Raw genomic sequence first — 56,333 nt, forward strand, 5'->3', positions numbered from 1 at the left:
TACCGTTTGCCGCTCATACTCACTCCTTTAGCCTAGAATTATGGCTCAGGAGTGTCTACAAGAGTCGTGGCGATTCATATTGCATATAGGGCACCGATCAAGAAGGAAATTTCCATGGTTCGTGCAGACCGTATAGAAAGCAACTCGCCATCGTTTTCTGAAATATGGTATTTCATCATCAGCTAAACAATCCGGACAAAATTGTAGACCATACCCTCGTCGTTTTCGATGGTACATTTGAAGCACCAACACTCCGTTTAATATCCCAGCTGAGTGAAACTTGGGATACAACTTTCCTTCGTAGGATCTCAAGGTCGTATTGAGAACGGCTGCTGCAGGGGTACCAGTCCGCATAGCAAGCTCGTCAATTAACCATTGTGGTGCGAGGCGATCAATATCGCGGTTCCAAATTTGTCGACCGCCAAAGACAATATTGCAGAATGTCTGTGCCTTCATGCCATGCCCATGCGCCAAGCGCACGAGCCAACAAGAAAGCAATTCACCAGGTAAGGGTTTGTAGCGAATCGGCCAAAGTTGGGAGGAAAGTTTCCTCATAGTTAGAGTCGTTTATATTGCTTCCGTTTTGATGGTGGCACCCAACGTAGTGTGGAAATGCGATCCAGTGTGATTAGCTCGGCCCCCGTCCGAATAGCATCAACTGCCAGTTCCTTGACGAGGTCACACATGTCACCTAGGGTACCTTCGCTGCGAGTATGAATCGCCAGCATCATCTGTGGATCCTTCAGATTCGATGCCAGTTTGAGCGGCGCACGCAGCTCCAGCGTGGCCAACAACGAGCCGAATTCGTTGTTCGGTCTCCAAGTTGGGAGTTCCTCCGGCGTGAAGCGGCTCGACATTTGAGGATCGGTGTTGAAGGCGTTATACGCGTCCTCAATGCCGGCAGCAACAATACTGACCATAGTTTCATTGCCGAGACTTTTGAGCGCGTTGCGGAACTCCTGTTGCCGGTTCAGACTACCTGCAATTAAGTGGTGAATTTCATCAACGATCAACATGCGAACGTTCATCTGCCGAAATAGCCGTTTTATCTGAGAGTATTTTTCCGGGACTGATGCAGTCGGCTTGTAGGGCGTCATCAAGGCGTCTAGTATGCGGGTATAGAAATCCGATATGTCGGGCTTGGGCGGTGCCTCTACCATCACAACGGGGCAGATCGTAACTTCGCCTGCGGGATCAAGGTCTGGTTCATGCATTGACATAAAACGCTTGAGAATGGACGTCTTTCCGTTGAATGAAGGCGCGACCAGAAGCATGTTCGGCATACGGGTTATACGCGGATATTCCAGCAGCTCTTCCATACGCTCTAGGATGCGTTTTGCATCCCTGTAGCCCAGCCAGGCACCGGCCTGAATTGCATATATGCGCGCCTTATCCGACTGATCAATCAGCCCACGTGCGGCATCGTTAAGATGCGGATAATTGCCTTGATTTGGTATTGGCGTGTTAGTCATCGTCGAGCGGTAGTACTGCGTCCGGATCATAGCCGCGCACGGCCGGAGGTAAGTCACTGGGTTCCGATTTACTGACTTGGGGTAGAGCTTCGGCTGTTTCGCTGCGGGCTTTAGCATGCTGAGCGCGCCGCTGCGCCGCGCGCCGTGCCGATTTTGTTTTCTCGGCGGCATCGTCCTCAAGAGAACGCTGTTCAGTGAGCAATGCAAACACGGCCTTTTCATCCTCGTGAGAGATATTCCGTTCATCGGCCCGACGATGTGCTTCGCGCAATTCCCAAATACTTACCGGTGGCAGACTCGTGTCCCTGTAAGGGATCGAAAAATGGCGCCCGGCAATTTCATCAAAAAAATACAGCTGGCTGATGTCCCGTGGATCACGGTGAAAGCGGAATTTGCGTCCGTGGCGCGGGAATTCTGGATGCGGAGTGTTTATCCATGGCCGCAATACGTCATGATAGTAGTGCACGTCGTCGATGACCACTCCGTAGTTTTTGATCATCCGTTCTTTGAACGGCATGAAATCGATGCGCAGTTTTTCTTCGTCCAAGCGTCGTGCCGGTAGTCCACGACCTGGCTTGCCTTTCGTGCCAAGCAAACCCTCGCGCCATTTAGTCAGCGGGGTCGTTCCAATGCCAGCGTGAACCTTCCGGTGGTAGCGAGCGAAAAACAGAACTAGCCATTTTTCTAGCTCGCTAAAGGTCATGCAGGCATTCCCTTCAGCATCGTAGACACCCTTTTCGTCTGGACCGGAAAAGGTTGCACCCTTGACGGTCTTGAGCCCTTCGGACACCGTTCCCATCAGTCGCTCAATATGCGCACCGTACCTTGGCTTCTTAACCGGACGCAAATGAAGATCAATGTCATATTCGTTGCAGGCGAATTTAAGCATATCGCCGCGAAACTCACGTGCGTTATCCATATGCAGGATTCCCATGACACCCCAGTACGGCCAGTCAGCAGAAGTGGTTCCCAAACCAAGCCGGGATATCCACTTTTCCTTGGGCATGATCGCGTGCGAAATGCACATCCCTGCGGACATAGCCGATGGTGCGTCCAGCGTTAGATACATTCCGAGACATACGCGGCTATAGACATCGATAGCCAAAGTAATCCAGGCGCGGCGAATAGATTTGCGATGCACGTCGTCAACGATAATGACGGGCAGTAAGGTGTGATCGATTTGAACTAGGGCTAGTGGCCAATCGGCATCGGGAATCACGCCCTTGATGGGGTCAAACTGGTCGTGGGCTACCGCCTTACCCATACGACTTTGCACGCGTTCGCGGCCGTTAGATTGGTCAATGCGTATGCGAATCGTGTTGAGCGCAGGTAAACGAAGATTGGCATTGGAACACCGCCGTCTAATCTCTTCCACTGTTTTTGCGATGGATCTGTTTTGCTCGGTATCGTGAAAGTTCTCAATACAATCCATAATGATCGCGTCTACCTCGGCGGGTAGTCTTCCCTTGCCTTTGCCACCTCGGGCACTGAGGCTAGGCAATAGTGAGGATAGCAAACCGGTTTCGCGAAACGCTGCGGCCCACCGGTAGACTGTGGCCCTGCTGACGCATGCTTCTGCTGCAATCTTATCGGCTTTGGCACCAGAATGTTGATAGACGGGACTATCTAGAAGAGGCGCGATCTGGCGCCTACGCTCTTCGGCAACGCGCCATTCCTCGTCAGATATTTCCAACAGATCCCGCTTAGCTGCAGAAGCATTATCCGGAGTACCAATTTTCCTCGGTGGACCGAGGTCGCCAATTCTGAGCAGCACCTTCTCACCAGAAGCCACTTCCTTGGCGAGTACCAGGTTGAGGTCCGCCAGCGCCACAATGACATACTCCCGACCGTTGTCGACTACGGTCGCGCCTTCCTTCAGCCAGAGTTGCGTTGGTTCTTTGTATTTGTTGCTCATGCTGCTTCCGGCAATTTGAATAGGACGTCACTGTCGATCACGGCGTCCAGATTAATAATTAGCCGTCGCATGAGTACTAGATTCCAGATAATCGGGAGCCAGTACAGCTGTTCTTCATCGTTGACGGCCAAGCGCAGGAGCAGGCGCGGAAGGGAAGCTACACCGTCCATCTCGTTGACGAGATCAAGGATTTTTGTGCAGCTTTCATCGTCGGGGAAGATGTTGCGATATTCCCTAAGAAATTTGAGATTGATTAGGCGGACGGTGCGGATTTCCATTTCAGTGGTGAGCCCGAACTCCCAGTTGCGTTCGGCGGCGTACTGTTCTGCCGCTGCAAATTTAGGCGCGTATTTTTCAGCGTTTTTCTGGAGATCATCCGTATGCTTGATTTCGGTAAGAAAGGGCTTGCGAACTTTTCCAGTGGCGGCGTTCGCATGAAAATGTACGAGGACATCAGGGGTATAGCCTCTTGCTACACCAGGTACAGGAATATTGACCGGCTGCTCCTCAAAACTTTCAACTGCATCATCAAAGTCCAAGAGCATCATGTATTCCTTTTCCAATAGGGACTCGAAGCTGCCCATGCTTCCGTTCTTTCGGCTGGCGAAGCTGCCGGTGACGGTCAGGTGATTCTTTGGTATTTTGCGAACTGGCATACGGTCATTTTCGTATTGATGTAGCGGAGAGTATTGTCTTTTCAAACCACTCAGCGAAGTTCTCGATTTCGGAAATTGCAGTCGACAACTGCTCTTCACTCACGTGTACGGTCGCGGGGATCATCCAGGATTTATCGCCGTCAATGTCTGCGAATAAGGCAAACTCCGTTTCGCTCACGAAAAATGGGCTACGCAATTTTTTGAAATCCGAATTTGAGTACTGCGCGCGATGGCTAGTAATAGAGGATGGATGGGCTATGCTGTTACGTGCAAGTATCACCTCTTCTAGTAACTGGACGTTGGCAGGGCTAGCTGTGAAATCAATCTGAAAATTATCGAAAAAATGAACGCCATATCCGCCGAGCCATCCGTTCTTGAAAGCTACTTTTTTCGTTGCGGCATTGATGGGAACACGGCTCTGCCTTACCCAGGATTCGAGATACAAATGGAGCGCAGAGGCAAGCATGGAAATGCATGAATATGCCAGCACATGCAGGGACTCATCGGCTTCGATCCATTCATCAAGAAATGCGGGTTCATCATCTTCGCTATACGGTGGTACAAACGGCTCCTCTTGAGCGGTGATCAATCGCTTGCGCTCGACATAAGGCGTAGATGCAGTGTCGTAAAATTGGCGCACGAAATTCACGCGTGATTTAAAGAAATAATAGATATCCATCAGCGGTTCCCTTTTTGTTTTTTCGACGCGACGTCAATGAAATCGTTTGGGGTGGCGACTTGAATGTATCTATCATAGGGACCCAAGGCGGAATTGCTGTTGATCCGCATCCACCTGGTAGCCCATCGCTCGATAACCTCGTTGGCGCTTTTCCCACATTCTGTAGAGCTGAGGATGATCCTGCTCGACGTAGTCGTAAATTAGGATATCGGTTTTGCTCGCATGGTCGCGATGCAAACGACCGGCATACTGCTGCAGCGTCCCTGTCCACGAGATTGGAAGCGTCAAGATCAAGGTATCTAATGGGGCATGATCGAAACCTTCGCCGACCAGTTGAGCACTGGCCAGTAAAATGTGTGGGGCATCTTCGGGCAATTCTGCCAGGGCTTTGATGATCGCCTGGCGCTCTTTGGCCTTCATGCGCCCGTGCAGCATGAAGCATGGGTATTCGACATTCGCAAAGTGCGTATGCAGTAGGTCGAGGTGTTCTGTTCGTTTGGTCAGTAACAATACCTTCCGTCCATTTCTCAACGCGCTGATCGCGTCGGCGACGATGCGTGCGTTTCGATCGCTGTCCTCGGCCAGAAGTCGGATGACTTCCTGAATGCTGGCGTGCGGTGAAATCGATGGCGTCGGAAGGTGACGGACGCGGACCATGAGTTGATCCGGGACATGTGCTGGACTCTTGGCGATATTCCTGACGGGGCCGGATTGCATGAAGATGATCGGGTGGTGGCCATTGCTGCGAACAGGGGTAGCGCTGAGTCCGAGAACATAGCGTGAGCTAGCTTGCTTCAAGACGGCTTCGAACGTTTCTGCTGTTAAGTGGTGTGCCTCATCAATGATAACCTGCCCGTATTGGCTGAATAGCTCAGGAAGGTCCTCGCGGCGTGCAAGGCTTTGAATGACCGCGATGTCGAGTAGTCCAGTCGACTTCTTTTTGCCTGCGCCGATAAGGCCAATCTTCTGGTCGTCCAATCCGATAAAGCTTCCAAGTCGCTCCTGCCATTGCCGCATCAAGTCGGCGCGGTGGACAATGACCAAGGTGCTCACTTTTCTCTTGGCAATAATGGCCGCTGCGGTGACCGTCTTTCCAAATGCGGTCGGCGCAATCAGCATGCCGAAATCATGTTTTACGACTGCATCGAGCGCTTCCTGTTGATCCTGGCGAAGCACGCCTTGGAACGTTGCGTTTATTGGCTTTCCCGTCGAGCGTGCGTCGCTCAGACGGAGTTCAATTTTGTTGACGGCGAGCAGAGCCTCAACATCACTTAGACAGCCTCGCGGCAATGACACGAATTTTTCATGGTTCTCTGCGCGACTGATAATTCGAGGCGTATTCCAGGTGGACCTGAGCGTTGCCTGAAGCTTGTAGAAGTCGGGATTTTGAAACGCCGCAATGCGAATCAGGCGGTTCATCAGCGATTGCGGCAGGCCAGCTTTTTCAATGAATAATTGCGCTGCGATTGTCGCCTTGATAGCTTTCGGCATGATGCCGTTAAGTTTGACATCAGGTTTGGCAGGGCGGACCCATGGCGCATCGGCATTCTCTTCCGGTACCTCGGCGTATGCGATGTCCAGCGGGTGGCGGTCGCCAACGAGCTTGGTCAACGCCGTTTCGATGCGGCTTTGTGGGAGGGGCTTGATGTTTTCCAGAAATGCCCACTGGTCAGGGAGCTGTTGCAAGTCCGCATCGACAAAGACACTACGCCCGAGATCGCGAGGCTCCTTTTGCAGCGGCAAGGCAATTAGGTTGCCAAATCCGCCTTTCGGCATGGTGTCTTGATTTGGGAAAAGACGGTCATAAGATTTTAGAGTCAACTGCCGGGTGCGAGCGCAGGTTGCGCTAATTAGTGCGGCTCCGAGCCGCCGCACGTCCCTTGCTGGCGTCGCGTTCGCAAAGAAAAGCCAAAGATGTGCGCCGGAGCCGGAGCGCGAAATTTCCAATGCCGCAGGGAGATCGTTTTCAACGCAGGTTTTCAATACCGCGCGCGCGTCCTCGCGCCAATCTGCGTCGTCGAAATCGATAGCAAGAAAATAGCATCGGTTATCGAGCAGAAGCGGATAGACACCGGCAGTGATCTCACCCCTGAGATGTCGGAAGACGACGTAGTCGGTGACGGGCGCAAACAAGCTATGGCTGCACTCGCTGCATTTTATTCTCGGCTTTTCGCAAACGCCGCGACGCCATTCATTTGCACAGACGGGGGAATATCCGGGTTTTTCCGTCGTCTTGCTTATCCAGCGGACAGGGTAGATATCCTCCCGACCACGAAAGAGCCGTCGGAAGAGCTTGACCTTCGCCTCGGGCGATAATTGGCTGGAATCACGTTGGATCACCGGCGCGGCGGCCACCATTGAGAGCGGCGCCGCAATGCCATGCATGGCCAGCAGCGCTTTCAATGCTGCATTTTCAGCGCGTAGCTGAGCGATTTCCGCGTCGATCTTTGACATGCGAGGCTAGTTTTGCGACTATGGATATAAACGCCCATCGAAAATCAAGATCGAGTACGGGGCGTTCCTAGGTGTTGGTGCAACCTCATGGACGTTGTCTCGCCAACTTCTGGAGAAATATACGTCAAAATTCCTAAATTGTCTCACTCCTGCATTATTGTTAGTTTATCAATTAATGATTTTGTTCACCTACTTATAATTCATATGCCCAACACGGATAAAATACATTTGCAAGATATGTCAGGTTTAGTAAAAGACTCTTTTATGGTATTGATCGACATGTCGTTGACAAGTGTTGAATCATTTAAATTTGACAATTTAATTGATGAATTTTTACACCTGTTTATGGTCGATTCTTCAGAAATTGTAAGTAAGCTTCTTATCACAGATAAGTTTCATCTTTATAAATCGTTTTGGAAATCTATTCTAGAGTGTTTGTACAAAAAATATCTGCCGCAACATGAGTATATATTTGATTGGCATATTGAAATTAGTCCATACACGCTCAACATTTGCGATTTTTCAAAAAATCTTGGCTCGGATGCTGAATTAATTCTCTTAAAACGGTTATTAAAAATTTCGGATGATGAAATTGAGCAAAACTACGCCGACATATTAATTCAGCTCGGTGTGCCGGAATTTGTCAAAATCGACTCAATGATTCCTGCAGATCGATTGCCAACGAAACGCACCGATCAGCTACGCCTGCTATTTCGTTTGATGAATTTTCCACCTTTAGAAGAACTATCGGTGTTCTTCAAAACGTACGGTGATCATATTAACCGACAAAATAGAGAATTATCGAAGGTTTTTCCGGGAATGAATGTTTCAGAGAATTTTAGTTTTGCGTTCCAAGGTGCACTTGGAGCGACTTTCTTCTGTATTGATCATGCTTCTTTTAAGCGTCGCGGTCTGAGTGGAATTGAATCAGATCTCGCTAATCCTGAATTTAAACAGGAATTCGAAGAAATTAGAGCAGCCTCGCTTGCGTCTGCCGAAACCCTCAAAGATGTATCGATATGTCCGTGTTGTGGTGAGCCACAAGAAATAACTATACCTGAAGAGGTGGCTCAATATATGCTGCTTATTAATAATAGAAAGTTAGCGAAGAGAGCAGGTCTACAATATTCATTGGATTTTATGATAGCGCAGAAGAAGCTTGTTGTTGAGGCGGTTACTTCGATTATTACGAAAATCAATGATGTGGCAAAACCTGATTGCTTGATTCTAGTCGAAGGCGAAAGTGAAGAGATTTCTATTCCGATTTTAGCGCTGAAAAGTGGTCTATTTTTAACAAAAGAAAACATTAAAGTATTTAATGCAAAATCTAAGCAAAAACTAGAGGCAGAATTCATGAGTCAAAGAGAAAAATTTCCTTTGATGAAAATGATATGTTTATTAGATTCGGACGCTCTGAAAGAGGCTGAAAATATTTCGCGCCTAGTAAAAGATAATCGAGATAAGTATCATCTAATCCACATAAAAAAAGGTTGCTTTGAGGATTTGTTCAATCTCTCAAAATCAGTTGAAATATTAAATTTGATGTACCCGGATGGCAAATCAATTCTGATTGAGGATTTTGATACGTCTAAGGATTTTGGACAAAATATCGGTCGTATTTTACACGACAAAAAAAAGGCTAAGTTCGACAAGGTAAAATTCGCCAAATTGATCTCTTCATCCATTGAGGTTAAGGACATACCAATAGAAGTAAAGGACCTACTTGAGGCAGCTAAGAAATTCGCGATCAAACCCAAATTTCTGTCGAAGAAATAGCCCTGCTGAAGGCCATGCATGCTCAATCTCCCACGTGCCCTCCAAACATTCATTTTGTAGTGAAAGGAGGTCCCATGGCGGCGAGCGATTGCGTGCAGCCCTGCCCGACATGTCGTTGCCAATTGCCTATCATTTTGGCTTACAATCCCAATAACCATCTTCGGCGATGGTGGGGCAATCTAACGGCGTTAATCGGCGACTGGAGCGATGGTGCACTTTACTGGCTTCGCCGGAGGAAGAAATGAATAATATTCGTTAGACCGCTCGTCTAAAAAAGGAAGCTTGCGTATGACAATGGTTGACGCACGAAGCCGACACCATTTCCAGCGCGTAAGTCGGCCCGAGTTCGTTGATCGAGGGCGGCAAGTCGCTCGGAGAAGCGAGTTCTCCATTGCGAGGTGGAACCGTGACCGATCCTAATGCACAAGCCTTTAGGGACTTGGCGGAGGCCCATCTCGGAGCCATCCTCAAGGCATTGCCGAGCGATCGTATGGATCGTTTTGCCCTTTTCATTGAAGTGGTCCGAGCGATGGACTACTGGGGAACGCATGCTCCAGGCCTGATCGGCAACAGCGAGAAAGTCGCGCAATCGATCGACCTGATGTATTGGGGATGGAACAGAGCTGTCGCGGAACTCTTTGAGCCAATAGACAAGACAGATGCCTTCCCTCTGAGGGAAAGCACACACGAATCGCGTGTATTCGCAGCTGGCCTCATGCAAGAATTCGGCAAGGTTTCGCTATTGCGTCGCTTGGCCGACATGTGTGAGCGGGGCATTGTGGCTGTTACAAGAGATGCTGACGAGTTCCAAATTCACATGGGCGAAGACGCGCGAGCACAGTTTGCTGATGCTCAAGAGTCGGGCCGCCTGAAAGCCGCAGAAGCGCTGTTGCCTGCGTCGAGCGCGGGTTGGACGATGGCTTTGATGCGCGACGCCTTGCGTTTCCCCAATATGCCGGGCAACTACATGGCTGCGGCCGATGTGCCGCTCAAAAAGTGGTATAGGCCCGATATCGAGGAACTCATCAAGTCACTAGTGAGGCCTTGGGACACTGGACGAGGCGTGATGGTGGCCTACGACGCTCGCATTGAGGTCGATAAGCACTACATGGCTGAAGCTTTGTCGCTAGCGACGCATTGGCGCGAGGCCTCGGGCATACACCCCGAGGCGATGTTGGGCTCAATCACCGGTGCCGACATCGCAGGCGTGGGTGCCTCGCTCATTAGCCTTCACTCCAAGCATTTCGCCTGCGTGTCAGTGGCGAAGAAGATGTATAACCATGTGTCCGTCGGTCAAAGCTTGACCATCTGGGGGCCACGAGCCGCCTTGGAGGAGTCGATTTCCATCATGAGCGGACGCCCCGGGCCTGTCGTCCATAGCGTATTCAATGCGCTGGCGATGACATCAGAGCAGGCAAAGAAGCTATACGATCACTCTACCCCCTTGATTCCCTTACTCTTTGACCTAGGCAATGGCTTCATCTTGCGGCCGGTGTCGTGCTTGACCCGAAACCCCTTCACAGCTGCTAAAACCCAGCAACAGTGGTTAGACCCGCGTACTGAACACGCAGTCGCGGCTGACCGCGAGAATTGGATGCGGGAGCATCTCTACGCGATGTTCCGTGGTCGGCGCTACATTTGTTTCCCTGGTAACCTCAAGTTGCGTCATAAAGGGGCAGTCTTGACGGATATCGACGCGGCAATCTATGACCGGCTTACCGGCGATGTCGGGATCTTCCAGTTGAAGTGGCAAGATTATTCAACCAACGACGTTCGCCAACTCCGAAGCAAAGCTGCGAATCTCTCAGCTGAGCTGACTGACTGGTCTGAGAAGATAATGTCGTGGATTAAGGAAAACGGTATTTCGGCACTCGATCAGTCGCTGCGGCTTAAACAGAAACGTCGTGAAGGGGTCAAAGGTGTCTTGATCTTTGGCATTTCAAGATCTTCTGTCCGCACGCAGGGCTACGGTGTTAAGACAGATGCACCTTCTTTGGCAATGGCGGTGTGGCCGCAGTTTATCCGTGCACGCATGGAAGTTGGCCCTTCTGAGCGTTCCTTGCGAGATATCCATGCGCGACTTCTCGAAGAGTATGAGCAGGTGCCTGACCTCCGTCCGATGCCGGTTTCGATACGAGTTACCGGCGCGACGCTCCACCTTCAGGATTTTTGGAACCGCACAGACAATGATCCCTCGAAATTTGTCTCATGAACTTCTAAAAATTGTCTCATCAACTTCTGGATAAAATCGCATGAAAGCGCCCCAATTGTCTCGTGAACTTCTGACTGCTCACAGCTGGCGAATAAGCGCCACCGCGCGTCGCCGCAAGTGCAAGGCCGCTGATGTCAGCGGCCTTTTTTGTGCGTGTTGGGCGCCGCGCCACGTGTTTGGGAGAAAGTTGCTATCATCGTCGCTACGCACGGGTCCATCCCGTGGCGCAACCCGCCCGCAACCGATTCCGACCCCAGCTCCCATGAACGACAACAAATTCACCCCCGCCTATTTCAACCAGTTCGGCGTCGGCACCTTGCCGGCCCACCTGGGGATCGTCGTCACTGAGGTGCGCGAAGGCAGCGTGACGGCCGAATTCGAGGTCACGCCGCAGCACCTGGCGCCCAACGGCTACCTGCACGCGGGCAGCGTGGTGACGCTGGCCGACACGGCCTGCGGTTACGCCTGCGTGGCCCACCTGCCCGAAGGCGCGGCCAGCTTCACCACCATCGAACTGAAATCGAACCACCTGGGCACGGCGCGCGAAGGGACGGTGGTGGCCACGGCCACCGTGGTCCATCTGGGCAAGACCACCCAGGTGTGGGACGCCACCGTGCGCAACAAGGCCAGCGGCAAGACCATGGCGCTGTTCCGCTGCACGCAGATGCTGCTGTACCCGAAATAAGGAGCCGACATGGGACGATCGATTGCGCGGGCGGGCCTGGCGCTGCTGCTGCCGGCCGCGCTGGCCACGGCGCAGCCGTCGGCCCCGGACGATGCCGTCTACCGGGGACTGGGCGGACAGGATGGCATCCGCAAAATCGTCGCCACCTTCATTCCGCTGGTGCTGGCCGATCCCGTGATCCGCGACACGTTCGAGGATTTCGACATGGAGCAGCTGGCCCAACGTCTGGCCGAGCAGTTCTGCGAAGTGGGCGGCGGCCCCTGCGCCTACACCGGCAAATACCGCGACAAGACCATGGACGGCGTGGGCACCGTGCGCGACATGACGACCGTGCACCAGGACCTGAAGATCACCGACACCCAGTTCAACGCGCTGGCCGAGGATTTGCAACTGGCCATGGCGCGCAACGGGGTATCCAACGGCGTCGCCAACCGCCTGATCGCGCGGCTGGCGCCGATGCGCGCCATGATCGTCACAGCGCGCGCCGAGCCAGGCCGGCCGGACCTGGGCAAGTTCCTGGCCACGGGCGGCGTCAGCCAGCTGGAAGGCGCGGCCGGCGGCGGCCTCACCCCGTGGGCCCTGATCGCCGGCTACGGCAGCCGCGACAGCTGGGGCGCCAACGCCCACTACACGTGGGTGCGCACGCAGGACTATGCGCTGGGCAGCGGCGGCGTGGCCGTGGGCGTGGCGGACCGGCTGGAATTGTCGCTGGCCGAGCAGACCTTCACGGGCAGCCTGGCGCCGCTGGACCACCTCCGGCTGCGCCAGGACATCGTCGGCCTCAAGCTGCGCGTGGCCGGCGATGCCGTCTATGGGCAGGACAGCGCGATGCCGCAACTGGCCATCGGTGTGCTCTACAAGCGTGACAAGAACGTGGGCGGGCTGGGCGCGCTGGGCGTGACGGACGTGCGCCAGCTGGGCGCGCGCGAGGACCACGGTTACGACTACTACGTGGCGGCCACCAAGCTGCTGCTCGACCACAGCCTGCTGCTGAACGGCACGTTGCGCGCCACCCGCGCCAACCAGATGGGCTTGTTGGGCTTTGGTGGCGACCGCGGCGACAGCATGCGCCTGATGCCGGAAGTGTCTGTGGCGTGGCTGGCCGACCGCAAGCTGGTGCTGGGCGTGGAATACCGGCGCAAGCCGCACAACCTGAGCGTCGATGACGAGAAGGCCTATTACGACGCCTTCGTCGCCTGGTTCCCCAACAAGCACGTGTCGGTGACGGCGGCCTACGCGGTGCTGGGCGATATCACGGTGTTCAATCCGGTGCGCCAGCGTGGCCCCTACGTGTCGCTGCAGGCTGGCTTCTGACGTAAAAAAAGGAGCCGGCGGCTCCTTTTTTTAACCTTGCAGGGCTTTTTCCAGCAGCTTGTGCAGGGCCGGGAATTCCGGCTGGCCCACGTAGCGCTTGAGGATCTTGCCATCCTTGTCGATGACGAAGGTGGTCGGCGTCATGGCCACGTTGCCGTAGGCCTTGGCCGCGTCGCCGGCCACGTCCAGCGCCACCTTGAACGGCAGCTGGCGCGTTTCGGCGTAGTTGACGACGTAGTTGGGCGGGTCGTCCTTCATGGCCACGGCCACGAATTCCAGCCCCTGCGACTTGTACTTGTTGTACGTTTCCACCATCTGCGGCATCTCGGCCACGCAGGTGGCGCACGACGTGGCCCAGAAATTGACCATCACCACCTTGCCATGCAGGCTCTCCGGCGAAATCTTCTCGCCCTTGATGCTCATGAACGTGACGGCCGGCGCGCTGCTGCGCTGGTTCAGCGTGGCGTAGGCGGCCAGGCCGGCGCCGGCCAGCAGCACGGCTGCCAGCGCGGGCTTGAGCCAGGCCTTGGAGGAGGAAGTTGTCGCTTGCATGGTCGGGATCGGCTACTTATGCCATTTAGGGCTGCGAAATCAGGTACGGATCATTATAGACCCGCTTTCTTAAGCGTGCCTTGCGGCCGTCACTGGCCGCCGCCCTGCGCCGCCTGGGCAGGCGTGGGCTTGGGCTGGTAGGTCTTCCATTCCTCTTCCGAGATGTATTCGAACACCTTGACCACTTTGGTCACGCCGCTCACGCCGCGCGCCACCTCGGCCGCGATGGTGCCTTCACGCTGGGTCACGCGGCCCATCAGGAACACGGCGCCGCGCTCCGTCACCACCTTGAAGGTGTTGGCCGAGATGTCCTTCTGGTCCACCAGGCTGGCCTTGACCTTGGTGGTGATCAGCGCGTCGTTGGAGCGCGAGGTGAAGCTGCTCAGACCCGCGATCTCCAGTTCGTTCACGGTCGAGGCCACGCCCTCGATGCCGCGCACTTCACGCTCGACCTGCTCCTTCATGGCCTGGTCGCGCACCTCGCCCGTCAGCAGGGCGCGGCGGTTGAAGCTGTTGATGTTCACGTGGCCGGCGTCGCCCACCAGGTTGTGCACCTTGATCTCGGCCTTCACCACGATGGCCTGGTCTTCCGTCTGCGCGCCGAAGGTGCGGCGGTCGGAGGCGGCCACGGTGCCCACCACGGCGCCGCCGACCATCATCTCCACGCAGCCCGACAGGGTCGCCAGCATGGCGCCGCACAGCAGCGTCATGGCCAGCGGGCGTTGCCAGCGCCGGCCGGCGCGGGTATTGATCATTGGCTTACTCATTGACGTCTCCTCCGAATAGGGCGACATCGATGCCGTCGCAGATGCAGTGTATGGTCAGCAGGTGCACTTCCTGGATGCGGGCCGTGCGGTCCGCCGGCACGCAGATGTGGACGTCGGCGTCGGTCAGCATCTTGCCGATCGCGCCGCCGCCCTTGCCCGTCATGGCCACCACGCGCATCTCGCGCTCCAGCGCCGCCTCGATGGCCGCCATCACGTTGGCCGAATTGCCCGAGGTGGACAGCGCCAGCAGGATGTCGCCGGCCTGGCCGAACGCCTGCACCTGCTTGGAGAAGATCTCGCGGTAGCTGTAGTCGTTGGCCACGGCCGTCAGGATCGAGGTGTCGGTGGTCAGCGCCAGCGCCGGCAGCGGGAAGCGTTCGCGTTCGAAACGGCCCACCAGTTCGGCCGCGAAGTGCTGGGCGTCGGCGGCCGAGCCGCCGTTGCCGCACACGAGGATCTTGTTGCCGTTCGAGAGCGCGGAGAACATCATCTCGATCGCTTGCGAGATCGGCTGGGCGAGCACGGTGGCCGATTGGATTTTGAGTTCGGCACTTTCGTGGAAGTGCGACAGGATGCGTTGAGTATTCATAGTCGGCGATTATAGTGCAATGGCCGTGCCCGCCCCACAAGCGCTGAAAAAAATGCTTACATTTGCAGCACGTTGCGCAGCCAGCGCAACTGGCCGCCGTCGATGGCCACCACGTCGAAGCGGCACGGCGGCAGCGGCGCGCAGCGCAGCAGGTAGACCTGGGCCGCGCGCACCATGCGCTGCTGCTTGCGCGCCGTGATGCTGGCGGCGGCCCCGCCATGGCGCGCGTCGGCCCGGCGCCGCACTTCGACGAACACCAGGTGGGCGCCGTCGCGCATGATCAGGTCGATCTCGCCGCCCTTGCACAGGAAATTGCGGGCCACCAGCGTCAGCCCGTGCAGCGTCAGGTGGGCCAGCGCCTCGTCCTCGCCCTGCGTGCCGAGCCGCTGCCGGTCGGTGCGGGCCATGGCGCGCTCACGGCGTCACAGGCTGCGGCACGCCGTTCTTGTACACGGCGGCCTGCTCGATGCGCTCGAAGCTGGCCGGCCCCATGCCGAAGCTGACCGTCAGCCGGCCCGTCACGCCGTCGAGCTGGAAGCGCACGCCCGTGTGGTGGCCGATCTCGCGCGCCACGCGGTAGGCGTCGATGCCCAGCGCGTACAGCCGCTCCAGGTCGGCCGCGCCGGGCTTGCGTTCCTCGGGCTGGGGCGGATGGGGATAGACCATCACGGCCGGATGGTCGGCCTGCAGCTGCCACGGCAGATCGAGCAGGCGCACGCCGTCCAGCTCCTGGGTGGGGAAGCTGTTGCCGTTGCCGGGGTTGAGCGACGAGGTGCCGTAGATGGGCGGCGGCTCCGGCAGCGCCCCGTCGAGCGCGCCGCGCAGCTGGCGGGTCTGGGACGCGTCCAGCGCCGCGAACAGCAGGCCGGGCGGGTCCGTTTGCAGGCGCGCGCGCAGCTGCACCAGTTCGGGGTCGTTCAGGTAGCCGTTGGCCGCGCCCAGTTCCACCGTCCTGACGGCCAGCCCCTGGCGCTGCCACTGGCTGGCGAAGGCGGCGGCGATGCGGCGCTGCCACGGCGTGCCGGTGGCCAGCACCAGCGCGCTGGCGCCCGGATGTTCGCTGGACGCCCAGTTGGCGGCCTGGCGCGCCTCCTCCTCGATCGACAGGCCCATCGCCAGCATGCGCGGCGGCAGGGGCGGCTGGCCCGGGTTGCCGTAGCCGTCGGGCGTGTTGAGGGCGATGGTGGGTTTGCGCAGCAGCGGGCTGGCGGCCAGCGCGCCGACGGCGGAGCGGCCCAGCGGGCCCACGACCAGGTCCGCCTGTTCCTGGGCGCTGGCGTAGGTGGCCAGCACGTCGCTGGTGGCGTCGCCGGTGTCGGCCACGGTGACGGTCACGCCGTCGCGGTCGCGCTCCCAGGCGGCCAGGAAGCCGGCTTTGACGGCGGCGGCGGCCTGGCCCAGCGTGTCCGAGCGCAGCGGTAGCAGCAGCGCCACGCGCAGCGGGGCGTTGGAGGGGATGGCGTCCATGTCGGCCACCGGCGCGCTGGCGGCGGCCGGGGCGGAGGACAGCGACGGCAGCGCGGTGCCGGTCGCGCCGGACTGGCCGCCGACGCCGGGCATGGCGACGGCGAAGGTTTCGGCCGGCCGTGGCGGCGGTTCGGGCGCGGGCCGGGGCGCCGGCACGGCGACGGGCGCGGGCGGCGGGCTTGTAATTGAGGTGATAGGCGCGCACAATCGCCCGGGCGCGCCGCAGGGCGTGCTGCAGCCGGCCAGTCCGGCCGCAATGCCCAGCAACAGCAATCTCACACTCTTAGCCAGCATCCTGCCTCCCATGACCGTACCTGATTCCAGCACCATCGCCAACCTGCCCGTGATGGGCGAAACGGCGCACCAGACCTATCCTAGCGCAACATTGTACGTAGTGGCGACCCCGATCGGCAATGTGACGGACATTAGCCTGCGCGCGCTGCATGTTTTGAGCCTGGTCAACGCGGTGGCGTGCGAGGACACCCGCAACACGGCCCAGCTGATGACCCGCTTCGGCCTGCACAAGCCCTTGATCGCGGCCCACCAGCACAACGAGCGCGAGGTGGCCGACACGCTGATCGCGCGCCTGCAGGCGGGCGAACGGATCGCGCTGGTGTCGGACGCGGGCACGCCGGCCGTGTCCGACCCCGGCGCCCGCATCGTGGACGCCGTGCGGACGGCCGGCCTGCGCGTGCTGCCGCTGCCGGGCGCCTCGGCGGCCGTGACGGCGCTGTCGGCCAGCGGCTTGGTGAACGACCAGTTCTATTTCGTCGGCTTCCTGCCGGCCAAGGCCAAACAACGCGAAACGTTCCTGCAGTCGCTGCGGAGCGTGACGGCCACCATGGTGTTCTACGAGGCGCCGCACCGCATCCTCGATTGCGCCGGCGCGCTGGCGGCCGTGTTCGAGCCCGAACGCCAGGTGGTGTTCGCGCGCGAGCTGACCAAGATGTTCGAGGAAATCCACCGTTGCCCGCTGTCCGAGGCCGAAGCGTGGATCAAGGCCGACCCGCACCGCGAGAAAGGCGAGTTCGTCGTGCTGCTGGCCGGCGCGCCCGCCGCCGACGAGGCGCAGGACGCGGAGGCGGAACGCATCCTGTCCATCCTGCTGGCCGAATGCCCGGTCAAGCAGGCGGCGTCGCTGGCGGCGCAGATCACGGGGCGCAAGAAGAACGCGCTGTACGAACTGGCGCTGCGGATGAAGGCGGACGGCGGCGAATAAGTGGGCTTTGTGTTGCATCAAGCTTGGAATTTCTGCCATTTCGCCTTGAATTATTCGCGCCATGGTACATACTGATTGGCACGCCCCTTGACGGATCGTACCTGAGCCTGTATGATTCTCTTTATTCGGAGTGTAGCGCAGCCCGGTAGCGCATCTGGTTTGGGACCAGAGGGTCCAAGGTTCGAATCCTTGTACTCCGACCAAAATTTAAAACCCCGTGTGATGGAAACATCACACGGGGTTTTTCCTTTTGCGGCGTGATGCTGATGCCGCTGAACTAAAGTCGTCTTACCCGCGCAGGCGGGTACCCATAGAACGCTTGCGCCTTGGGGGTCTGACCCCCAAGGGGTCTGACCCCGGTTTTTGCCCCTGGTCAAGCCGCGCGCTTGGCGGCGATGGCGTTGCCGGCCCGGCTGGCGCCTTTGCGGCCCAGGAATTGCGAGATGAACTGGCCGGCGTCGACCACGATGTCGAGATCGATGCCCGTTTCCACCCCCAGCCCCTGCATCATGTACAGCACGTCCTCGGTGGCCACGTTGCCGGTGGCGCCCTTGGCGTACGGGCAGCCGCCCAGGCCGGACACGGACGAGTGGAAGATGGCGATCCCCACTTCCATGCTGGCGTAGATGTTGGCCAGCGCCTGGCCGTAGGTGTCATGGAAGTGGCCGGACAGGCCGTCGACCCGGAACGCGGCGATGGCGCGCTCCATCACGGCCTGCGTCTTGCGCGGGGTGGCCACGCCGATGGTGTCGGCGATGTCGATCTCGTCGCAACCGAGGTCGCGCATGCGGCCCACCACGTCGGCCACGGCGTCCAGCGGCACCTCGCCCTGGTACGGGCAGCCGAAGGCGCAGCTGATGCTGCCGCGCAGGCGCAGGCCGTTATCCTTGGCGGCCTTGGCCACGCCTTCGAAACGGGCGATCGACTCGGCGATCGAGCAGTTGATGTTCTTCTGCGAGAACGCCTCCGAGGCCGAGCCGAAGATCACCACCTCGTCGGCGCGCGCGGCCAATGCCGCCTCGAAGCCCTGCATGTTGGGCGTGAGGGCCGAGTAGATCACGCCCGGCTTGCGCACGATGGCGTCCATCACCTCGCGGCTGGTGGCCATCTGCGGCACCCATTTGGGCGAGACGAACGACGCCGCTTCGATGTTCTGGAAGCCGGCGCTGGTCAGGCGGTTCACCAGTTCGATCTTTACCTCGGCCGGGACGTTCTCCTTCTCGTTCTGCAGGCCGTCGCGCGGCCCCACTTCGACGATCTTGACTTGCTTGGGCAGGCTCGCTTGCTTGTTCATGTGTTCAATATCCCAGGTTGCGGTCGACGATGCCGTCGACCAGTTCGCCGTTTTCGATCTTGCGGATTTTTTCCGCGATCTGCTGCACGCTTTCGCGGCGCAGCGTGAGCGCGGAGATGTGCGGCGTGATGGTGATGCGCGGCTCCTGCCAGAACGGGTGCTGGGCCGGCAGCGGTTCGTTGCGGAACACGTCCAGCGTGGCGCCGGCGATGTGGCCGGCCTTGATCAGGTTGAGCAGGTCCGGTTCGGCCAGATGGGCGCCGCGCGCCACGTTGATCAGGTAAGCCCCCTGCGGCAGCTTGGACATGTTGCTGCGGTCGATCAGGTTGCTGGTGTCGGGCGTGAGCGGCAGCATGCACACCAGCACGCGCGTGCCGCGCAGGAAGGTGTCGAGTCCGGCCGGGCCGTGGTAGCACTGCACGCCGGCCACGTTCTTCTCCGTGCGGCTCCAGCCGCGCAGCGGGAAGCCGAACGGCGCCAAGGCTTTGAGCACCTGGCTGCCCAGCGCGCCCATGCCCAGCACGCCCACCGTGAAATCCTCGCGGTGGTACTGCGGCAGCGGGGCCCAGGTGCCGGCCCGGGCCTGCGCCTCGTACGTGTCGAAGCGGCGGAAGTAGCGCAGCACGGCGTGCACCACGTATTCGGCCATCTGCGCGCCCATGCCGGCGTCGCCCAGGCGGATGATGGGCACGTGGCGCGGCAGCGCGTCGCCGAACTTGAGCAGCGCGTCCACGCCGGCGCCCGTGTTGAAGATGGCCTTCACGTCGGCCAGCTCGGGCAGCATGGTTTCCGGCGGCGCCCACACGACGGCGTAGTCGCACGGCGGGGATTTCTCGCCCGCGTGCCAGATCGCGACCTCGGCCTCCGGCAGGAATTTGCCGAAGTCCTTGATCCACGGCTCGGTCTTGCCGTCCGCGCGGTGCAACAGGATGCGCATGATGCCCTCCGCTTACGCCGCCGCCTTGAAGGCCAGCAGCGGCGCGCCGTCCGCGACCTGGTCGCCGACGTTGTACAGGATTTCCTCCACCAGGCCGTCGTGCGGGGCGGCGATGGTGTGCTCCATCTTCATCGCCTCCATGATCACCAGCGCCTCGCCCTTCTTGACGTCCTGGCCCTTGGCGGCCAGCACGGCCACCACCTTGCCCGGCATCGGCGCCGTCAGGCGGCCGCCCTCGGCCTCGCTTTCGCCGGCGTGCGCCATCGGGTCATTGTAATGCAGCGGATAGTGATGACCGCCCGTGAAAACGTGCAGCAACTCGCCGTCGCGGCGCACGGTGCCATGCACGGCCGTGTCGCCCAGTTTGATGCTGAGGTCGCAGCCGTCCTGCTGCATCAGGCCCAGCACCAGCGGTTCGCCGCCGTCGCGCGCGAACAGCCAGTCGGTGGCGCGGTAGGTGACGGCCGCGTGGTAGGCCTTGGCCGGCAGCGTGGCCGCGTAGTCGTCGCTGAACGACAGCGTGCGCGCGTATGGGAAGTTCATGCGCCAGCCCAGCGCCTGGCCCCACGGGTCGGCGCGGTTGGCGCCCGACTGGGCGGCCGCGGCGTCCTTCTCGGCCTCGATCAGGGCCACGGCGGCCAGCGCCAGCGCGCCCGACGGCGCCGCGTGGGCGGCCGGGAACAGGCTGTCCTGGTTGCGCTCGATCAGGCCCGTGTCGAGGTCGGCGCCGGCGAAGGCGTCGCCCTCCACCAGGCGCTTGAGGAAGGCGATGTTGGTGGCCAGGCCGACGATCTTGTACTGCGCCAGCGCCTGCGCCATGCGGGCCAGCGCCTGCTTGCGGTCGGCGCCCCACACGATCAGCTTGGCGATCATGGGGTCGTAGAACGGCGAGATGGCGTCGCCCTCGCGCACGCCCGAGTCGATGCGCACGGCGGCCGGCACGCCGGTCCCGGGCGCGCCGCCCAGCTCGAACGCGACGGCGGCCGGGGTGTCCAGGTGGCGCAGCGTGCCGATCGACGGCAGGAAGCCCTTCTCGGGATTCTCGGCGTAGATGCGGGCCTCGATGGCGTGGCCGTGGATGGCCAGTTCCTGCTGCTTGCGCGGCAGCGCCTCGCCGAACGCCACGCGGATCTGCCATTCCACCAGGTCGGTGCCGGTGATCATTTCCGTCACCGGGTGCTCGACCTGCAGGCGGGTGTTCATCTCCATGAAGTAGAACGAGCCGTCCTGGTTGGCGATGAACTCCACCGTGCCGGCGCCCACATAGCCGACCGCCTTGGCGGCGGCCACGGCCGCCTCGCCCATGGCGGCGCGGCGCTCGGGCGGCATGTTGGGCGCCGGCGCCTCCTCCAGCACCTTCTGGTGGCGGCGCTGCACCGAGCAGTCGCGCTCGAACAGGTAGATGCAGTTGCCATGGGTGTCGGCGAACACCTGGATTTCGATGTGGCGGGGGCGCAGCAGGTATCTCTCGGCCAGCACCTTGTCGTCGCCGAAGGAGCTGATCGCTTCACGCTTGCACGAGGCCAGCGCCGCCTTGAAGTCGGCCGCGTGTTCGATCACGCGCATGCCCTTGCCGCCGCCGCCGGCCGAGGCCTTGAGCAGCACCGGGTAGCCGATGCGGTCGGCCTGGGTCTGCAGGAAGTCGGCGTCCTGCTCGTCGCCGTGGTAGCCGGGCACCAGCGGCACGTTGGCCTGTTCCATCAGCGACTTGGCGGCCGACTTGGAGCCCATGGCGCGCATGGCCGACGCGGGCGGGCCGATGAACACCAGGCCGGCGGCGGCGCAGGCGTCGGCGAATTCGGCGTTCTCGGACAGGAAGCCGTAGCCGGGGTGGATGGCCTGGGCGCCCGTGGCCAGCGCCACTTCGATGATCTTGTCGCCGCGCAGATAGCTTTCCTTGGCCGGGGCGGGGCCCAGCAGCACGGCCTCGTCGCACACGGCCACGTGCTTGGCGTTGGCGTCGGCCTCGGAATAGACGGCGACCGTCTTGATGCCCATGCGGCGGGCGGTGGCGGCCACGCGGCAGGCGATTTCACCGCGGTTGGCGATCAGGATTTTTGTGAACATACGTCTCCTCTGTTCAGCGCGTGGCTGGGGTTGTTTTTTGGAGCCTGCTGCAAACCAGGGGCCGCCCCGAGGGTCGGACCCTTGATCGTCGACTGCTTCGGGCTTCGTTTAGCAGCCGCACTTCTCTTTTGGCGCCGATTCGAGCACGGTGCCGCGGGTTTTCAGGCCCAGTTTGTTCAGCAGCGCGCGGTCGTCCTCGGCCTCCGGGTTGCCGGTGGTGAGCAGCTTGTCGCCGTAGAAGATGGAGTTGGCGCCGGCCAGGAAGCACATCGCTTGCACGGCTTCGCCCAGCTGGCGGCGGCCGGCCGACAGGCGCACGCGCGCCTTCGGCATGGTGATGCGGGCCACGGCGATGGTGCGCACGAATTCCAGCGGGTCGAGCGGGTCCAGGCCGTACAGCGGCGTGCCTTCCACCTGCACCAGGTGGTTGACGGGCACCGATTCCGGATACGGGTTCAGGTTGGCCAGCTGGGCGATCAGGCCGGCGCGCTGCAGGCGCGACTCGCCCATGCCGACGATGCCGCCGCAGCAGACCTTGAGGCCGGCCTCGCGCACGCGGCCCAGCGTGTCCAGACGGTCCTGGTATTCGCGGGTCGAGATCACGTTGTCGTAGAACTCGGGCGCCGTGTCCAGGTTGTGGTTGTAGTAATCGAGGCCGGCGGCCTTCAGGCGCAGCGCCTGCTGCTCCTCCAGCATGCCCAGCGTGGCGCAGGTTTCCATGCCCAGCGCCTTCACTTCGCGCACCATCTCCTCGACCTTGTCCATGTCGCGCTCTTTCGGGCTGCGCCAGGCGGCGCCCATGCAGAAGCGCGTCGCGCCGCTGGCCTTGGCCTGCTTGGCCGCGTCCAGCACGGTGTCGATGTCGAGGATCTTCTTGGCCTCGACGCCGGTGTCGTAGCGGGCCGCCTGCGGGCAGTAGCCGCAATCCTCCTCGCAGCCGCCGGTCTTGATCGACAGCAGCGTGGCCAGTTCCACGTCGCCGTCCGGGAAGTTGGCGCGGTGGGTTTGCTGGGCCTGGAACATCAGGTCGTTGAACGGCAGCTCGAACAGGGCCAGCACGTCGTCCACCGGCCAGGTGGCGGCGGCCGGCAGCGTGATGGGCGCCGTGGGACGGTGCAGTTCAACGGTTTTCGGTTCTTGGGTCAGGGACATCGTGTTTCCTTCTACGGTCAATCAGGTTAGGCAGCCGGCCAGTTGGGCAGCTTGGTAAAGTCCAGGTATTCGGCGGCGGCGGCGGCCGATGGTTGCGCCAGGCGCGGCACGCGGCCCAGCAGCGGGGCCGGGATGCGTTGCTCGAGCGCGGCGATGTTCTCGTCAATGAAGGCCATGTCGGGGTCGACCTCGTTGGCGACCCAGCCGGCCAGCATCAGGTTGCGGCTGGCGATGGCCTCCACCGTCAGCAGCGCGTGGCTGATGCAGCCGAGGCGCATGCCCACCACCAGCACCACGGGCAGGTCGAGCTGCTCGGCCAGGTCGGCCGTGTCGAACTCCTCGTTCAGCGGCACGCGGAAGCCGCCCACTCCTTCCACCACCACCGCGTCCGAGGCGGCGCTCACTTCGATGTAGGCGGCCAGGATGGGCACGGGCGAGATGTATTCGTCCTCCAGTTCGGCCGCGATGTGGGGCGCGGCCGCTTCCTTGAGCAGGAACGGCGTGGTCAGCTCCTGCGGCAGCGACACGTTGCCGGCCGCGATCAGCTGGTCGGCGTCTTCATTGTGCCAGCGGCCGTTGCGCAGTTCGGCGCCGGCCGCGACGGGCTTCATGCCGCAGGCGCGCACACCGCTTCGCACGAGGGCGTGCAGCATGGCGGCCGAGATCAGCGTTTTGCCGATCTCGGTGTCGGTGCCGGTGGTGAAGCAGGCGAAGCGGGGGCGCGCGCCGGCGGCCGCCGGTGCGGGCTGCACCTGCGGCGTGGCGGCCAGAACGGGGTCGTCCAGACTCATGTCACATCCTTTCCAAGGCGTTGATGGCATTGATAGCATCCGCCAGCGTGGCCACGTCCGCGTGGGTGTGGCCGGCCGACAGCGTCACGCGCAGGCGCGAGGTGCCCGGCGCCACCGTCGGCGGGCGTATCGTGCCCACCCACAGGCCCTGCTCGTACAGGGCGGCGCCGGCGCGCATGGTTTCGGCGTTGTCGCCGATCAGAATCGGCTGGATCGCCGTGTCCGAGGGCAGCCGCCGCCAGCGCGTCAGGCGCAGGCCGTCGTTCAATTGTGCCACCAATGCCTGCAGGTGTGCGCGTCTTTGCACGCCTTCCGGGCCTTCCAGCAGGTCCAGGCTGGCCAGCAGCGCGTGCGCCAGCGCGGGCGCGGCGGCCGTGGTGAAGATGTAGGGGCGGGCTTTCTGGATCAGCGTTTCGATCACGGTTTCGTGGGCCGCCACGAAGGCGCCACCCACGCCGGCCGCCTTGCCCAGCGTGCCCATGTAGACCAGGTACGGCGATTGCAGCTTGAAATGCTCAAGCGCGCCATGGCCATGTTCGCCCAGCGTGCCGAAGCCGTGGGCGTCGTCCACCACTAGCCAGGCACCGTGCCGTTCGCACAAGGCCAGCAGGGCCGGCAGGTCGGCCAGGTCGCCGTCCATGCTGAACACGCTGTCGGTGACCACCAGCTTGGTGGCGGCCGTACTTGCTTGCAGCATGGTGGCCAGCGCGTCCAGATCGGCGTGCGGGTAGACCTGCACGGCGGCGCGCGCCAGGCGGGCGCCGTCGATCAGCGAGGCGTGGTTCAGCGATTCGGAGAAGATGGCCGCGTCGCGGTCGCCGGCCGTCAAGCCGGTGATCATGGCCAGGTTGGCCATGTAGCCGGTGCAGAAATACAGCGCGCGCGGGCGCTCCAGGTGGGCGCCGACGAATTCGGCCAGCCGGTCCTCCAGCTGGGCGTGGGCGCGGCCGTGGCCGGAGATCAGGTGCGAGGCGCCGCTGCCGGCGCCGTACAGCGCCGCGCCTTCCTGCAGGGCGGCGGCCAGCGCCGGGTGGCTGGCCAGGCCCAGGTAGTCGTTGCTGCAGAAGGCCAGCAGCTCGCGCCCGTCCACGCGCACGCGCGGGCCGCAGGGCGAGTCCACCACGCGGCGGGTGCGGATCAGGCTTTGTTGGGCCAGCGTTTGCAGCTGGGCGTCCAGTTGATTCAGCAGTTCCATGGTCAGCCCGCCAGTACTTTGTCGAACACGGCCAGCGTGTTGGCGGCCAGGCCGTCGATCTCGTCGTCGCTGAGGATGTAGGGCGGCATCATGTAGACGGTGGAACCGATGGGGCGCATCAGCAGTTCGTGTTCCAGCGCCGTGGAGAAGAAGCGGCGCGAGAAGTCGGCCGGCGCGCGGATCGCGTCGAAGGCCCAGATCATGCCGCGCTGGCGGAAGTGGCGCACGCGCTCATGGTTGGCCAGCGGCGCCAGCGCCTGCGTCAGCCGTTCGGCGCGCGCGCGGTTGTGCGCGAGCACGTGGTCGTCCTCGAAGATCTGTAGCGTGGCCAGCGCGGCGCGGCAGGCCAGCGGGTTGCCCGTGTACGAGTGCGAGTGCAGGAAGCCGCGCGTGACATCGGCGCTGTAGAAGGCCTGGTAGATGTCGTCGCGCGTCATCACCAGCGACAGCGGCAGGTAGCCGCCGCTGATGCCCTTGGACAGGCAAAGGAAGTCGGGCCAGATGCCGGCCTGCTCGCAGGCGAAGAAGGTGCCTGTGCGGCCGCAGCCGACGGCGATTTCGTCGAGGATCAGGTGTACGTGGTGGCGGTCGCACAATTCGCGCACCAGCGTCAGGTACAGCGGATCGTGCATGGCCATGCCCGTGGCGCATTGCACCAGCGGTTCGATGATGATGGCGGCGATCTTGTCGCCGCGTTCGATGAACAGGCGCTCGACATCGGCCGCCGCGCGGCGCGCCACGTCCTGCGCCGTTTCGCCGTCCACGGCCTGGCGCGCGTCGGGCGACATCACGGTCTGGCTGGCGCGCAGCAGCGGGCCGTAGGCGTCCTTGAACAGGGCCACGTCGGTCACGGCCAAAGCGCCGATGGTTTCGCCATGGTAGCTGCCCTTGAGGCAGACGAATTCCTGCTTGTCGGCGAGGCCACGGTTGCGCCAGCTGTGGAAGCTCATTTTCAGCGCGATTTCGACGGCCGAGGCGCCATCGCTGGCGTAGAAGCAGTGACCGAGCACGTCGCCCGTGAGGGCCGCCAGTTGCTCGGACAGGCGGATCACCGGCTCGTGGGTGAAGCCGGCCAGCATCGCGTGTTCCAGCAGGTCGAGCTGCTCCTTGAGCGCGGCGTTGATGCGCGGGTTGGCATGGCCGAACAGGTTCACCCACCAGGAGCTGATCGCGTCCAGATAGCGCTTGCCTTCGTGGTCGTACAGCCAGGCGCCCCGGCCATGGCTGACGGGGATCAGCGGCACAGTTTCATGGTGCTGCATCTGGGTGCACGGATGCCACACGCTGCGCAGGCTGCGTGCGACCCAGTCGCTTTGTTTGTTCGGTTCCAAAGATACTCCAGCTGAAAAATGGCCCGCCTAGTTCAACCAGGCCGGCTTGCGCTTCTCCAGGAAGGACTGCACGCCTTCGCGGCCCTGCTCGGAAGCGCGGATATGGGCGATGCGTTCGGCCGTGTCGGCCAGCAGCGCATCGGTGACGGGCAGTCCGGCCACGTCGCGCACCAGCACCTTGGCTTGCTGCACGGCGTGCGGACTGTTGTTGACCAGCGCCTTGACGATGGCGGCCACGGTGGCGTCGAGCTCACCGGCGGCCACCACCTCGTGGGCGTAGCCGATGCGCAGCGCCTGCTGCGCCGTGAAGCGCTCGGCCGTGAGGAAGTAGCGGCGCGCCGCCTGCTCGCCCATGGCTTTGATCACATACGGCGAAATGGTGGCCGGGATCAGGCCCAGTTTCACTTCGCTCAGGCAGAAGTTGGCCTCCTCCACCGCGACCACGATGTCGCAGGCGGCCACCAGGCCCATGCCGCCGGCGTAGCAGTCGCCCTGCACTTTCGCCACCACGGGTTTGGGGCACAGGTAGATGGTGCGCAGCATCTCGGCCAGCTGCATGGCGTCGGCGCTGTTCTCCTCGTGGGAGTAGCCGGCCATCTTCTTCATCCAGTTCAGGTCCGCGCCGGCGCAGAAGGCCGGGCCGTTAGCGGCCAGCACGATGGCGCGCACGGCTTCGTCGCGGCCCAGCTGATCGAAGGCCAGCGTGATGTCGCTGATGGTGGTTTCGTTGAAGGCGTTGCGCACGTCGGGCCGGTTCAGCGTGACGGTGGCGACTTTGTCGGCAATGGCGATGGTCAGGGTTTGATAGGTCATGGCAGCCTCCATCACATGCGGAACACGCCGAATTTGGTATCGGGGATTTCCGCATTGAGGGCGGCCGACAGGCCCAGGCCCAGCACCATACGGGTGTCGGCCGGGTCGATCACGCCGTCGTCCCACAGGCGCGCGGTGGCGTAGTAGGGGTGGCCCTGGTGCTCGTACTGGTCCTTGATGGGATGCTTGAACGCGGCCTCCTCCTCGGCCGACCACTGGCCGCCCTTGGCTTCGATGCCGTCGCGCTTGACGGTGGCCAGCACGCTGGCCGCCTGGTCGCCGCCCATGACGGAGATGCGGGCGTTGGGCCACATCCACATGAAGCGCGGCGAGTAGGCGCGGCCGCACATGCCGTAGTTGCCGGCGCCGAAGCTGCCGCCGATGATGACGGTGAATTTCGGCACGGCGGCCGTGGCCACGGCCGTCACCATCTTGGCGCCGTTGCGGGCGATGCCTTCGTTCTCGTACTTGCGGCCGACCATGAAGCCGGTGATATTTTGCAGGAACACGAGCGGGATCTTGCGCTGCGCGCACAGCTCGATGAAGTGGGCGCCCTTGAGCGCCGACTCGGAGAACAGGATGCCGTTGTTGGCGATGATGCCGACCTTCATGCCGAAGATGTGGGCGAAGCCGCAGATCAGCGTGGTGCCGTAGCGGGCCTTGAACTCATCGAACTCGCTGCCGTCGACGATGCGGGCGATCACTTCGCGCACGTCGAAGGGCTTGCGGGTGTCGACCGGGATCACGCCGTACAGTTCCTCGGTCGGGTATTTCGGCTCGACCGATTCGCGCAGCGCCATCTGCTGCGGCTTGGTGCGGTTCAGGTTGGAGACGATGGTGCGCGCCAGCGACAGCGCGTGCAGGTCGTTCTGCGCCAGGTGGTCGGCCACGCCGGACAGGCGGGTGTGGACGTCGCCGCCGCCCAGGTCCTCGGCCGTGACCACCTCGCCGGTGGCCGCCTTCACCAGCGGCGGGCCGCCCAGGAAGATGGTGCCCTGCTCCTTGACGATGATCGATTCGTCGCTCATGGCCGGCACGTAGGCGCCGCCTGCCGTGCACGAGCCCATCACCACGGCGATCTGCGGGATGCCCTTGGCCGACATGTTGGCCTGGTTGTAGAAGATGCGGCCGAAGTGGTCGCGGTCGGGGAACACGTCGTCCTGGTTGGGCAGGTTGGCGCCGCCCGAGTCGACCAGGTAGATGCAGGGCAGGTTGTTCTGGTCGGCGATCTCCTGCGCGCGCAGGTGCTTTTTCACCGTGACGGGGTAGTAGGTGCCGCCCTTGACGGTGGCGTCGTTGCACACGATCACGCATTCCTGGCCGGCCACGCGGCCGATGCCGGTGATGATGCCGGCGGCCGGCGCCGCGTCCACGCCGTTGGCGTCCTGGTACATGCCGTAGGCGGCCATCTGGGAAAACTCGAGGAACGGGGTGCCGGGATCGAGCAGCATCTGGACCCGGTCGCGCGGCAGCAGTTTGCCGCGCGCCACGTGCTTGGCGGCGGCCGCCGCGCCGCCGCCGGCCGCGATCTGCGCCACCTTGGCGCGCAGGTCGTCGACCAGGGTTTGCATGGCGGCGGCGTTGGTCTTGAAGTCCTCGCTGCGCGGATTGAGTTTGCTTTCGATGTGCGGCATGGTTGTTCCTCGTGTTGTGGCGCTGTCTCCGGCGCCTTTATTCTGGAAAACTCCCGTCAACGTAATACCAGCGCAAGCCGCCCTCGCCCTCCTCGCGTACGAAATTGCTGACTTCGTGCAGACGCTGGGCGCGGCCATTGAGCTTGCAGCGCGCCACGAATTCGACGGTGTCCTGGCGCAGCGCGTCGTCGGATTCTGCTTTACGTTGACGTAAACGTAAAGCAGATTTTACCTCAAGTCCCAGCCACTGCAATTTTTCTCCCGCCACGATGATGGGTTCCGTTGGGCGCGTGCTGCTATGCCAGGTGGCCAGCAGGTAGGGTTCGTTGCCCAAAGTGTAGGCAGTGTAGCGTGAACGCATCAGTTGCTCGGCTGTGGCGGGGATGGCGGCGCCCTCCAGGTAGGGGCCGCAGCAGGTGGCGTAGGAAGGGCCGCCGCACGGGCAAGCCGCGGACGTCGTTGTTTTTTTGGACATGAAAAGAGGGCGGACGGCGGAACAAGCCCGCATTATCCGCCAATTCCGGAACGGACGGGCTCCCGGGCCGCCCGCCGCGACTGTGCAACCTTCTCAATTCCTTCCGACATTGCCGGTCTCACTAAGGAGCAAGCGAAGCTTTGGGCTAGCTCACGGCGTCGCATCGCAAAGAATCTACATTGAGTTCATCGAGCACCACCGCTCACATCAACAACGGCGGATTGCATGGCAACGGAGACCGCCACCACAGTGGCAAGAACCACAATGAATTTCAGTTCTGGTGCGCGCATGCGCCTTCGGGCGCGCGAAAAGGATGTTTTCAACTATTACGACGACATGGGCAAGGGCAGAGGAAATTGCACTTGGGGTGCCGGCATCCTCGCCCACCACGGGCCATGCACCAAAGACGAACTGAAAAAGCCCGTCAGCGCTGCCGCCATCTCGGCAGAATTTTCGACACGTGTCGCAGCGGCGGAAAGAACCGTCCGCGCAAGCGTGACCAAGCAAAATATCAACCAAGAGCAATATGACGCCCTGGTCAGCTTTACCTACAACATGGGGGGCAAGGGAGCGGCGAAAGTCCTTGAACTCGTGGATGAAGGGGATTTGCGTGGTGCGGCGACCAAAATCTCGGCCATGATACATGTCCGCGTCCGGACGAAGCACGGCACCCAAATGGTGGTTGCCGGAGGATTAATCAGTCGCCGGAGAGAAGAAAGCGCGCCATTCAGAAAATGAACACATCAAGAACCTTGAACCAATTCAGGCGCCCGGGCGGTCCGGACTTGCGATGCGTCTGTGCGTTTCTGCTCGTCGCCTTTGCAACGTCCGCTCAGCCAGCATTTGCGCAAAATCCAAATGCGGACATTTTCGGCCGTTGGCGCGTCGTGTCCGTGCTCGACACCGCAGATATTGCAGGCATGTCCAAAAATCAGGCCCGAAGCCTGATCGGCAGCCGCATGCGCATCAATGGCCAAGCCTTCAGTTTCAATGGCATGCAGTGCAAAAATCCCACCTATGAACGGGTGGAGCGCGAGCCAGCCCAATATCTGCGCGAACAATGGCATGCCAGGGCGGGAAAATTGGGCCTGCCTGATCCCGTGACCGTGGTTGATGCCCGCTGCACGGATCTATTCCTGAAAGCCAAAGCGCGCATGGTCTTCAATTGGGACGGCTATTTCTTCGAGGCGCGCAAGGACTAAGGCGGCGGTGGCGGGCCCGCCCTCCGGCAGAAGATGTTTTATAAACGCCTCTAATCGTTACCAGGGACTACTACCATGCACTATCGCTCACTAAAATGACCGTAGGGGCAACACTAAATGCCACTACACGGCACTATTCTTTTAGAGCGATTTAGTACGTTTTAACCCTGCTATTTCGTACTATGTAGACTGAAATAGTGGCATTCCGTGCGAACTAGTTCGGAATAGCGTGATCTAGTAAAACCGGAAAGAAAACGCGGCCCCCTATGTGTTCCGGCCACCAGCCAGACAGGTGTGTGGGAACGCACGGCATTTAGCGCAAGCCCAACCCCGCCAGCGCGAACGGCGCGGGCTGGCCGCTCATCATACCGGCCAGCAAGCTGGCGCTGCCGCAGGAGAACGTGAAGCCCAGCGCGCCGTGGCCCACGTTCAACCACAGGTTGGGCAGCGGCGTGGCGCCGATGATGGGGGCGCCGTCCGGCGTGGCCGGGCGCAGGCCGGACCACGCGATCGCATGTCCGTAATCGGCCGCGTGCGGCATGGCGGTGCGGGCCGTGCGTGTGAGGCTGGCCACACGGCGCGGGTCGGGGGCGGCGCGCTCGCCCACCATGTCCACCATGGCCGCGATCCGCAACTGGTCGCCGATGCGCGCGTACAAGGTCTTGCGCTCGAAATCCGTCACGCTGATGGACGGGGCCAGGTCGCCGGCCCGGATCGGTGCGCTCAGGCTGTAGCCCTTGAGTGGATACAGCGGCAGCCGCAGCCCGGCGCCGGCCGCCAGGTCGCGGCTCTGGATGCCGGCGGCCAGCACGAACTGGTCGGCCTGCAGCGGCCTCAGGTTCGTTTCCAGCGCCGCCACCTTGCCGCCCTCGACGCGCCAGCCATGCGCGCCGCCTTGCAGCATGCCGTCGTAGCGCGGGTGTGCGCGCAGCACGCGGGCCAGCGCCAGGCAAAAGGCGCGGCAGTCGGCCACCGCCTCGCCGCCCGTGTAGATGGCGCCGGCCAAGGCGGGCGCCAACGTGGCCAGCGCCGGTTCCAGCAACACCGTTTCGTCCTGCGACAACAGCTGCACCTGGCCGTCGTCGTGGTCCGCTTGCGCGCGGGCGCGGGCGGCGGCCGCGTCGAACAGGGACGGCGAACGGTACAGCACCAGCTTGCCCGGCGCGCGCCAGGCGAATTCGTCCGGTGGAATCAGCGCCATCAGCTGTGCCATGGCGGCGCGGCTGTGTTCGCCCAGACGCAGCAGCACGGCCGTGGTGCGGGCGTTGCTGGCGCCATTGCAGCGCGACAGGAATTGCGCCAGCCAGCGCCACTGGCGCGGGTCGGCCTCGGGACGCAGCCGCAGCGGGCCGTCGCGCTGCAGCAGCCAGTGCAGCGCCTTCACGGGGACGCCGGCGTCGGCCAATGGCGACACGTAACGGTAGCTGAGCTGGCCGCCGTTGGCGTGGCTGGCGCCGCTGGCCGGCTCGGCCGCCCGCTCCAGCACGCGCACGCGGTAGCCCGCTTCCAGCAGCCACCATGCCGTCGTCAACCCCACCACGCCGCCGCCGATGACGATCACCCGCTGTCCCATCGCGCCTCCCGGTTGCGCGGGCCGCCCCCGGGGCGCCCGCCGATGACGCCAGCATACCGCCGTTGGCGTGGCCGGGGCGATGAAAAAAGCGTGATCCGGTCATTGCAGCGCACGATTGCTTGTCGATTTCCGCCAAACGGAAGGAAATTCATGTATCCCGACTACACGCGCGCCCCCTAACGCCAGTACACTATCGGCCAACAGGAGATTTTATGAGCCAGAGCAGTGCCGCATTCAAACCCGACGACAAGGACAATTCGCCCTTGTACATGCAAATCGCGCGCAAGCTGACCGATGATGTGCACAATGGCCGCTACCAGGTGGACCAGGCGCTGCCGTCCGAGCGCACGCTGTCCGAATTGCTCAACGTGTCGCGGGTGACGGCGCGCAAGGCCATCGACCAGCTGGTGGACCAGGGCCTGGTGGTGCGCCGCCGCGGCTCGGGCAACTACATCGCGCCGCGCATCGAGCAGCCGCTGTCGAACCTGACCAGTTTTTCCGAGCAGTTGCAGCAGCGCGGCCACCAGCCCGGTTCGCGCTGGCTCAAGCGTTCCATCGTCACCCCGTCGCCGGACGAGCAACTGAGCCTGGGCCTGTCGCCGTACTCGAAGGTGGCGCGGCTGGAACGCCTGCGCCTGGCCGACGACGTGGTGATGGCCTACGAGGTCAGCGTGCTGCCGCAGACCGTGCTGGCCGACCCGGAGGCGGTCGGCGATTCCCTGTACCGGCATCTGGAGAGCATCGGCAAGGCGCCGGTGCGCGCCTTGCAGCACATCCGCGCCATGAACGCGTCGGCCGAGCTGGCCCGCCAGCTGGGCGTGCCCGAGGGCCAGGCCGTGCTCTACATCACCCGCATCGCCTACCTGGAGTCGGGCGAGGCGATGGAACTGACCCATTCCTATTGCCACAGCGACCACTACGATTTCGTGGCCGAGATGCGGCGCCCGACCTGACTTGCCCCGGGGTAGCAAAGCTTTCATGGCGGTAGGCGCGGGTTTGGGATTACACTGAGCCTGTCTCCTTCTCGGACCACGGCGATGCTGAACACGGAAACCCCCCATCCGGACCACGGCCAGCTGGACCAGTACCCGCTGCCGGAGTTGATCGCGGCGCTGATCGACGATCAGGCGCGCGCCGTGCAAGCCGTGCGGGCCGCCGCGCCGGCCATCGCGGCCGCCGTGGAAGCGATGTTGCCGCGCATAGCCGCCGGCGGCCGCCTGATCTACGTGGGCGCCGGCACCTCGGGCCGGCTCGGCGTGCTCGACAGCGTGGAACTGCATCCCACCTTCTCCTGGCCCCATGAGCGGGCGCTGGCCGTGCTGGCCGGCGGCCAGCCGGCCATGTTCGCCTCCGTCGAGGGCGCCGAGGACAAGCCCGAGCAGGGCGCGGCCGACGTGCGCCGGCTGTATCCGGCCCCGCACGACGTGGTGCTGCTGCTGGCCGCGTCCGGCGCCACGCCCTACGTGCTGGGCGCCTTGCAGGCGGCCCGCAAGCTCGGCGCGTTCACCATCGGCATCGCCAACAACGCCGGCTCGCCGCTGGCGCGCGAGGCCGACCTCGGCATCACGGTCGACACCGGCCCCGAGATCATCTCCGGCAGCACGCGCCTGAAGGCCGGCACGGCGCAGAAGATCGTGCTCAACACCTTGTCGAGCGCGCTGATGGTGCGGCTGCACAAGGTGTACGGGAACTTGATGGTAGACTTGCAGCCGACCAACGCCAAGCTGATGGCGCGCGCCGTGCGGCTCACCATGCATGCCACCGGCGCCGACGCGGCGGCGGCCCGCCACGTGCTTGAGCAATGCCGGTTCCACGTCAAGGTGGCCATCGTCGCCCTGCTGCGGCAGGCGGACGTGGAGCAGGCCCAGGCCTGGCTGGACGCGGCCGACGGCAGCGTGCGCGCCGCATTGACGAAATGATACGATTTTAGCGTCGCGATCCCGGAAACTGACTCATTAGGAAAGCATGGAGCAACGCAGTCCGTGGTGGTGGGTGCCCACCCTGTATTTCGGCCAGGCCATCCCCTACGTGGTGGTGATGACGCTGTCGGTCGTGATGTACAAGAACCTGGGCGTGTCGAACACCGACATCGCGCTGTACACGGGCTGGTTGTACCTGCCGTGGGTGATCAAGCCGCTGTGGTCGCCCGTGGTGGAGCTGCTGCGCACGCGCCGGTGGTGGATCGTCGCCATGCAGTTGCTCTTGGGCGCGGCGCTGGCGCTGGTGGCCCTGACCACCAGCCTGCCCCGCTTCTTCCAGCTCAGCCTGGCCGTGTTCTGGCTGCTGGCCTTCAGCTCGGCCACCCACGACATCGCGGCCGACGGCTTCTACATGCTGGGCCTGCCCCAGCACCAGCAGGCCGCCTTCGTCGGCGTGCGCTCCACGTTCTACCGGCTGGCCATGATCGCCGGCCAGGGCGGGCTGGTCTATCTGGCCGGCACGCTGGCCGAGGCGACCGGCAGCGTGCAACTGGCGTGGTCGGTGGTGCTGTTCGCGCTGGCCATCGTGTTCCTGCTGCTGTTCGCCTACCACCAGATGGTGCTGCCGCGCCCCGCCGCCGACCGCCCGCCGGTGGCCGGCGGCGCCTTGCTGCGCGACTTCCTCGCCACCTTCAGGAGCTTCTTCCGCAAGCCCGGCATCGCCGTCATCCTCGGCTTCCTGCTGCTGTTCCGGCTCGGCGAGGCGCAGTTGCTCAAGCTGGCCGTGCCGTTCCTGCTCGATCCGGCCGACAAGGGCGGCCTCGGGCTGACGACGGCCCAGGTGGGGCTGGTGTACGGCACCATCGGCGTGGCGGCCCTGACGGTGGGCGGCCTGCTGGGCGGGGTGGCCGTGGCGCGCTTCGGCCTCAAGCGCTGCCTGTGGGGCATGGTGCTGGCCGTGCACCTGCCGGACCTGGTGTTCGTCTACCTGGCCAGCGCGCTGCCGGACAACCTCTACCTGATCGGCGCCTGCCTCGCGCTCGAACAACTGGGCTACGGCTACGGCTTCGCCGCCTACCTGATGTACATGATCCTGGTGGCCGAGGGCGAGCACAAGACGGCCCATTACGCCATCTGCACCGGCTTCATGGCGCTCGGCATGATGGTGCCGGGCATGGCCAGCGGCTGGATCCAGCAGCAACTGGGCTACCAGCACTTCTTCCTGTGGGTGTGCGTGGCCACGGTGCCGGCCTTCATCATGGCCGCGCTGGTGAAAATCGACCCTGAATTCGGCCGGAAACAGGCGCCGGCCGCATTACAATAGGGCCTTGCACGTCATCTGGAACGGGGAACGGGAAGTGGAGTTTAATGCGAAAAAGCGGCAGTCCTTGGCCGCCTGCGTGGCCGGCGGTCTGGCCGCGCTGTTGAGCGGTTGCGCGTCCACGCCGCTGGCGCCGGCCACGCCGGGCCAGCCCGCCCCGTCCGGCTCCGGCTCCGGCGCCGCTGCTGGCTCTGGAAGCGGCCCCGCCCCTGGCGCAACCGCCGCCGCCGATCCGGCCGCGCCGCCGCCGGCCCCGCGTGAATTCCGCGCCGCCTGGGTGTCGACCGTGGCCAACATCGACTGGCCCAGCCGCAGCAACCTGAGCGTGGAAAAGCAGCAGGCCGAGGCGCTGGCCATCCTGGACCGGGCCAAGGCCCTGAACCTGAATGCCATCGTGCTGCAGGTGCGCCCCAGCGCCGACGCCATCTACCCGTCCGAGCTTGAACCGTGGTCGGAATTCCTCACCGGCCAGCAGGGCCGCGCGCCCCGTCCCATGTACGATCCGCTGCAATTCTGGATCGACCACGCGCACGCGCGCGGGCTGGAGCTGCACGCGTGGTTCAACCCGTACCGGGCCCGCCACGCGACGGCCAAAAGTCCGCTCACGCCCGGCCACATCGCCAACACCGAGCCCGGGGCCGTCAAACCGTATGGCCGCTTCCTGTGGATGGACCCCGGCGAGCAGGCCGCCTCGCGCCACACGCTGGAGGTGGTGCTGGACGTGGTGCGCCGCTACGACATCGACGGCGTGCACATCGACGACTACTTCTACCCGTATCCGATCGACGCGCCCAGCGCGGCCACGGCGGCGGCCGGCGCCGAGAGCGCGGCCCTCGACGGCGGCGCGGGCACTAAGACGGAACTGGAGTTCCCCGACCAGCCCTCGTGGCAGCGCTACCTGCTGGCCGGCGGCCAGCTGGACCGGGCCGCGTGGCGGCGCCAGAACGTCAACCAGCTGATCGAAGCGCTGTACCAGGGCATCCACAAGGAAAAGGCGTGGGTGCGCTTCGGCATCAGCCCGTTCGGCATCGGCCGGCCCGACCGGCGCCCGGCCGGCATCGTCGGCTTCAGCCAGTACGACAAGCTGTACGCGGACGCCGAACTGTGGCTGGCCAACGGCTGGCTCGACTACCTGGCGCCGCAGCTGTACTGGCCCGTGGCCCAGGCGCCGCAGGCGTTCGACGTGCTGCTCGACTACTGGCTGGCGCAGAACACCAAGGGCCGCCACGTGTGGCCCGGCCTGTACACGAGCCGCATCGACAATTCCAGCAAGGCCTTCCCGCCCGAGGAGATCGTCAAGCAGATCGGCGTCACGCGCAGCCGCACGGGCGACCACGGCCACCTGCATTTCAGCGTGGCGGCCTTGATGGAGAACCGCAAGGGCGTGTGCGACCAGCTCAAGACCCAGGCCTACCAGTACGCGGCGCTGGTGCCGTCCACGCCGTGGCTGGGCGGTTCGCCGCCGGCCGCCCCGGCCGTCACGGCCCGCCGCGACGGCGCCGGCCTCGCGCTCAAGCTGGCGCCGGGCGCCGGCAAGGCCGTGGCCCGCTACGCCGTGTGGTCGCGCTATGGCAATGAATGGCGCTTCGCCGTCGCCCCCGGCACGCGCACGGAACTGCGCCTGCCCGACGACGGCGCGGCCGGCGCCGCCAGCGCCGTCGTCGTCAGCGCCGTGGACCGCCTCGGCAACGAGAGCGCGCGCGTCACGGTGGCCGCCGCGTGAGCGCCGCGGACATCCACCACACCGCGCCGCGCCTGGGCCTCGGCATCGACGCCGGCGGCACCCAGACCCGCTGGGCGCTGGCCAACGCCGACGGCGCCATCGTGGCCGAGGGTCACGTGGGCGGCCTGACGGCGCTGCAGATGGAAAGCGAGGCGGGCCGCGCCGCCGTCCACGCCAGTTTCACGGCGCTGTGCGCGGCGGTGCTGGCGGCCGGACGGCCGGACGCCGTGTGCGCCGGCCTCACCGGCTTTGGCGGCGACAGCGTGCAACTGGCCCACTGGCTGGCCACCCTGCTGGCCATCGCGCCGGATGCCGTCAGTGTGCGCAACGACATCGAAATCGCCTGCCTCGACACCTTCGCGCCCGGCCACGGCTATCTGGTCTACGCCGGCACGGGCTCGATCGCGGCCTGGGTCGACGCGCAGGGCCGCTTCCACCGGTCCGGCGGGCGCGGCGTGCTGCTCGACGATGGCGGCGGCGGCTACTGGATCGCGCGCGAGGCGCTGCGCAGCATCTGGCGCCGCGAGGATGAAACGCCGGGCGCGTGGCGCGATTCGCCGCTGGCGCAGGCCGTGTTCGACCACGTGGGTGGCAGCGACTGGACCCACAGCCGCCAGTTCATGTACGGCCAGGACCGGGGCGCGATCGGCCGCCTGGCGCTGGCCGTGGCAGCCAGCGTGGAGGCCGACCCGGAAGCGCGCCGCATCGTGCTGGAGGCCGGCCTGGAGCTGGCCCGGCTGGCCAACGCCATGGTGCGGCGCTATGGGCCGCGCCCCGTGGTGCTGGCCGGGCGCGCGGCGGAACTGCACCCGTTGCTGGTACAGTCGATGCGCGCCGAACTGCCGGACGACGTGCCGCTGCAGCAAAAGACGGTGCGCCCGCACCACGCGGCGGCCCGCATCGCGGCCCAGGCCCGCCATTTCCCGTTCCATCGTCCCGACACCACGAATGAATAACCATCCCCCCGCGCGCCGCCGCCCGCGCACCATGCCTGCCATGCCGGCGTCGCTGGCCCGTCTGGTCCGGTCGTCCCGTCTGGCCCCGCTGGCCATGCTGGCGCTGCTGGCCGGTTGCGCCGTAACGCCACCCGGGCCGCGCCTCGACCACAGCTACACGGCCCGCAGCCAGAGCGACCGCGTCAAATTCATCGTGCTGCACTACACGGCCGGCGACCTGACACGCTCGCTCAAGACGTTGACCCAGGAGGTGGTCAGCAGCCATTACCTGCTGACGGACGGCGAACAGCCGTTCTTCTACACGCTGGTGGACGAATCGCGCCAGGCCAACCACGCGGGTGTGAGCAACTGGAAGACTTATACACAGCTGAACGTCAGCTCGATCGGCATCGAGATCGTCAACCCCGGCTTCCGCGACACGCCCGAGGGACGGCAGTGGTATCCGTTCCCGCAAGCCCAGATCGACCAGCTGATTCCGCTGCTGAAGCAGATCATGGCGCGCCACAACATCGGGCCCGAGAACGTGCTCGGCCACAGCGATATCGCGCCCCAGCGCAAGCAGGACCCCGGCCCCCTGTTCCCATGGAAGCAGCTAGCCGATGCCGGTCTGGTGCGCTGGCCCAGCCCGGTGCAGGTGGCCGCCCGCCTACCATTGTTCCAGGCGCAGTTGCCCGACATTGGCTGGTTCCAGCAGAAACTGGCCCGGCATGGCTATGCCGTGCCGCAGACGGGCGAGCTGGACGCGGCCACCCGCAACGTGCTGGTGGTGTTCCAGTCCAAGTACCGGCAGGCCCGCTTCGACGGCGAGCCGGACGCGGAAACGGCGGCCATCCTCGACGTGCTGACATCGCCGGCTGCGCCCAGCGTACCCGCGCCCTCCGTGCCTGCCGCGCCTGCCGCGCCCACCGTACTCCCAGTGCCGGCCGCACCCACCGCGCCCACCGTACCCCCTGTGCCGGCTGCGCCCACCGCGCCGCCAGCCGTTCCGACACCCGTGCCGCCGCCAGTGCCGACGCCAGTGCCCACGCCCACCGTGCCGCCGCCGGAACCGACCGCATCCCATTGAATCAGGAGCGCGCCATGTCAGCCACCATTCCCTGCGAAGCGATCGGCAACCATGGCGCCTTCCGGCCGCTGGCCAGCGTGGCCGGCATCGCCGTCGATCTGCGCTACGCGACGACGGCCAATTTCCTGGGACGTGACCTGTACTCGCCGCTCGACTGCGCATGGCTGCACGCGGAGGCCGCCGCCGCGCTGGAACAGGCGGCCGGCTGGCTGGCCCTGCACTGGTCCGGCTACCGGCTGCTGGTGCTGGACGCGCTGCGTCCGCAGCGGGTGCAGGAGCAACTGTGGCTGGCGCTGCAAGGCACGGATTTGCTCGGCTACATCGCGGAACCGGGGCGCGGCTCGATCCATTCCTTTGGCATGGCGGTCGACCTGACCATCCTCGACGAACAAGGCTGTGAACTCGACATGGGCACCGCCTTCGATGACCTGAGCGAGCGCTCCCATCCCGCGCTGGAGGCGGAACTGCTGGCCAGCGGCGCCCTCACGGCCACCCAGACCGGCAACCGCCAGTTGCTGCGCGACGCGATGGCGCAGGCGGGCTGGGTCGGCATCCCGACGGAATGGTGGCATTTCGACTGCGGCGACCGGGAACGGGTGCGGGCGAGCTATACCCGCGTGCTGTGAAGCGTGCCGCGAAGCGCGCGGCGCACGGTATCGCGCCCGCCACGCCACGCGCGCGCACGGACGCGCGCGTGCGCCGGCCGTCAGCGATCGACCATGGCCATCCGTTCCGGACTGTAGCGCGGGCCGGACACGTGGCTGAGCGCCTGCTCCAGCTGTGCCATCTCGGCCGCGCTCAGGGTCACGTCGGCGGCCGCCGCGTTCTGCTCCAGATAGCTGCGCCGGCGCGTGCCGGGGATGGGCACCACGTCGTCGCCCTGCTGCAGCACCCACGCCAGCGCCACCTGCCCGGCCGTGAGTCCGCGCGCGGCGGCCAGCGCGTGCACGGCTTGCGCGGCCGCCATGTTGGCGTCGAAATTGGCGCCCTGCAGGCGCGGGTCCAGATGGCGGAAGTCCGTGGGCGGATAGGTTTCCGCGCGCTGCGCCGTGCCGCCGAGGAAGCCCCGGCCCAGCGGACTGAACGGCACCAGCCCGATGCCCAGTTCGCGCAGCAGCGGCAGGATGGCGTCCTCGAGGTTGCGCTCCCACAGCGAGTATTCGCTTTGCAGCGCGCTGATCGGATGCACGGCGTGGGCGCGGCGGATGTTGGCCACGCCCGCCTCCGACAGGCCCAGGTAGCGCACCTTGCCCTCGCGCACCAGCGCCGCCATCACGCCCACCACCTCCTCCACCGGCACGCGCGGGTCGATGCGGTGCTGGTACAGCAGGTCGATGTGGTCCGTGTCGAGGCGCCGCAGCGAGCCTTCCACGGCCTCGCGGATGTGTTCGGGGCGGCTGTTCACGCCCACCGTCTGGCCGTCCGCGTTGATGTCGAAACCGAACTTGGTGGCCACCACGGCCTGTTCGCGCCGGCCCTTGAGCGCCTTGCCCAGCAGCGCCTCATTGGTGTAGGGGCCGTACTGCTCGGCCGTGTCGAAGAAGTTCACGCCCAGTTCCAGCGCGCGGTGGATGGTGGCGATGGCCTCCGCCTCGTCGGCCGCGCCGTAGGTCACGCCGCTCATGCCCATGCAGCCCAGCCCCATGGCCGATACCGTCAATCCCTGTCTGCCCAGTTTACGTTGCTGCATGGTTCGCTCCGTCAAAAATGATATAAACAGTATGGTTTGTTATAACGATGTAAACAGTATGGTTCGTTATTGCCGCTGTTTCATCTGGCCGGCGGCGTCCCTTGCGGGCCGCGCGCCACCCAGTCCACCAGCGCGTCGAGCACGGCGCGCCCGGCGCCGTTGGCCACATGTTCGTCGTTGATGAGGGCCACCACCACGCAGGTATGGCCGCTGGTGTCGGTCACGTAGCCGGCGATGGCGACCACGGCGTGCAGGCTGCCCGTCTTCAGGCGCGCGTGCAGGGCGGCGGGGCTGTCCTTGAGGCGCTTGCGCATGGTGCCGTCCAGGCCGGCGATCGGCAGGCTGGAGACGAATTCGGGCATCCACAGGCTGCGCTGGCCCGCCTGCAGCACGCCGGCCAGCTGGGCCGGCGTGGCCCGTTCCAGCCGCGACAGGCCGGAACCGTTCTCCAGCACCAGGCCCTCGGTGGCGATGTCGTGTTCGCGCAGCCACGCATGGATGCGCTGTTCGGCCCGCACGGCCGTGCTGTCGGCCGATGGCGGCAGCGGATGGCTGCCCAGCGCGCTGTCGGTCTCCAGGCTGCCCAGGCTGAGGAACAGGGTGCGGGCCAGCGCGTTGTCCGATGGCTTGTTGATGTCGCGCAGCAGCTCGGGCAGCGGGCGCGACACGTGGGCCGCCAGCAGGCGCGAGGTGGGCGGGGTGGCGCCGTCGGGCGCGGCCTCGCGCACCTCGCCATTGAGCACGCCGCCCAGCCGCTTCCAGGTGGTGCGCAGCAGGCGTTCCAGGTAGTCGTGGCGGTCCAGCACGTTGATGCTGGTCGAGGTGCTGCAATCGCGCGGGAAGGTGCCGCGCAACACCACGTTGATCTTGCCGTCCGTGCGCACGGCCTCGGGCCGCTTCCAGCCATTCTCCCAGTCGGCGCACGGGGCGTCCACCAGCTTCAGGTCCGCCTTCAGGCCGACCTTGTCCATCGCCGGCTGCATCACGGCCGACAACTGGCCGCCCGTCGAGCGCAATTCCAGCCGCAACAGGTTGGTGTTGAGCAGCAGCGCGTCCGGCACCACGTTGTAGTAGGCGTATGGGTATTCGTCGAACGGCGGCGCGTGCGGATCGGGCTGGGCCGGCTGGAACAGCTGGCGGTCGAGCACGATGTCGCCCTTGATGCGCCAGATGCCCTCGTTGCGCAGCTCCTGCAGCATGCGCGCCAGCACGTCCTCGTTCAGGTCGGCGTCGGCGCCGCCGCGCAGGTACAGGTCGCCGCGCAGCACGCCGCGCACCAGCTCCGCATCCGTACGCAATTCCGTACGTCCCCGGAACACGGGGCCCAGTTCGTCCAGCGCCACCATGGTGGTGAACAGCTTCATGGTGGACGCGGCCTGCATGCTGCGCTCGGCCCCGTGCGACAGCAGCGGCACGCCGTCGCGCAGCACCACGGCGCCCATCGCCTCCTGCGGAATGCGGGCCGCCTGCAGCAGCTGGGCCACCGGTTCGGGCAGCTGGGACACGGGCTCGGGCGGCTGCGCGTGGGCGGCGCTGGCCAGGGTGGCGAACAGGAGGGCGAATAGCTTGGCGAACGGCGGACGGCGCATGGACATGGTCAGTGGAAGAAGGCGTAGGACACGAGGATGGCGGCCACCACCCCGGCGAAATCGGCGATCAGGCCGCAGGAGATGGCGTAGCGGGTCTTGCGGATGCCCACCGAGCCGAAATACAGCGCCACGATGTAGAAGGTGGTGTCGGCCGAGCCCTGGAACACGCAGGTCAGGCGGCCGATGAAGGAATCGGGGCCGTAGGTCTTCATGGCGTCGATCATCAGGGCCTTGGAGGCGCTGCTGCTCAATGGCTTCATGAGCGCCGTCGGCAGCGACGGCACGAAATCGGCGTTCCAGCCCAGCTGCGTGACCACCCAGTCGAAGCCGCCGATCACGAAACCGAGCACGCCGGCGTTGCGGATCACGCTGATGGCCACCAGCATGCCGACCAGGTAGGGGATGATGGTGATGGAGGTCTGGATCCCGCCCTTGGCGCCCTCGATGAAGGCCTCGTACACGTTCACCTTCTTCCACAGCGCGGCGATGATGAAGGCCGCGATCACGACGATCAGCACCAGGTTGCTCACCACCTTGGACACCTGCTCGATCTCGCTGCGCGCCAGGTATTGCGTGAAGTACCACACGGTGGCGCCGATGAAGGCCGTGATGCCGCCCAGCCAGCCGAGCACGACGCCGTTGAACAGGTTGATGCGCTGGCGGATCGCCACGCCGATGATGCCGGCCATGGTGGCCACGTAGGTCGCGATCATGCAGGGGATGAAGATGTCGGACGGATCGTGCGCGCCGAGGATCGCGCGCTGGGCCATGATGGCCACCGGGATCAGGGTCAGGCCCGAGGTGTGCAGCACGAGGAACATGATCTGCGCGTCGCTCGGCTCGTCCTTGTTGGGGTTCAGCGTCTGCAGGCTCTCCATGGCCTTCAGGCCGAACGGGGTGGCCGCGTTGTCCAGGCCCAGCAGGTTGGCCGAGAAATTCATCACCATGTGGCCGGTGGCCGGATGGTCCTTCGGCACCCCGGGGAAGATGCGCGAGAAGAACGGCGAGATCACGCGCGCCAGCAGGTTCACCATGCCGGCCTTCTCGCCGATGTTCATGATGCCCAGCCACAGCGTCATCACGCCGGCCAGCGGCAGCGCGATGTCCATCACGCCCAGGCGGGCCGAGTCGAAGGTGCCCTCGATGATGCGCTTGAAGATCTCCGTGTCGCCCATGAACAGCCACTGCGCCAGCGCCGCGGCGAAGCCCACCAGGAAAAAACCGGACCAGATGTAATTGAGCGACATAGAGCGGGGCGTTCCTCGGGCTAGATGGGATAGGCAATGTTGCAGGCAGAGTATAGAGTATGCTGGCCGCGCATTCTCAACGGAATATCACATGAAGCGTTACTGGAAGACCCTCCTGGTGGCCAGCGTGCTGGCGCTGGCCGGCTGGCGCCCCGCCGCCGCAGGTGCCCCGTCCACGGCCACCGCCGCAGTTGCGTCTCCCGCCACGGCCGCCGCGCCCACAGTGCTGCACGCCTTCCTCAGCACGGGCGAAACGGGGCTGGACCCGGCCGTCGCCTCCGACCTGGCCAGCCTCAGCCTGCTGGAAAACCTGTTCGACCCGCTGCTGCGCTACGACTACCTGGCCCGTCCCGTGCGGCTGCAGCCGAACACGGTCAGCGCCATGCCCACCATCGACGAGGGCGGCCTGCGCTACACCTTCCACCTCCAGCCCGGCATCGTATTCTCGCCCGACCCCGCCTTCCACGGCGCGCGGCGCGAAGTGACGGCGCAGGACTACGTCTACAGCCTGATGCGCCTGTACGACCCGGCCCTGAAATCGCCGTGGCTGTTCCTGCTCGAAGGCAAACTGGAAGGCGACGGCGCGCTCAAGGGCGACGGCTTCCGCTACGACCGCCCCATCGCCGGCCTGCGCGCGCTCGACAAATACACGCTGCAACTGCGGCTGACGGCGCCCGACCCCAACTTCCTGTTCTACCTCGCCATCCCCGCCACCGGCGTGGTGGCGCGCGAAGTGGCGCAGGCCTACGGCAGCGAACTCGGCAACCACCCGGTCGGCACCGGCCCGTTCGTGATGGGCGAATGGAAGCACAGCGACAAGATCACGCTGCTGGCCAATCCCGACTACCGCCGCGATGTGTTCCATGCCGGGCCCGACGTGGCGCCGGCCGACCGCGCGCTGGCCGCGTCGCTGGAAGGCAAGCGGCTGCCGCTGGTGCAGCGGGTGGACGTCAAGATCATGGAGGAATACCAGTCGCGCATGCTGGGCTTCCTGAACGGCGAATTCGACTACCTGGAGCAAGTGCCCGAGTCGATGAAGGACATGGTGCTGACGGCCGACGCCGCGCCCACCCTCAAGCCCGAGCTGGCGCGCCGGGGCATGACGCTCACGCCCTTCCCCGTGCTGCAGACCTACTACATGTGGATGAACATGGACGACCCGCTGATCGGCGGCTACAGCAAGGACAAGGTGGCGCTGCGGCGCGCCATCGCGCTCGGCTACAACGGCGCGGAGGACATCGCCCTGCTGAAGAAAGGGCTGGCCCTGCCGGCGCAAACGCCGCTGCCGCCCAACGTGCGCGGCTACGACCCGGCCTTCCGCAGCCCGACCGTCTACGACCCCGCGCTGGCGCGCGCGCTGCTGGACCGCTACGGCTACCGGCCCGGCGCGGACGGCTTCCGGCGCCAGCCCGACGGCCAGCCGCTGACCTTGGTGATGCACACCGAGCCCACCACGGTGGGCCGGCTGCGCGACGAGCTGTGGCGCAAGAACCTGAACGCCATCGGCCTGCGGGTCGAATTCAAGAGCGACAAGAAGACGGAAGTGATCAAAGCGTCGCGGCTGGGCAAGGTGATGATGTTCGAGACCAACTGGATCGCCGACTTCCCGGACGGCGACAACTTCTACCAGCTGCTGTACGGCCCCAACAGCGGCCGCGCCAACTACGCCCGCTTCAACCTGCCCGCCTTCAACCAGCGCTACGAGCAGGCCAGCAAGCTCGGCGACTCACCCGAGCGCACCCGCCTGTTCGACGAGATGGCCCAGCTGCTGCACGCCTACGCCCCATGGGTGCTGCTGACCCACCCCATCTCGGCCGACCTGCGGCAACCGTGGCTCAAGCACTACAAGCGCCACCCCGTCGCGCTGACGACGTGGCGCTACGTCGACGTCGAGCGGGCCGCGCGCTGACAGAAAACCGGGGTCAGGTCATGCATTGGTGCATGACCTGACCCCGGTTTTCTTGGTGGCATCGAAATTGTTTGTGCGTCGCACAAAAATCTGTGCTACACTGCGTTCTGTGGTGAGGTTTGTTCGCAAACAGCGCCGCTATCCAGTAGCATGCGCCGTGATTTGTATTGTGTAAGTTCAAATTGTGCAAAGCCGCAAACCGCCTGGATTTGTAATTCCGAATACGTTGGTCGATTTACACGTTGGGGGCACCACGCAGATAGCATGGGCGCCCGAGACTCTGGAGGCACTTTGCAGATAGCATTGGCGTCCGGCACGATTAAAGCATAGGTAATACATTGGAACAAAGCTCGCTTCGGCGGGCTTTTTTTTCGTCCGCGCAACAGCGGGGCCGGTTCCGGCACCACGCCACCGATGGCGCGATGCCGGAACCGGCCGCCGTTCTGCTTACAGCGCGCGGGCGATCAGCAGTTTCTGGATGTCGCTCGTGCCTTCGTAGATCTGGCACACGCGCACGTCGCGGTAGATGCGCTCGACCGGGAAGTCGGACACGTAACCATAGCCGCCGTGCACCTGGATCGCGTCCGAGCACACGCGCTCGGCCATCTCGGAGGCGAACAGCTTGGCCATCGCGGCTTCCTTCAGGCACGGCAGGCCGGCGTCCTTCATCGAGGCGGCGTGGCGGATCAGCTGGCGCGCCGCCTCGATCTGGGTCGCCATGTCGGCCAGCCGGAACTGCACGGCCTGGTGGTTGAAGATGGGCTGGCCGAAGCTTTCGCGGTCCTTGGCGTAGGTGAGCGCGGCCTCGTACGCGGCGCGCGCCATGCCGACCGACTGCGAGGCGATGCCGATGCGGCCCCCTTCCAGCCCGGACAGGGCGATCTTGTATCCCTGGCCTTCCTCGCCGATCAGGTTCTCGGCCGGGATGCGGCAGTTCTCGAACAGGATCTGGGCCGTGTCCGACGAGTGCTGGCCCATCTTCTGCTCCAGGCCGGCCACGATGTAGCCGGGCGTCGAGGTCGGCACCCAGAACGCGCTGATGCCCTTCTTGCCGGCCGCCTTGTCCGTCACGGCCATCACGATGGCCACGTCGGCGTGCTTGCCGCTGGTGATGAACTGCTTCACGCCGTTCAGCACGTAGCTGTCGCCGTCGCGCGTGGCCGTGGTGCGCAGCGCGGCCGCGTCGCTGCCGGTGTGCGGTTCCGTCAGGCAGAACGCGCCCAGCATGTCACCCTGGGCCAGCGGCCGCAGCCATTGTTCCTTCTGGCGGTCGTTGGCGTACATCATGGCGATGCTGCACACGGGGCAGTTGTTGACGGAGATGATGGTGGAGGTGCCGCCGTCGCCGGCCGCGATCTCCTCGAGCACCAGCGCCAGCGACACGTAGTCGAGGCCGGCGCCGCCCAGCGCCTCGGGCACGGCCACGCCGAACGCGCCCAGCGCGGCCAGTTCCTTCAGTTCCTGTTGGGGGAAATAGTGTTCCTTGTCCCAGCGCGCCGCGTTGGGCGCCAGCCGCTCCTGGGAGAACGCGCGCAGCGCGTCGCGGATCATATTGTGTTCGTCGCTCAGTATCATGGTGTCCCGTGTTCGTTGTCGAGTGGCCTGTGGCCTGGGGTCAGGTCCCGTCGTGTTGGCGATGGCGTTGGTCCGCGCCGGCAAGACGGGACCTGACCCCGGTTTGATGCAGTGGCGTCCGCCGGCTTACCAGCCGATCGGCGTGCCGTCGTAATTGCGGTAGACCGCGTGTTCCGCGTGCGGCAGGCCGGCCAGCGTGCGGCGGATGCCGGCCGCGCTGGTGGCCACGTCGAGGTCGGCGTCGTCCCCGCCCATGTCGGTGCGCACCCAGCCCGGATGCAGGGCCACGCAGGTCGCGCCCTTGGCGCCGTACTGGAGGGCGGTGTCGATCAGCACGGAGTTGAGGGCCGCCTTGCTGGCCCGGTACAGCGTGCCGCTGGCGTTGCCGCGCTCGGACAGCGAGCCCATGTGCGACGACATCACGGCCAGCTTGCCGCGCGCCGCGCACACCAGCGGCGCCACGATGGGCAGCAGCCGCATGGCGGCCAGCACGTTGGTGTGCATCACGCTGTCGAAGTCCGATTGCAGCGGGAAGCCGTCGTGGCGCGGGCCGTACACGCCCGCGTTGAGGATGGCCACCTCCAGCTGTTCGCCGTCGAGCCGCCAGCCGAGCGCCGCGCACGCTTCCACGTTGTTCACGTCGAGCGTGTGCGCTTCGGCGCCCAGGTCGGCCAGCGCCTGGCAGTCGGTGTCCTGGCGCGCGGTGGCGATCACGCGCCAGCCGTCGGCCAGGTACTGGCGCGCCAGTTCGTGGCCGATGCCGCGCGAGGCGCCGATGATCAGTGCGGTGGCCATGCTCAGGCCAGTTCGATCGCCATCGCCGTGGCCTCGCCGCCGCCGATGCACAGGGCGGCCACGCCGCGCTTGCCGCCGGTGCGCTTGAGGGCGCCGATCAGGGTGACCAGGATGCGGGCGCCGGACGCGCCGATCGGGTGGCCCAGCGCGCAGGCGCCGCCGTGCACGTTGATCTTCGCGTGCGGGATCTCCAGGTCGTGCATGGCGGCCATGGCCACGGTGGCGAACGCCTCGTTGATCTCGAACAGGTCGACATCCTTGGTGCTCCAGCCCACTTTTTTATACAGCTTCTGCACGGCGCCGATCGGGGCCGTGGCGAACTGGTCGGGCGCCTGCGCGTGCGTGGCGTGGCCGTGCACGGTGGCGATCGGCGTCAGGCCCAGCTTCTTGGCGGTGGACGCGCGCATCATCACCAGCGCGGCGGCGCCGTCGTTGATGGACGAGGACGAGGCGGCCGTGATGGTGCCGTCCTTCTTGAACGCGGGGCGCAGCGCCGGGATCTTGTCGAGCTTGGCCTTGAGCGGGCCCTCGTCCTTGTCGATCACGGTGTCGCCGCCGCGGCCGGACACGGTCACCGGCGCGATCTCCCACTTGAAGTAGCCTTCGCTCGTGGCCAGCTGGGCGCGCTTGACCGATTCGATCGCGAACGCGTCCTGCGCCTCGCGCGTGAACTGGTACTTGGCCGCGCATTCCTCGGCGAAGGTGCCCATCGAGCGGCCCTCGCCGGTCTTCTCGTTGCGCGAGTAGGCGTCCTCCAGGCCGTCGTACATCATGTGGTCGAACAGCATGCCGTGGCCGATGCGGTAGCCGCCGCGCGCCTTGGGCACCAGGTAGGGCGCGTTGGTCATCGACTCCATGCCGCCGGCCACCACCACCTCGGCGCTGCCGGCCACCAGCTGGTCGTGCGCGAAGATGGCCGCCTGCATGGCCGAGCCGCACATCTTGGACAGCGTGACGGCGCCGGTGGAGGTCGGCAGGCCGCCTTTGAGCAGGGCCTGGCGGGCCGGGGCCTGGCCCTGGCCGGCCATCAGGCAGTTGCCGAAGTAGACATGCTCGACCAGCGTGGGATCGACGCCGGCGCGCGCGACGGCGGCGGCGATGGCCACGCCACCGAGGTCGTTGGCGCTCTTGGTCGAGAAATCGCCCTGGAAGGCGCCCATGGGGGTGCGCGCGGCACCGACGATTACGATGGGATCATTCATTTTCTAACGTCTCCATAAAGGGGGGCGGCGTGACCGCCGGGGGTGAGATGAGGTGCTGATGGCAAAAACGGATGTGCTGCGGATACGGGAACACGTCGTCCACGTGGCCGTCCTGGATGCGCTGCTTGCGGGCCTGCCAGTAGGACGCGGTCAGCAGGTCGGCGTGGTGCTTCATGAAATACTTGCGGATCTTGGCGTTGCCGAGCAGGAAGGTGCCGAACTGCTCGGGGAACACGTCGCTCTTTCCGACCGGGTACCACGGTTCGGACGCCATCTCCTCCTCCTCGGTGCGCGGGGTGGGGATCACGCGGAAATTGCAGTCCGTGATGTATTCGATCTCGTCGTAGTCGTAGAACACGACGCGCTGGTGGCGGGTGACGCCGAAGTTCTTGTACAGCATGTCGCCGGGGAAGATGTTGGCCGTCACCAGTTCCTTGATGGCGTTGCCGTATTCGAGCACGCCATGCTCGATCTGGGCGTCGTCGCCATCGTTCTCGGCGTTGCTGAGCCAGATGTTGAGCGGCACCATGCGGCGCTCGATGTACAGGTGCTTGATGATGATCTTCTCGCCATCCTCCTCCACCAGCGAGGGCGCGTAGTGCTGGAGTTCGGCGATCAGCTCGTCCGTGAAGCGGTGCCGGGGGAAGGCCACGTTCGAGTATTCGAGCGTGTCGGCCATGCGGCCCACGCGGTCGTGGTGCTTCACCAGCAGGTATTTTTCCTTGATCTGCGCGCGCGTGGTTTCCTTGGGCGCCGGGAAGAAGTCCTTGATCACCTTGAACACGTAGGGGAAGGACGGCAGCGCGAACACCAGCATCACCAGGCCGCGGATGCCGGGCGCGATCTCGAACTGGTCGGACGAGTGCTTGAGGTGCTGCAGGTAGTCGCGGTAGAACAGCGTCTTGCCCTGCTTTTGCAGGCCGAGGATGGTGTACATCTCGCTGCGCGGCTTGCGCGGCATCAGGCTGCGCAGGAACTGCACATAGGCCGACGGCACCTCCATGTCGACCAGGAAGTAGGCGCGCGTGAACGAGAACAGCACCGTGATCTGCTCCAGATCGAACAGCACGGTGTCGAGGATCAGCTCGCCGTTGCGGTTGTGCAGGATGGGCACGATGAACGGGTATTCCTTGTTGCCGTTGATGCCCTTGCCGACGATGTAGGCGCCCTTGTTGCGGAAGAACAGGCTCGACAGCACCTGGATCTGGTGGTTGGGCTCCATGCGGATGGTGCCGAACAGCTGGCGCAGGCGCGCCTCCACCAGGTCGACGTCGCGGTCGAGGTTGGCGAACTTGGCGTTCAGCTGGAAATTGGTGATGATGCGCCGCAGCGCGAAGTGCAGGCCGTCCTTGCCCGGGTAATAGACGCGGTAGGTCGGCGACAGTTCGTCCGTCTCGATGTACTCGGTCGACACGACCGGGCGCACGAAGATGAAATCGTTGTGGAAATAGGTGCGGTGCAGGATGTTGCAGCAGACGGAATTGAAGAACGTTTCGGCCAGCTCCGGCTGCTTGTGGTCCGACAGCATGCCGATGTAGTGCAGCTTGAGCTCGCGCCACACGTCGTCCGTCAGTTCCTCCGGGTCGTACTCGTCTTCCAGCATCTGCACGCATTCGTGCACACGCTTGTCGTAAAAGCCGATACGCTCGCGCGCGGCCAGCTGGGCCTCGCGCCAGGCGCCCTGCTCGAAATGCTGCTTGGCCTGCTGGCTGGTCTCGCGAAAGAGCCGGTAGTGCTTGTCGAAACCGTCGCGTATCGTGCGCGCGATGTCGAAAGCGATCTGGGAAGACAGCAGTTTGGGGAAAGCAGCTTGGGTCATCGTCCTACTCGCGGTTGGGCTGGTGGGTGAGCGCCGTTCCCGCGCGGGAACGGCGTACGGACCGCCCCAGCTTTACATGGTCTCCGCGAACAGTTCGCGACCGATCAGCATGCGGCGGATTTCGCTGGTACCGGCGCCGATCTCGTACAGCTTGGCGTCGCGCCACAGGCGGCCCACCGGATACTCGTTGATGTAGCCGTTGCCGCCCAGGGTCTGGATCGCCTCGCCGGCCATCCAGGTGGCTTTCTCCGCGCTGTACAGGATCGCCCCCGCCGCGTCCTTGCGCAGCTGGCGGACCGCTTCCGGGGTTTTGGCCCGGTCGCAAGCCTGACCGACGGCGTACACGTATGCCTTGCACGCCATCATGGTCGAGTACATATCGGCTATCTTACCCTGCATCAGCTGGAATTCGCCGATGGACTGGCCGAATTGCTTGCGGTCGTGGATGTAGGGCACCACGTTGTCCATGCAGGCCTGCATGATGCCCAGCGGACCGCCCGACAGCACGGTGCGCTCGAAATCCAGGCCCGACATCAGCACGTTGACGCCCTTGCCCAGGCCGCCCAGCACGTTCTCGGCCGGCACTTCGCAGTCCTCGAACACCAGTTCGCCCGTGTGCGAACCGCGCATGCCGAGCTTGTCGAGCTTCTGGGCCACGGAGAAGCCCTTGAAGCCTTTCTCGATCAGGAACGCGGTCATGCCGCGCGGGCCGGCCTCCAGGTCGTTCTTGGCGTACACCACCAGCACGTCGGCGTCGGGGCCGTTGGTGATCCACATCTTGCTGCCGTTGAGCACCCAGCGGTCGCCCTTGAAGTCGGCGCGCAGCTTCATGCTCACCACGTCCGAGCCGGCGTTCGGTTCGGACATGGCCAGCGCGCCCACGTATTCGCCGGAGATCAGCTTGGGCAGGTATTTGCGCTTCTGCTCCTCGCTGCCGTTGCGTTTGATCTGGTTCACGCACAGGTTCGAGTGGGCGCCGTAGGACAGGCCGACCGAGGCCGAGGCGCGCGAGATTTCCTCCATCGCCACGATGTGGGCCAGGTAGCCCATGTTGGCGCCGCCGTACTCCTCGCCGACGGTGATGCCCAGCACGCCCAGCTCGCCCATCTTGCGCCACAGGTCCATGGGGAACTGGTCGTTGCGGTCGATTTCAGCGGCGCGCGGCGCGATTTCGGCGGCGGCGAACTGTTGCACGGCTTCGCGCAGGGCGGCGATGTCTTCGCCATGGTCAAAGGTCAGGCCGGGGAGATGGAGCATGTCATCCTCTATTGTCGTGTGGGTGGCTGGGTGTTGATGCGGCAATGATACGCTTGTGTGACGTTAACGTAAACGTCAAGTGAATGGCGTGCGTTGCGCGGCGGCGGGGCCCAGGCGCCCCCCGCCCGCGCTTACGGGGTGGCGCCCGCCGGCTGTTCGCCGGTCTGGGCCGCCAGCAGGCGTTTGCATTCATCCTCATGGGCGGTCAGCTCGGCCAGCGCCATCTCCAGGTCTTCACGCTGCTGTTCCAGCGTTTCGCGGTGCTGCGACAGCACGTTCAGGAAACGGTGCATCTGGGCCGCCGTGTCCTTCGGCGACTCGTACATGTCGACCAGGCTCTTGATCTCCGACAGCGACAGGCCCAGGCGCTTGCCGCGCAGGGTCAGCTTGAGGCGGGTGCGGTCGCGCGGCGTGTAGACGCGGTTGCGCCCGCCCGCGCCCTCGCGCGAGGGGCTCAGCAGGCCCTGGTCTTCATAAAAGCGGATGGCGCGGGCCGTCACATCGAATTCACGGGCCAGTTCGGTAATAGTATAGGTCGGCATTGTTGGGCTTGCGGTAAAGTGGCGGAATCCGGATGACGGGGCTGGCGGCTGCCGTTTACAATCATCGCACAGCTTCCGTTTACGTCAACGTCAATCACATTGTAGCGCGCCCGCTCCGAAAGATCGCCATGAATCCACTTGAATCGCAATTGCAGTATCCGCTGGGCGACACCGTGCCCGCCATCGGCACCGTGACGGCCGTGGCCGACGGCGTGGGCTGGCTGCGGATGCCGTTGCCGTTCGCGCTGGACCATATCAACTTGTGGTTGCTCAACGACAACAACGTCGACACGGGCGCGCCCGGCTGGGCCGTGGTCGATTGCGGCGTGGCCACGGACGCCACCCGGGCCGGCTGGGAAGCCATCTTCGCCGGCCCCATGGCGGGCCGGCCGCTGCAACGGGTGCTGGCCACCCATTGCCATCCCGACCACATCGGCCTGGCCGACTGGCTGGGCCAGCGCTGGCAGGCGCCGCTGTGGGCCACCACCGGCGAATACGCGTTCGCGCGCATGATGTCGGCCGCCCTGCCCGGCGTGGACGGCTCGTCCGCCGTGCCCCACTTCCAGCGCCACGGCCTGCGCGACCCCGACATGCTCGACAAGATGCGCAGCCGGCGCCAGTACTACCCGTCGCTGGTGCCGTCGGTGCCGGAAAGCTACCGCCGCATCCAGGACGGCCAGCTGATCGCCATCGGCGCCCACCAGTGGCGCGTGATCACCGGCTTCGGCCATGCGCCCGAGCACGCCTCGCTGTACTGCGCCGCGCTCAAGGTGCTGATCTCGGGCGACATGGTGCTGCCGCGCATCTCCACCAATGTGTCGGTGTTCGCCGTCGAGCCGGAGGCCAATCCGCTGGGCCTGTACCTGGACTCGCTCGGCAAGTTCGCCGACCTGCCCGACGACGTGCTGGTGCTGCCGTCGCACGGCAAGCCGTTCCGCGGCCTGCATACGCGCATCGCCCAGTTGCGCCAGCACCACGTGGAGCGGCTGGCCGAGGTGGTGGCCGCCTGCGCCGGCTGGCAGTCGGCGGCCGACATCGTCCCCATCATGTTCAAGCGCCCGCTCGACGCCCATCAGCTCAGCTTCGCGCTGGGCGAGGCGCTGGCCCACCTGCATAAATTGTGGCAGGAGGGTATCGTGCGCCGCGAAACGGGGACCGACGGCATCATAAGATTTCAACGGCGATAAGCAGGCCCGGCACACGCCCCCGTAGTTTTACAACGCAAAACTGGCGGCCGGACTGGCCGGGGGTGGGTATAAAGTGTTATGGTATCAATCTTGCCATTTAACCTCCATCCGCATCCCGATTGCCCCTGGATTTTACGCTGGCCGCGACCAAATTTTGTTTGGTGGCGGTGTTGGTCATTGGAGTGACGCATGAGAGATAGAATGTCAAACGTTAAATCCATTTGTGACACAATTAGTGTTTGCATACCAGAGACTGACTTTCATGCGGCAACGTGAAATAGTGCAATTATGAATTCTTCCAATGAACGCGAAAGCTTTAGCCAGCGCCTGCAACAGGCTCTCAAAAATGCTCACTACTCCCCCGACAGTCCCACCCGCCTGGCAAGGGAATTTAACATTCGCTTCGATGGCCGGCCGATCACGGTGCACGCGGCGCGCAAGTGGCTGGTAGGCGAGGCCATCCCCACCCAGGAGAAGCTGCGCATGATCGCGCAATGGCTGGGGGTGCCGGCCGAATGGCTGCGTTTTGGCGGGCCGGAGGCGGGCGCGCCCGCCGGCGAGGGCGGCAATGGTTTGTCGCGTTTCGAATCGGCCGACGTCAAGCTGATCGCCGATTTGCAACGGCTGGACGAACATCACCGCCAGATCGCGCGGGAATTTATCCGCATGCTGGTGCGCGTGAACTACCAAAAGTAACAAATCACCATTGATTGTCCTGAACAAGAATGCGGCCGGGCCGGTCGTCCATACCGCATTTATTTAAGTTCTCTTAAATACTCTGTAATTTTTATTCGGTTTTTTGCTTCGTGGAAAAACCACGGACCCGCCTGCGCGTCGCCGCCCGGCGGGTTTGCGCTGTGTCATGTGCGCGACATGCGCGAAGCGCACAATCCCAGACGGCCCCTTTTATTTTTTGGCAATGACTCGCTTCTTTACAGCGCGGATGCCAATAGTGGCTCATAATTGGGAAAGTTTCGCGTCGCAGCAGTCTTCACTACGGAGTCGAGCATTTGAGCCGTCTTATCAAAAGTAACTACAGCAACGTCGCACAGCTGAAAGACCTGATGACCGCGCCGCCCATGACGGCGGCCCAGCATGCGGAAGTGATGCGCAAGCGCATCGCCCAGCGTCGCATGGTGGAAGAAGCACGGGAATTGAAACAGGCTTGCAGCGCCCAGTTCGAGAAGCGCTAGGGTGTCGTGCCGGGGCCGACAGGGTCCGGCCGGTTGTGCAGGCAGTGCTGCCGCCGCCGCGGCCATGCGGGCGGCGCGGGGAGCTTGACGCCGCGGCCCTTCAGGCCCCGGACGCCGGCTTCATGCCCTGCCAGCGCGGCGCCAGCGCGTGCGCTATGCCGAACAGGTCGATGACGCGGGCCACCGTGTGGTCGACCATCTCGGCTATGCTCTGGGGCTGGTGGTAGAAGCTGGGCAGGGGCGGGAAGATGATGCCGCCCATTTCCGTCACGGCCGTCATATTGCGCAGGTGGGCCAGGTTGAATGGCGTCTCGCGCACCATCAGCACCAGGCGGCGGCGTTCCTTGAGCACCACGTCGGCCGCGCGCGTGATCAGGTTGTCGGACAGGCCATGGGCCACGGCGGCCAGCGTCTTCATCGAGCATGGCGCGATCACCATGCCGTCGGACTGGAAGGAACCGCTGGCGATGGACGCGCCCACGTCGCGGCTCTTGTGCACGACGTCGGCCAGCGCCTCCACGGCGCGGCGCGTCATGCCCGTTTCCTGCTGCAGGGTCAGCACGGCGGCATCGGAGACGATCACATGCGTCTCCACGCCGGGCATGGCCTGCAGATGTTGCAGCAGCCGCACCCCATACACGGCGCCGGTGGCGCCGGTGATGGCGATGACGAGCCGCTGCGGGCGATCATTCACCGAGCAGGGCCTTCAGTTCGCCCGACTCGTACATCTCGTTCATGATGTCGGAACCGCCGATGAACTCGCCCTTGATGTAGAGCTGGGGAATGGTGGGCCAGTTCGAGTATTCCTTGATGCCCTGGCGCACTTCAGGATCGTCCAGCACGTTCACGGTGGCGATGTTTTCCACGCCGCAAGCTTTCAGGATCTGAATGGCGCGGCCGGAAAAACCGCACTGTGGGAACTGGGCCGTGCCCTTCATGAACAGCACCACGGGGGTGTTGGTCACGGTCTCTTTGATCCAGATTTGTACGTCGCTCATAGCTGCCTCAGGGTAAATTTAAAAGATGCCTGTATTTTATAAGAAAACGGCGGACCGGGTATGCCGGGGCAGCGCCCGGAGATCATGGTTTTGAAGGAAAGCCCGCTGTTTGGGGGCGCGGCAC

Annotated in this window: 50 protein-coding genes, 1 tRNA gene and 2 pseudogenes; 20 read left to right on the forward strand and 33 right to left on the reverse strand. The window is 64.0% G+C overall.

What is annotated here, in order from left to right; all coding sequences use genetic code 11:
* Nucleotides 1–45 precede the first annotated feature (45 nt).
* From AC1RQG_RS21230 to AC1RQG_RS21255, 6 genes are all read right to left on the reverse strand, one after another.
* Nucleotides 46–555 carry a TniQ family protein gene (locus AC1RQG_RS21230; protein WP_493134323.1) on the reverse strand — a complete coding sequence of 170 codons (510 nt, stop codon included), beginning with the start codon at nt 553–555 and terminating at the stop codon, nt 46–48.
* A gap of 2 nt (nt 556–557) precedes the next feature.
* Nucleotides 558–1,472 (reverse strand): TniB family NTP-binding protein, encoded by a 915-nt coding sequence (locus AC1RQG_RS21235; protein WP_493134325.1) that lies wholly within the window; start codon nt 1,470–1,472, stop codon nt 558–560.
* Nucleotides 1,465–3,387 (reverse strand): transposase, encoded by a 1,923-nt coding sequence (locus AC1RQG_RS21240; protein ID WP_493134327.1) that lies wholly within the window; start codon nt 3,385–3,387, stop codon nt 1,465–1,467. The genes AC1RQG_RS21235 and AC1RQG_RS21240 overlap by 8 nt, the downstream gene beginning before the upstream one ends.
* On the reverse strand, nt 3,384–4,043 hold the full coding sequence (locus AC1RQG_RS21245; protein WP_493134329.1) for a TnsA endonuclease N-terminal domain-containing protein: 660 nt from the start codon (nt 4,041–4,043) through the stop codon (nt 3,384–3,386). The genes AC1RQG_RS21240 and AC1RQG_RS21245 overlap by 4 nt, the downstream gene beginning before the upstream one ends.
* Nucleotides 4,044–4,047: 4 nt before the next feature.
* The gene (locus tag AC1RQG_RS21250; protein WP_493134331.1) at nt 4,048–4,722 is read right to left on the reverse strand and encodes a hypothetical protein; all 675 of its coding nucleotides are present in this window, start codon (nt 4,720–4,722) and stop codon (nt 4,048–4,050) included.
* 72 nt (nt 4,723–4,794) lie between these two features.
* Nucleotides 4,795–7,176: a TOTE conflict system archaeo-eukaryotic primase domain-containing protein gene (locus tag AC1RQG_RS21255; protein WP_493134332.1), complete on the reverse strand. Its 2,382-nt coding sequence runs from the start codon at nt 7,174–7,176 to the stop codon at nt 4,795–4,797.
* Nucleotides 7,177–7,263: 87 nt separating this feature from the next.
* Between AC1RQG_RS21255 and AC1RQG_RS21260 the strand changes: the two genes are divergently transcribed.
* The 5 genes and pseudogenes from AC1RQG_RS21260 (at nt 7,264) to AC1RQG_RS21280 (ending at nt 13,163) form a co-directional block, all read left to right on the forward strand.
* On the forward strand, nt 7,264–8,952 hold the full coding sequence (locus tag AC1RQG_RS21260) for a TOPRIM nucleotidyl transferase/hydrolase domain-containing protein (protein ID WP_493134334.1): 1,689 nt from the start codon (nt 7,264–7,266) through the stop codon (nt 8,950–8,952).
* Between the two features lie 406 nt (nt 8,953–9,358).
* Entirely contained in the window at nt 9,359–11,164 is a 1,806-nt protein-coding gene (locus AC1RQG_RS21265; RefSeq protein WP_493134336.1) for a hypothetical protein, read from the forward strand.
* A 262-nt stretch (nt 11,165–11,426) separates the two neighbouring features.
* A complete protein-coding gene (locus tag AC1RQG_RS21270; protein ID WP_493134338.1) occupies nt 11,427–11,849 on the forward strand; it encodes a PaaI family thioesterase in 423 nt (140 codons plus the stop codon).
* Between the two features lie 9 nt (nt 11,850–11,858).
* Nucleotides 11,859–12,260, forward strand: a pseudogene (locus AC1RQG_RS21275) (group I truncated hemoglobin); the annotation flags it as partial.
* Nucleotides 12,261–12,305: 45 nt separating this feature from the next.
* The gene (locus tag AC1RQG_RS21280; protein ID WP_493134496.1) at nt 12,306–13,163 is read left to right on the forward strand and encodes a DUF3034 family protein; all 858 of its coding nucleotides are present in this window, start codon (nt 12,306–12,308) and stop codon (nt 13,161–13,163) included.
* Nucleotides 13,164–13,193: 30 nt separating this feature from the next.
* Here AC1RQG_RS21280 and AC1RQG_RS21285 read toward each other — a convergent pair whose 3' ends face one another.
* The 5 genes from AC1RQG_RS21285 to AC1RQG_RS21305 all read right to left on the reverse strand — a co-directional run bounded on the left by AC1RQG_RS21285 (nt 13,194) and on the right by AC1RQG_RS21305 (nt 16,832).
* Nucleotides 13,194–13,715, reverse strand: a complete 522-nt coding sequence (locus tag AC1RQG_RS21285; protein WP_182160897.1) for a TlpA disulfide reductase family protein — start codon at nt 13,713–13,715, stop codon at nt 13,194–13,196.
* Nucleotides 13,716–13,804: 89 nt separating this feature from the next.
* Nucleotides 13,805–14,482 (reverse strand): BON domain-containing protein, encoded by a 678-nt coding sequence (locus AC1RQG_RS21290; RefSeq protein WP_493134340.1) that lies wholly within the window; start codon nt 14,480–14,482, stop codon nt 13,805–13,807.
* Nucleotides 14,475–15,071 carry a phosphoheptose isomerase gene (locus AC1RQG_RS21295; protein WP_493134342.1) on the reverse strand — a complete coding sequence of 199 codons (597 nt, stop codon included), beginning with the start codon at nt 15,069–15,071 and terminating at the stop codon, nt 14,475–14,477. Before AC1RQG_RS21295 ends, AC1RQG_RS21290 begins: the two co-directional genes overlap by 8 nt.
* A gap of 56 nt (nt 15,072–15,127) precedes the next feature.
* Nucleotides 15,128–15,478 carry a YraN family protein gene (locus tag AC1RQG_RS21300; protein WP_493134344.1) on the reverse strand — a complete coding sequence of 117 codons (351 nt, stop codon included), beginning with the start codon at nt 15,476–15,478 and terminating at the stop codon, nt 15,128–15,130.
* 7 nt (nt 15,479–15,485) lie between these two features.
* Nucleotides 15,486–16,832 carry a penicillin-binding protein activator gene (locus AC1RQG_RS21305; RefSeq protein ID WP_493134346.1) on the reverse strand — a complete coding sequence of 449 codons (1,347 nt, stop codon included), beginning with the start codon at nt 16,830–16,832 and terminating at the stop codon, nt 15,486–15,488.
* 10 nt (nt 16,833–16,842) lie between these two features.
* On the opposite strand from AC1RQG_RS21305, the gene rsmI reads away from it, so the two are divergent.
* Together rsmI and AC1RQG_RS21315 are read left to right on the forward strand one after the other, a co-directional pair.
* Nucleotides 16,843–17,757: a 16S rRNA (cytidine(1402)-2'-O)-methyltransferase gene (rsmI, locus tag AC1RQG_RS21310; protein ID WP_493134348.1), complete on the forward strand. Its 915-nt coding sequence runs from the start codon at nt 16,843–16,845 to the stop codon at nt 17,755–17,757.
* Nucleotides 17,758–17,883: 126 nt separating this feature from the next.
* Nucleotides 17,884–17,960: transfer RNA gene (locus AC1RQG_RS21315), tRNA-Pro, on the forward strand.
* A gap of 170 nt (nt 17,961–18,130) precedes the next feature.
* Here AC1RQG_RS21315 and AC1RQG_RS21320 read toward each other — a convergent pair.
* The 10 genes from AC1RQG_RS21320 to AC1RQG_RS21365 all read right to left on the reverse strand — a co-directional run bounded on the left by AC1RQG_RS21320 (nt 18,131) and on the right by AC1RQG_RS21365 (nt 29,446).
* Nucleotides 18,131–19,051, reverse strand: a complete 921-nt coding sequence (locus AC1RQG_RS21320) for a hydroxymethylglutaryl-CoA lyase (protein WP_493134350.1) — start codon at nt 19,049–19,051, stop codon at nt 18,131–18,133.
* A 4-nt stretch (nt 19,052–19,055) separates the two neighbouring features.
* Nucleotides 19,056–19,988: a 2-hydroxyacid dehydrogenase gene (locus AC1RQG_RS21325; RefSeq protein ID WP_493134351.1), complete on the reverse strand. Its 933-nt coding sequence runs from the start codon at nt 19,986–19,988 to the stop codon at nt 19,056–19,058.
* 12 nt (nt 19,989–20,000) lie between these two features.
* Nucleotides 20,001–22,055, reverse strand: coding sequence for an acetyl/propionyl/methylcrotonyl-CoA carboxylase subunit alpha (locus AC1RQG_RS21330; protein WP_493134352.1), 2,055 nt, complete (start codon nt 22,053–22,055; stop codon nt 20,001–20,003).
* 108 nt (nt 22,056–22,163) lie between these two features.
* Nucleotides 22,164–23,207, reverse strand: a complete 1,044-nt coding sequence (gene bioB, locus AC1RQG_RS21335; protein ID WP_493134353.1) for a biotin synthase BioB — start codon at nt 23,205–23,207, stop codon at nt 22,164–22,166.
* Between the two features lie 26 nt (nt 23,208–23,233).
* Nucleotides 23,234–23,998 carry a dethiobiotin synthase gene (gene bioD, locus AC1RQG_RS21340; protein ID WP_493134355.1) on the reverse strand — a complete coding sequence of 255 codons (765 nt, stop codon included), beginning with the start codon at nt 23,996–23,998 and terminating at the stop codon, nt 23,234–23,236.
* A gap of 1 nt (nt 23,999) precedes the next feature.
* A complete protein-coding gene (bioF, locus tag AC1RQG_RS21345; RefSeq protein WP_493134357.1) occupies nt 24,000–25,193 on the reverse strand; it encodes an 8-amino-7-oxononanoate synthase in 1,194 nt (397 codons plus the stop codon).
* Between the two features lie 2 nt (nt 25,194–25,195).
* The gene (gene bioA / locus AC1RQG_RS21350; protein ID WP_493134359.1) at nt 25,196–26,524 is read right to left on the reverse strand and encodes an adenosylmethionine--8-amino-7-oxononanoate transaminase; all 1,329 of its coding nucleotides are present in this window, start codon (nt 26,522–26,524) and stop codon (nt 25,196–25,198) included.
* Nucleotides 26,525–26,551: 27 nt separating this feature from the next.
* Nucleotides 26,552–27,337 carry an enoyl-CoA hydratase/isomerase family protein gene (locus AC1RQG_RS21355; protein WP_493134361.1) on the reverse strand — a complete coding sequence of 262 codons (786 nt, stop codon included), beginning with the start codon at nt 27,335–27,337 and terminating at the stop codon, nt 26,552–26,554.
* 11 nt (nt 27,338–27,348) lie between these two features.
* A complete protein-coding gene (locus AC1RQG_RS21360; protein WP_493134362.1) occupies nt 27,349–28,971 on the reverse strand; it encodes a carboxyl transferase domain-containing protein in 1,623 nt (540 codons plus the stop codon).
* A 37-nt stretch (nt 28,972–29,008) separates the two neighbouring features.
* Entirely contained in the window at nt 29,009–29,446 is a 438-nt protein-coding gene (locus tag AC1RQG_RS21365) for a YchJ family protein (protein ID WP_493134364.1), read from the reverse strand.
* Nucleotides 29,447–29,671: 225 nt separating this feature from the next.
* Here AC1RQG_RS21365 and AC1RQG_RS21370 point away from each other — a divergent pair, with 225 nt between their 5' ends.
* Together AC1RQG_RS21370 and AC1RQG_RS21375 are read left to right on the forward strand one after the other, a co-directional pair.
* Nucleotides 29,672–30,184, forward strand: coding sequence for a glycoside hydrolase family protein (locus AC1RQG_RS21370; RefSeq protein ID WP_493134366.1), 513 nt, complete (start codon nt 29,672–29,674; stop codon nt 30,182–30,184).
* A gap of 149 nt (nt 30,185–30,333) precedes the next feature.
* A complete protein-coding gene (locus tag AC1RQG_RS21375) occupies nt 30,334–30,648 on the forward strand; it encodes a hypothetical protein (RefSeq protein WP_493134367.1) in 315 nt (104 codons plus the stop codon).
* 313 nt (nt 30,649–30,961) lie between these two features.
* Here the strand turns inward: AC1RQG_RS21375 and AC1RQG_RS21380 are convergent, their stop codons facing one another.
* Nucleotides 30,962–32,221, reverse strand: coding sequence for a D-amino acid dehydrogenase (locus AC1RQG_RS21380; RefSeq protein ID WP_493134369.1), 1,260 nt, complete (start codon nt 32,219–32,221; stop codon nt 30,962–30,964).
* A 212-nt stretch (nt 32,222–32,433) separates the two neighbouring features.
* On the opposite strand from AC1RQG_RS21380, the gene AC1RQG_RS21385 reads away from it, so the two are divergent.
* The 7 genes and pseudogenes from AC1RQG_RS21385 (at nt 32,434) to AC1RQG_RS21415 (ending at nt 39,832) form a co-directional block, all read left to right on the forward strand.
* Nucleotides 32,434–33,174: a GntR family transcriptional regulator gene (locus AC1RQG_RS21385; protein WP_493134370.1), complete on the forward strand. Its 741-nt coding sequence runs from the start codon at nt 32,434–32,436 to the stop codon at nt 33,172–33,174.
* An 84-nt stretch (nt 33,175–33,258) separates the two neighbouring features.
* Nucleotides 33,259–34,140 (forward strand): N-acetylmuramic acid 6-phosphate etherase, encoded by an 882-nt coding sequence (murQ, locus tag AC1RQG_RS21390; protein WP_493134371.1) that lies wholly within the window; start codon nt 33,259–33,261, stop codon nt 34,138–34,140.
* 46 nt (nt 34,141–34,186) lie between these two features.
* Complete coding sequence (locus AC1RQG_RS21395; RefSeq protein WP_493134373.1) at nt 34,187–35,464, forward strand: MFS transporter; 1,278 nt, start codon at nt 34,187–34,189, stop codon at nt 35,462–35,464.
* 4 nt (nt 35,465–35,468) lie between these two features.
* Nucleotides 35,469–37,184: a glycoside hydrolase family 10-like protein gene (locus AC1RQG_RS21400; RefSeq protein WP_493134374.1), complete on the forward strand. Its 1,716-nt coding sequence runs from the start codon at nt 35,469–35,471 to the stop codon at nt 37,182–37,184.
* Nucleotides 37,181–38,140 (forward strand): N-acetylglucosamine kinase, encoded by a 960-nt coding sequence (locus tag AC1RQG_RS21405; RefSeq protein ID WP_493134376.1) that lies wholly within the window; start codon nt 37,181–37,183, stop codon nt 38,138–38,140. The genes AC1RQG_RS21400 and AC1RQG_RS21405 overlap by 4 nt, the downstream gene beginning before the upstream one ends.
* A gap of 40 nt (nt 38,141–38,180) precedes the next feature.
* Nucleotides 38,181–38,987 (forward strand): annotated as a pseudogene (locus AC1RQG_RS21410) (N-acetylmuramoyl-L-alanine amidase); the annotation flags it as partial.
* Between the two features lie 233 nt (nt 38,988–39,220).
* Nucleotides 39,221–39,832 carry a M15 family metallopeptidase gene (locus AC1RQG_RS21415; protein WP_493134377.1) on the forward strand — a complete coding sequence of 204 codons (612 nt, stop codon included), beginning with the start codon at nt 39,221–39,223 and terminating at the stop codon, nt 39,830–39,832.
* A gap of 80 nt (nt 39,833–39,912) precedes the next feature.
* On the opposite strand, the gene AC1RQG_RS21420 is transcribed toward AC1RQG_RS21415, so the two are convergent.
* From AC1RQG_RS21420 to AC1RQG_RS21430, 3 genes are all read right to left on the reverse strand, one after another.
* Entirely contained in the window at nt 39,913–40,896 is a 984-nt protein-coding gene (locus tag AC1RQG_RS21420; protein WP_493134379.1) for an aldo/keto reductase, read from the reverse strand.
* Nucleotides 40,897–40,976: 80 nt separating this feature from the next.
* On the reverse strand, nt 40,977–42,491 hold the full coding sequence (dacB, locus tag AC1RQG_RS21425) for a D-alanyl-D-alanine carboxypeptidase/D-alanyl-D-alanine endopeptidase (RefSeq protein WP_493134380.1): 1,515 nt from the start codon (nt 42,489–42,491) through the stop codon (nt 40,977–40,979).
* Nucleotides 42,492–42,493: 2 nt separating this feature from the next.
* Nucleotides 42,494–43,732 (reverse strand): nucleoside recognition domain-containing protein, encoded by a 1,239-nt coding sequence (locus tag AC1RQG_RS21430; RefSeq protein ID WP_493134381.1) that lies wholly within the window; start codon nt 43,730–43,732, stop codon nt 42,494–42,496.
* 91 nt (nt 43,733–43,823) lie between these two features.
* Between AC1RQG_RS21430 and AC1RQG_RS21435 the strand changes: the two genes are divergently transcribed.
* Nucleotides 43,824–45,641: an ABC transporter substrate-binding protein gene (locus AC1RQG_RS21435; RefSeq protein ID WP_493134383.1), complete on the forward strand. Its 1,818-nt coding sequence runs from the start codon at nt 43,824–43,826 to the stop codon at nt 45,639–45,641.
* A gap of 447 nt (nt 45,642–46,088) precedes the next feature.
* On the opposite strand, the gene AC1RQG_RS21440 is transcribed toward AC1RQG_RS21435, so the two are convergent.
* The 6 genes from AC1RQG_RS21440 to AC1RQG_RS21465 all read right to left on the reverse strand — a co-directional run bounded on the left by AC1RQG_RS21440 (nt 46,089) and on the right by AC1RQG_RS21465 (nt 52,831).
* The gene (locus AC1RQG_RS21440) at nt 46,089–47,216 is read right to left on the reverse strand and encodes an acyl-CoA dehydrogenase family protein (RefSeq protein WP_493134384.1); all 1,128 of its coding nucleotides are present in this window, start codon (nt 47,214–47,216) and stop codon (nt 46,089–46,091) included.
* A gap of 126 nt (nt 47,217–47,342) precedes the next feature.
* Complete coding sequence (locus AC1RQG_RS21445; protein ID WP_493134385.1) at nt 47,343–48,011, reverse strand: SDR family oxidoreductase; 669 nt, start codon at nt 48,009–48,011, stop codon at nt 47,343–47,345.
* A gap of 2 nt (nt 48,012–48,013) precedes the next feature.
* Nucleotides 48,014–49,213, reverse strand: a complete 1,200-nt coding sequence (locus AC1RQG_RS21450) for an acetyl-CoA C-acyltransferase (protein ID WP_493134387.1) — start codon at nt 49,211–49,213, stop codon at nt 48,014–48,016.
* On the reverse strand, nt 49,206–51,032 hold the full coding sequence (gene aceK, locus AC1RQG_RS21455; RefSeq protein WP_493134388.1) for a bifunctional isocitrate dehydrogenase kinase/phosphatase: 1,827 nt from the start codon (nt 51,030–51,032) through the stop codon (nt 49,206–49,208). The genes AC1RQG_RS21450 and aceK overlap by 8 nt, the downstream gene beginning before the upstream one ends.
* Nucleotides 51,033–51,104: 72 nt before the next feature.
* On the reverse strand, nt 51,105–52,289 hold the full coding sequence (locus AC1RQG_RS21460; protein WP_493134389.1) for an isovaleryl-CoA dehydrogenase: 1,185 nt from the start codon (nt 52,287–52,289) through the stop codon (nt 51,105–51,107).
* 131 nt (nt 52,290–52,420) lie between these two features.
* Nucleotides 52,421–52,831, reverse strand: coding sequence for a MerR family transcriptional regulator (locus AC1RQG_RS21465; protein WP_493134391.1), 411 nt, complete (start codon nt 52,829–52,831; stop codon nt 52,421–52,423).
* Between the two features lie 128 nt (nt 52,832–52,959).
* On the opposite strand from AC1RQG_RS21465, the gene AC1RQG_RS21470 reads away from it, so the two are divergent.
* The 3 genes from AC1RQG_RS21470 to AC1RQG_RS21480 all read left to right on the forward strand — a co-directional run bounded on the left by AC1RQG_RS21470 (nt 52,960) and on the right by AC1RQG_RS21480 (nt 55,211).
* The gene (locus AC1RQG_RS21470; protein WP_493134392.1) at nt 52,960–54,018 is read left to right on the forward strand and encodes an MBL fold metallo-hydrolase; all 1,059 of its coding nucleotides are present in this window, start codon (nt 52,960–52,962) and stop codon (nt 54,016–54,018) included.
* A gap of 288 nt (nt 54,019–54,306) precedes the next feature.
* Nucleotides 54,307–54,714, forward strand: a complete 408-nt coding sequence (locus AC1RQG_RS21475; RefSeq protein WP_182151733.1) for a hypothetical protein — start codon at nt 54,307–54,309, stop codon at nt 54,712–54,714.
* A gap of 314 nt (nt 54,715–55,028) precedes the next feature.
* On the forward strand, nt 55,029–55,211 hold the full coding sequence (locus AC1RQG_RS21480; RefSeq protein WP_493134499.1) for a hypothetical protein: 183 nt from the start codon (nt 55,029–55,031) through the stop codon (nt 55,209–55,211).
* Between the two features lie 100 nt (nt 55,212–55,311).
* Here the strand turns inward: AC1RQG_RS21480 and AC1RQG_RS21485 are convergent, their stop codons facing one another.
* Together AC1RQG_RS21485 and grxD are read right to left on the reverse strand one after the other, a co-directional pair.
* The gene (locus AC1RQG_RS21485; protein WP_493134395.1) at nt 55,312–55,905 is read right to left on the reverse strand and encodes a UbiX family flavin prenyltransferase; all 594 of its coding nucleotides are present in this window, start codon (nt 55,903–55,905) and stop codon (nt 55,312–55,314) included.
* Nucleotides 55,898–56,209, reverse strand: coding sequence for a Grx4 family monothiol glutaredoxin (grxD, locus tag AC1RQG_RS21490; RefSeq protein WP_493134397.1), 312 nt, complete (start codon nt 56,207–56,209; stop codon nt 55,898–55,900). Before grxD ends, AC1RQG_RS21485 begins: the two co-directional genes overlap by 8 nt.
* Nucleotides 56,210–56,333: the final 124 nt, after the last annotated feature.

This window comes from Rugamonas sp. GW822-FHT03B10, from assembly GCF_058801745.1.

Excerpts from the sequence above, each read along its gene's own strand:
- AC1RQG_RS21240 (WP_493134327.1), bottom strand. The coding sequence starts at position 3,387 with ATGAGCAACAAATACAAAGAACCAACGCAACTCTGGCTGAAGGAAGGC.
- AC1RQG_RS21290 (WP_493134340.1), bottom strand. The coding sequence starts at position 14,482 with ATGAGTAAGCCAATGATCAATACCCGCGCCGGCCGGCGCTGGCAACGC.
- AC1RQG_RS21295 (WP_493134342.1), bottom strand. The coding sequence starts at position 15,071 with ATGAATACTCAACGCATCCTGTCGCACTTCCACGAAAGTGCCGAACTC.
- murQ (WP_493134371.1), top strand. The coding sequence starts at position 33,259 with ATGCTGAACACGGAAACCCCCCATCCGGACCACGGCCAGCTGGACCAG.
- AC1RQG_RS21360 (WP_493134362.1), bottom strand. The coding sequence starts at position 28,971 with ATGCCGCACATCGAAAGCAAACTCAATCCGCGCAGCGAGGACTTCAAG.
- AC1RQG_RS21280 (WP_493134496.1), top strand. The coding sequence starts at position 12,306 with ATGCGCGCCATGATCGTCACAGCGCGCGCCGAGCCAGGCCGGCCGGAC.
- bioF (WP_493134357.1), bottom strand. The coding sequence starts at position 25,193 with ATGGAACTGCTGAATCAACTGGACGCCCAGCTGCAAACGCTGGCCCAA.
- AC1RQG_RS21380 (WP_493134369.1), bottom strand. The coding sequence starts at position 32,221 with ATGGGACAGCGGGTGATCGTCATCGGCGGCGGCGTGGTGGGGTTGACG.
- AC1RQG_RS21270 (WP_493134338.1), top strand. The coding sequence starts at position 11,427 with ATGAACGACAACAAATTCACCCCCGCCTATTTCAACCAGTTCGGCGTC.
- AC1RQG_RS21325 (WP_493134351.1), bottom strand. The coding sequence starts at position 19,988 with ATGCGCATCCTGTTGCACCGCGCGGACGGCAAGACCGAGCCGTGGATC.
- AC1RQG_RS21470 (WP_493134392.1), top strand. The coding sequence starts at position 52,960 with ATGAATCCACTTGAATCGCAATTGCAGTATCCGCTGGGCGACACCGTG.
- AC1RQG_RS21285 (WP_182160897.1), bottom strand. The coding sequence starts at position 13,715 with ATGCAAGCGACAACTTCCTCCTCCAAGGCCTGGCTCAAGCCCGCGCTG.
- AC1RQG_RS21450 (WP_493134387.1), bottom strand. The coding sequence starts at position 49,213 with ATGAATGATCCCATCGTAATCGTCGGTGCCGCGCGCACCCCCATGGGC.
- AC1RQG_RS21330 (WP_493134352.1), bottom strand. The coding sequence starts at position 22,055 with ATGTTCACAAAAATCCTGATCGCCAACCGCGGTGAAATCGCCTGCCGC.
- AC1RQG_RS21255 (WP_493134332.1), bottom strand. The coding sequence starts at position 7,176 with ATGTCAAAGATCGACGCGGAAATCGCTCAGCTACGCGCTGAAAATGCA.
- AC1RQG_RS21320 (WP_493134350.1), bottom strand. The coding sequence starts at position 19,051 with ATGAACAAGCAAGCGAGCCTGCCCAAGCAAGTCAAGATCGTCGAAGTG.
- AC1RQG_RS21365 (WP_493134364.1), bottom strand. The coding sequence starts at position 29,446 with ATGTCCAAAAAAACAACGACGTCCGCGGCTTGCCCGTGCGGCGGCCCT.
- bioD (WP_493134355.1), bottom strand. The coding sequence starts at position 23,998 with ATGAGTCTGGACGACCCCGTTCTGGCCGCCACGCCGCAGGTGCAGCCC.
- AC1RQG_RS21415 (WP_493134377.1), top strand. The coding sequence starts at position 39,221 with ATGTCAGCCACCATTCCCTGCGAAGCGATCGGCAACCATGGCGCCTTC.
- AC1RQG_RS21475 (WP_182151733.1), top strand. The coding sequence starts at position 54,307 with ATGAATTCTTCCAATGAACGCGAAAGCTTTAGCCAGCGCCTGCAACAG.
- AC1RQG_RS21445 (WP_493134385.1), bottom strand. The coding sequence starts at position 48,011 with ATGGCCACCGCACTGATCATCGGCGCCTCGCGCGGCATCGGCCACGAA.
- AC1RQG_RS21230 (WP_493134323.1), bottom strand. The coding sequence starts at position 555 with ATGAGGAAACTTTCCTCCCAACTTTGGCCGATTCGCTACAAACCCTTA.
- AC1RQG_RS21435 (WP_493134383.1), top strand. The coding sequence starts at position 43,824 with ATGAAGCGTTACTGGAAGACCCTCCTGGTGGCCAGCGTGCTGGCGCTG.
- AC1RQG_RS21465 (WP_493134391.1), bottom strand. The coding sequence starts at position 52,831 with ATGCCGACCTATACTATTACCGAACTGGCCCGTGAATTCGATGTGACG.
- AC1RQG_RS21430 (WP_493134381.1), bottom strand. The coding sequence starts at position 43,732 with ATGTCGCTCAATTACATCTGGTCCGGTTTTTTCCTGGTGGGCTTCGCC.
- AC1RQG_RS21460 (WP_493134389.1), bottom strand. The coding sequence starts at position 52,289 with ATGCTCCATCTCCCCGGCCTGACCTTTGACCATGGCGAAGACATCGCC.
- AC1RQG_RS21235 (WP_493134325.1), bottom strand. The coding sequence starts at position 1,472 with ATGACTAACACGCCAATACCAAATCAAGGCAATTATCCGCATCTTAAC.
- bioB (WP_493134353.1), bottom strand. The coding sequence starts at position 23,207 with ATGTCCCTGACCCAAGAACCGAAAACCGTTGAACTGCACCGTCCCACG.
- AC1RQG_RS21260 (WP_493134334.1), top strand. The coding sequence starts at position 7,264 with ATGGACGTTGTCTCGCCAACTTCTGGAGAAATATACGTCAAAATTCCT.
- AC1RQG_RS21250 (WP_493134331.1), bottom strand. The coding sequence starts at position 4,722 with ATGGATATCTATTATTTCTTTAAATCACGCGTGAATTTCGTGCGCCAA.
- AC1RQG_RS21300 (WP_493134344.1), bottom strand. The coding sequence starts at position 15,478 with ATGGCCCGCACCGACCGGCAGCGGCTCGGCACGCAGGGCGAGGACGAG.
- AC1RQG_RS21420 (WP_493134379.1), bottom strand. The coding sequence starts at position 40,896 with ATGCAGCAACGTAAACTGGGCAGACAGGGATTGACGGTATCGGCCATG.
- dacB (WP_493134380.1), bottom strand. The coding sequence starts at position 42,491 with ATGTCCATGCGCCGTCCGCCGTTCGCCAAGCTATTCGCCCTCCTGTTC.
- AC1RQG_RS21245 (WP_493134329.1), bottom strand. The coding sequence starts at position 4,043 with ATGCCAGTTCGCAAAATACCAAAGAATCACCTGACCGTCACCGGCAGC.
- AC1RQG_RS21395 (WP_493134373.1), top strand. The coding sequence starts at position 34,187 with ATGGAGCAACGCAGTCCGTGGTGGTGGGTGCCCACCCTGTATTTCGGC.
- AC1RQG_RS21440 (WP_493134384.1), bottom strand. The coding sequence starts at position 47,216 with ATGATACTGAGCGACGAACACAATATGATCCGCGACGCGCTGCGCGCG.
- grxD (WP_493134397.1), bottom strand. The coding sequence starts at position 56,209 with ATGAGCGACGTACAAATCTGGATCAAAGAGACCGTGACCAACACCCCC.
- AC1RQG_RS21355 (WP_493134361.1), bottom strand. The coding sequence starts at position 27,337 with ATGACCTATCAAACCCTGACCATCGCCATTGCCGACAAAGTCGCCACC.
- AC1RQG_RS21370 (WP_493134366.1), top strand. The coding sequence starts at position 29,672 with ATGGCAACGGAGACCGCCACCACAGTGGCAAGAACCACAATGAATTTC.
- AC1RQG_RS21305 (WP_493134346.1), bottom strand. The coding sequence starts at position 16,832 with ATGCTGGCTAAGAGTGTGAGATTGCTGTTGCTGGGCATTGCGGCCGGA.
- rsmI (WP_493134348.1), top strand. The coding sequence starts at position 16,843 with ATGACCGTACCTGATTCCAGCACCATCGCCAACCTGCCCGTGATGGGC.
- aceK (WP_493134388.1), bottom strand. The coding sequence starts at position 51,032 with ATGACCCAAGCTGCTTTCCCCAAACTGCTGTCTTCCCAGATCGCTTTC.
- AC1RQG_RS21385 (WP_493134370.1), top strand. The coding sequence starts at position 32,434 with ATGAGCCAGAGCAGTGCCGCATTCAAACCCGACGACAAGGACAATTCG.